Here is a 57,170-nt window from a genome sequence, read left to right as displayed (position 1 = left end):
GATCTTTCATCATCTGCAGAAACATGAGCCGGACAGACATACACTTTGGCGCCTAAACTTCTCAACATGTCAATTTTGTCTTTAGATGATTTTGAGCTTACTGCCAAAATACAATTGTAACCTTTAATAATGCTTACCATTGCTAAACTAAATCCTGTATTACCAGAGGTAGTTTCGATAATGGTATCTCCCGGAGATAGAATTCCTTTTCTCTCGGCTTCTTCAATAATATATAACGCTATTCTATCTTTTGAGGAATGACCTGGGTTGAAAGCTTCTACCTTCGCGTAGAAATTTCCTTCTAACTCTTCGGTAATTTTATTTAGCTTAATAAGGGGGGTGTTTCCTATTAACTCTAAAACATTATTATAAGCAGTTATTTCTTCTTTCATAAAAAAATAGTTAATCAAAGGCCTTTTTAAATTAACCTTGATAGGTTGCAAATTTAACAAAAAATTTCTAATTAGCTTTTAATTTTTTCTAAATCTAATAAAAAACTAAATTCCTTTGCTAAGTCTTTTAAAGCCTCAAAACGTCCCGAAGCCCCGCCATGACCTGCATCCATGTTGGTATCTAAAAACAAAAGTTTGTTATTTGTTTTTAAATCTCTCAGTTTTGCAACCCATTTAGCTGGCTCCCAATATTGTACCTGCGAATCATGTAATCCAGTAGAAACATACATATTAGGATATTCCTGCGCTTTTACATTATCGTAAGGTGAATACGATAACATATAGTCGTAATATTTTTTATTGTTTGGGTTACCCCATTCGTCATACTCTCCAGTTGTAAGCGGAATACTGTCGTCTAACATCGTAGTAATTACGTCTACAAAAGGCACCTGAGCGATAACGCCATTATACAATTCAGGAGCTTCATTTACGATTACTCCCATTAAAAGTCCGCCAGCAGATCCTCCTTCTGCATAGAGATGTTCGGGAGAAGTGTACTTTTGGTCTATTACAAATTTAGAGCAATCGATGAAATCTGTAAAGGTATTTTTCTTTTTTAACAGTTTTCCGTCCTCATACCATTGTCTTCCTAAGTCCTCACCTCCTCTAATATGCGCAATAGCGTAAACAAATCCGCGGTCTAAGAGCGATAACCTAGTGGAAGAAAAATACGTATCCATTGTAATTCCGTAAGAACCATACGCATAAAGCAGTAATGGATTTTTACCGTTTTTCTCCAATCCCTTTCGGTAAACCATAGAAATTGGCACTTTTACACCATCTCTGGCAGTTGCCCAGACTCTCTCTTCTATGTAATTTTCTTTATCAAACTTTCCTCCTAAAACCTGTTGCTCTTTCAAGATTTCCTTGGTTTTGGTCTTCATATTAAAATCAATTACCGAAGACGGAGTTGCCAATGACTGATAGCTGTAACGCAAAATATCGGTATCAAAATCAACATTGGTTGTAGTGTAAGCATTATAGGTTTCACTGCCAAAAGGAAGATAATAATCTGGCTCGCCATTCCAAGGCATGATTCGAATATGATTTAATCCGTTAGAGCGCTCTTCAACAACCAAATAGTTTTTAAAGATCTCAATATCTTCCAATAAAACATCTTCTCTATGCGGAATAAGATCGACCCAGTTTTTCTTTCCTGTTTTGCTTTCAGGCGTTTTCATCAATTTAAAATTGGTCGCCTTATCTTTATTAGTCAAAACATAAAATGAATCCTCGTAATGAGAAATGCTATATTCTAATCCGCGCACACGGGGCTGGAAAACCGTAAATTCCCCATCAGGATTATCTGAATTCAAAATTCTATATTCAGTTGTCAAAGTGCTTCCAGAGCCAATAACAATGTATTTTTTTGATTTTTCTTTGCTGATAGAAACATTAAAAGTATCGTCAACTTCATCATAAACCAAAACATCATTTTCTGAACTAGTGCTTAATTTATGTCTAAAAACTTTATCAGCCCTTAATGTCACCTGATCTTGTCTCACATAAAAAATAGTATTGTTATCGTTTGCCCAAACAGAAGCTCCAGTAACATTTTCTATTTTATCTGCTAATATTTCGCCTGTTTCTAAGTTTTTAATCTGGATAGTATAAATTCTTCTCCCCACAATATCCACTCCAAAACTGGCAAATTTATTATCTGGGCTAATGCTCAAACCGCCTAATTTGAAATAAGCATATCCTTTTGCCATTTCGTTACAGTCAAAAAGAATTTCTTCATCTGCAGAAAGGCTTCCTTTTTTTCGAGCGAAAATTGGATAATCCTGACCTGTTTCAAAACGCGTAATGTAAAAATACCCATTGTAGAAATAAGGAACCGAAGAGTCATCTTCTTTAATTCTACTTTTCATTTCCTCAAATAAACTTTCTTTCAAATTTTGAGTGTGGGCAGTCATGCATTCGTAATAAGCATTCTCCTGATTCAGATAATCTATTACCTCTGGGTTTTCTCTGTCATTAAGCCAGAAATAGTTGTCAATTCTAGTTTCTTTATGTTTTTTTAATGTCTTTGGAATTATTTTAGCCTTTGGGGCCGATATATCATTTTGCATTGATTGAGCATTAATTTTTAAATATGAAGACGCAAAAATAGCACAAACCCAACAGAACAAAATTAATTTTTTCATAAAATATTCTATTGAATTAACACAGCAATATACTAATTTTGTCTGAAATAATTTAAAAAATCAACAAAAATGGATTTAATGGGAATGATGGGTAAACTTAAAGAAACCCAACAAAAAATTGAAGATACAAAAAAGCGTTTAGATACTGTTTTGATTGATGAACAAAGCGCTGACGGATTATTAAAAGTCACTATTACCGCAAGCCGAAAAATAAAATCTCTTTCTATTGACGATTCTCTTCTAGAAGATAAAGAGCAACTGGAAGATTACTTAATTGTAACGCTAAATAAAGCGATAGAAAAAGCAACAAGTGTAAACGAAAGAGAATTAGATGCTGTTGCCAGAATGGATATGCCTTCTATTCCTGGAATGGATAATCTTTTTAAATAAGATTGTTAGAAACTAAGGTTCTAAGTTTCTGAGCTTTTCTTTTATTGTGAAGACTTAGAATCTTAGAACCTTAGCAACTTTCTCTAAAACTTCGAAAGCGTTTCCAACACATATGTATGCATTACTTCTTTGTAATCTAAATGTGTTACGATTCTAAGTTTGTTGTGTCCAAGCGAACTTATTAATATATTTTTCTGTTTTAATTTCTCAATTAATAATTGATCGCTGTAGCCTTCTGCAAGCGAAAAAATCAAGATATTAGTTTCTACAGGTTCAATTGATGCAATCCAAGGTTTTGTGCTTAAGATTTTTGCTATTTCTTTTGCTCTGCGGTGATCTTCTGCCAATCTTTCGATATTATGAGCCAAAGCATATAATCCAGCTGCAGCTAAATAACCAACTTGACGCATTCCTCCACCCAATATCTTTCTGATTCTCAACGCTCTGTGAATATCAGCTTTGCTTCCAAGCAATACAGAACCAATTGGAGCGCCTAAACCTTTAGACAAACAAACCGAAATAGTATCAAAAATAGCTCCGAATTCTCTAGGATTCTGTCTTTTAGCTACCAATGCATTCCAAATTCTTGCTCCATCTAAGTGAAACTTCAAATTATGAGCGTCGCAAACCTTTTTTATTTCTCTTAAATCTTCCAATTCGTAACACGCGCCGCCGCCTTCATTGGTTGTATTTTCAACACAAACCAAACTGGTTAATGGACTATGATAAAATTCTGGATCATTTATCGCCGCTTTGACTTGCGCCGCCGTAATCATACCACGATTTCCATCCAGCAGACAGCAAGAAACGCCACTGTTAAAAGAAACACCTCCTCCTTCATAATGATAAACGTGAGCATATTTGTCAGCTATTAGCTGTTCGCCAGGCTGCGTATGCAGTTTTATTGCAGTCTGGTTTGCCATAGTTCCAGAGGGAAAGAAAAGTCCAGCTTCCATACCAAAAAACTCTGCTGTTCTGTTTTCCAATTCAATCACCGTTGGGTCCTGTTTGTATACATCATCGCCAACATGGGCGTTAAACATATACTGCAGCATTTCATAAGTAGGCTTTGTTATGGTATCGCTGATTAAATTTATTTCCATATTCTAAAAACTATATCTTATTTTTGTATGCAAAATTACGTATTACTTATAGTTATTCTCAGCAAGTTTTGGTAAAATTTAACTCGCTGGTTTCTCTAGACCAAATTAACGTAATAATTCTAAAAAACATATAAAACCTAGTAATTAATTTATGACAACAGCCGAACAAGTAAAAGGTATTGTGGAGCGCCTTGGTGCGTTGAGGAGGTATCTTTGACGTTGATGCCAAGCTAATCGAAATTGCAAACGAAGAAGAAAAAACGTTTGCTCCTGATTTTTGGAACAATCCAAAAGAAGCAGAAAACATTGTAAAAAATCTTCGAAACAAGAAAAAATGGATTGAAGATTATGATAAAGCAGTCTCTCTTACAGAAGAATTACAGCTTGCTTATGATTTCTACAAAGAAGGAGAACTTTCTGTAGATGAATTGGATGAACAATATAATGTTGCTCAAGCACACATTGAAAACATCGAATTCAAAAACATGCTTTCTGACGAAGGAGACAGTTTAAGCGCTGTGGTTCAGATTACTGCGGGAGCAGGCGGAACTGAAAGCTGTGACTGGGCAGGAATGCTGATGCGTATGTACATGATGTGGGGAGAAAGTTATGGCTATAAAATAAAAGAACTTAACTTTCAGGAAGGTGACGTGGCTGGAATTAAAACCGTAACTTTAGAATTCGAAGGAGATTATTCTTTTGGATATTTAAAAGGAGAAAACGGAGTTCACCGTTTGGTTCGAATTTCGCCATTTGACAGTAACGCTAAACGTCATACATCATTCGTTTCTGTGTATGTTTATCCGCTTGTAGATGATAGTATCGAGATTGACATTAACCCTGCCGATATCGAAATTACGACTTCTCGTTCGAGTGGTGCTGGAGGACAAAACGTAAACAAAGTTGAAACGAAAGTACAGCTTGTTCACAAACCAACCGGAATCCAGATTCAATGTTCTGAGACAAGATCACAGCAAGATAACAGACAGCGTGCTATGCAAATGCTTCGTTCTCAATTGTATGAAATTGAGTTAAAAAAACAGCAAGCACAGCGTGCTGACATTGAAGCAAGCAAAATGAAAATCGAATGGGGTTCGCAGATTCGTAACTACGTAATGCAACCTTATAAATTGGTAAAAGATGTTCGCACTGGCTACGAAACCAGCGATGTCGACGGCGTTATGAACGGAAATATAGACCCTTTCCTTAAAGCCTATCTGATGATGATGGGACAAAAAGAGGAAGAGTAAACAGTCACAGTTTGCGGTCACAGTAAAATTGAAAACTGAAACTTGAAACTTTAAAACAAAAAGTTATGATAAAATGGGCAGATGTAATTCATTTTACAAATAAAGGAAATCCAACTCCAGACAAAAAAGTGGAGAAAACGGAGGAAGAATGGAAACAGATTCTAACGCCAGAAGAATTTCAGGTAACTCGTTTAAAAGGAACTGAAAGATCTTTTAGTTCCGAATTATGCAGCTTGTTTGATCCTGGAATTTATGAATGTAAATGTTGCGGAACAGTTCTTTTTGATGCAAGCGAAAAGTTTGAATCTGGCACAGGATGGCCCTCATTTACCCAACCTGTAAAAGAAAACGCTATTGCTTATCATGCTGACAGGTCATACGGAATGATCCGTGTTGAGGTAGTCTGCAATGTATGCGACTCTCATTTAGGGCATGTTTTTCCTGACGGACCTCCTCCGAGTGGTCTGCGTTATTGCATCAATGCAGTTTCATTATCAAAAATCAAAGAATAATTTATAAAAAGCGATTCACTAAAAAAGTGAATCGCTTTTTTTATTAATCATCACTTATAAAAATGATTTAACAAAACAAATGTAAGCCATCACTTAACAATTATTTTTTTTAGCTTTTAGTCCTCAATTTTAGCTTTTAAAATTAGAAATCTAAACAATCGCCCCATTAGCACATTGAAAAACTTTTATTTAATTAATATTTTAAATGTTAATTTTATAAAAAACAGATCTATATTTTAAACAATTATTAAGAAACAAGAATAATTAATTAGGTAATTAAAATGTATTTCATTTTATTTGGCAAAAAATAACCTAAGTCGATTAAAATTTGTCAATGAGATCCTATTCAATTCAAGAAATTAATGAAGTTATAAATGGCGTAATTTACGGCAGCACTTCGCAAGGCATTACTGCCACAGAACAACTAGAAAAAGCAACAACTTCAGAAATTTCATTTATTGGAAACAAGAAATACGAAAAATACTGGTCGACTTCTAATGCTTCAATCGCGATTGTGAACGAAGACATTTCGATTGAGCCGGGAGAAAATCGAGCTTTTATAAAAGTCAAAAATGCCGATTTGGCAATGTCACAAATCCTTGCTCTTTTTGCTCCCCCTGCCCCAATCTTTCATTACAATATTCATAAAACCGCAACTGTAGACGAAACAGCCATAATTGGCGAAGGTGCTAAAATTGGCGCTGGCTGTTACATTGGCCCAAAAGTTGAAATTGGAGCTAATGCTATAATTTATCCAAATGTTACCATTTTAGACGAATGCACAATCGGAAGAAACACAACCATCTGGTCTGGAAGCGTTGTTCGTGAGCGCTGTCATATTGGCAACGAATGCATTATTCATCCAAACGCAACAATTGGTGCAGACGGTTTCGGTTTTCGTCCTTGCGAAGAAAATGGACTTGTAAAAATTCCGCAAATTGGTAATGTAATAATTGGAAACAGGGTTGAAATCGGAGCTAATACTTGCGTAGATCGCGGAAAATTTAGTTCAACTATTGTTGGAGACGGATGCAAAATTGACAATTTGGTGCAGATTGGACATAATAGCAAACTCGGAAAGTTCTGTATCATGGCTGGAAACAGCGGTTTAGCAGGTTCTGTAACTTTAGGAAACGGAGTTATTATTGGCGGAAGCGCTTCAATAAAAGATCACACCACTATTGGAGATGGCGCGGTAATTGGTGCTGGATCTGGTGTTACTGGAGATGTTCCTGCTGGAAAAACTATGTTAGGATATCCTGCTGTTGAAGCTCGTGATGCTTTAAAACAATGGGCTTTGCTAAAACAAATGGTTTGTGGCCTTAAAAAATAATATCACTTAAAATCTAAAAAAGAACATCCGCTAAAACGGGTGTTTTTTTTATTAATGCTATTTCTTAATTCATAAAGCAACTCGTTTATTTCAATTGATTTTGTAAATTAGCCAACACTATTTTATCAAATCAATACTATATCATGGATTTAAACTTCAATAAAAACGAAGATCACAATAAATTACTTCTTTCTGAATTAAAACAAAAATTTGCCAAAGTTAAATTGGGTGGTGGCGAAAAAAGAATCGAAAAACTGCATGCCGAAGGTAAAATGACCGCTCGCGAAAGAATTGCTTATTTATTGGACGAAAATTCTAAAAGTATTGAAATTGGAGGTTTTGCTGGTGAAGGAATGTATCCAGAACACGGCGGTTGTCCATCTGGAGGTGTTGTGGTGAAAATTGGCTACATCAGAGGAAAACAATGTATTGTCGTTGCCAATGATGCTACTGTAAAAGCTGGAGCTTGGTTTCCGATAACAGGAAAGAAAAACCTTCGCGCACAAGAAATAGCAATGGAAAACCGACTCCCAATTATTTATCTTGTAGATAGCGCAGGAGTTTATTTGCCAATGCAGGATGAAATTTTCCCTGATAAAGAACATTTCGGACGCATCTTTAGAAACAACGCCCAAATGAGCAGTATGGGAATCACGCAAATAGCTGCCGTTATGGGAAGCTGTGTTGCTGGTGGCGCCTATCTCCCAATCATGAGCGATGAAGCTTTAATCGTTGACAAAACCGGAAGTATTTTCCTTGCGGGAAGTTATTTAGTAAAAGCTGCAATTGGCGAAACTATCGACAATGAAACTCTTGGCGGAGCAACAACTCATTGCGAAATTTCGGGTGTTACCGATTATAAAGCCAAAGACGATAAAGATGCTTTAGACAAAATCAAAAACATTGTAGATAAAATTGGTGATTTTGACAAAGCTGGCTACAGCAGAATCAAAGCCGAAAAACCTGCTTTAGATCCAAATGAAATTTACGGAATTCTTCCAAAAGCAAGAACCGAGCAATATGATATGATGGAAATCATCAAACGTTTGGTCGATAATTCTGAATTTGAAGCGTATAAAGATGGTTACGGACAATCTCTAATAACAGGATATGCCAGAATTGATGGTTGGGCTGTCGGAATTGTTGCCAATCAAAGGAAAGTCGTAAAAACCAAAAAAGGTGAAATGCAGTTTGGTGGTGTAATTTATTCTGACAGTGCTGACAAGGCTACTCGTTTTATTGCCAACTGCAACCAGAAAAAGATTCCGCTAGTGTTTTTACAAGACGTTACTGGTTTTATGGTGGGTTCAAAATCAGAACACGGCGGTATTATTAAAGACGGTGCCAAAATGGTAAATGCTGTTAGTAATTCGGTTGTTCCTAAATTTACAGTTATTGTTGGAAACTCCTACGGAGCAGGAAATTACGCAATGTGCGGAAAAGCTTATGATCCTAGATTGATATTTGCATGGCCAAGTGCAGAACTTGCTGTTATGGGCGGAACTCAAGCGGCGAAAGTTTTGGCGCAAATAGAGGCTTCTTCGCTTAAAGCAAAAGGAGAAACTGTCGACGAAGCAAAAGAAGCTGAATTATTCGATAAAATAAAAGCCCGTTACGACGAGCAGACTTCGCCTTACTATGCTGCTTCAAGACTTTGGACAGATGCCATTATTGATCCATTAGAAACCCGCAATTGGATTTCGATAGGAATTGAAGCTGCAAACCATGCTCCGATTCAAAAACCATTTAATTTAGGAGTCATTCAGGTATAATGATTTAAGAATTCTCAACAAGACGTTAAATAAAAAGTAAAAAACTTATTTTCAAGGTGTTAAAAATAAATATCTGATTAAAAATTAGTAACTTAGTACATAATTTTTAATCACACAACATCATGGAAAATGTAAAAAGTTTGAATAAATGGGCGAACTCGCACACTTATTTACCAGTTGATTTAGTACGTATTGTTTTGGGTGGATTTTTATTTATGAAAGGTGTCTCTTTCGTCACCAATGTTCAATACCTGCATGATTTGATTTCCCCGATTGATAAGTTTGGAGGAGGTATGTTTATGCTACATTACATTGCTCCAGCCCACATGATTGGTGGTATAATGATTATTTTTGGGCTTTTGACCAGATGGGCAATCGCTGCTCAATTACCCATTTTATTTGGTGCTGTTCTTGTCAACTCTATGGGAAGAATGCATTCTGAAAGTTTAATTTTAGCTATAGTCGTTTTATTAGTCTGCATATTCTTCCTGTTTTATGGAAGCGGCAAACATTCAGCAGATTATTATTTTAAAATGCAACAATAACCTCATCAGTCCTCAGTTCCGCTGAGGACTTTTTTTGAGTGTTAATTAATTCTATAAAATTTCTTTAATTGCGTTTTATGACTTAAATTCGCCGACATGAATTGGATTCGTAAAACCGTTATTCTTATTACACTTATACTTGCAGGACTGTTTGCTTATCAGGCAAACCAATCTGCTGTACACGTAATTGAAACGGAAAAATCCGATACCAACTTCTGCAAAGACATTCCTGATTCGTCTGCATTTATACAGCCTCAGGGAAGTTATCAGCTTGCGGCAAACGTCAAAACAAATCCTACTGGAATAATTAAATGTTTTGAGAACCTTTTACCGCTTATCCCGCAGCATCAAACCGTTACGCACACTACAGCATATACTAAACTCTTTACAACACAAAGTAAAAAGGTTTTAGTCATACTCTATGCTTTCCATTTTTTCTGGTAAATAAATACTTGATTTTTCATTAGAAGATCTATTCTTCATCACGTACTTAACCGTTTTCAAATCGAGAACTGTTTTGCATATCATTTATTTATTACATTAAAACATTATGGAAACTACTACCACAATAATGGGAATTGTGATTTTAATCATTGTTGCTATCCCAATATATTTCTCTGCACGTTCATCTGCAGCAAGTAAATCGAGAATTTTAAACATCAAAAAAAGATTCAATCCCAATCATCCAGAAGATTTTGATTTGACAGAATCAATCAACAATAAGACTTTAACAATTGATCAAAAAAACAATAAGTTTATTTTGATGAATTTCAATCCAAATCAGCAAGAGTCAATTTATGTCGATTTGAATACAATTTCTTCATGCAAATTAGTTCCAACAACAGATGCTGGTTCTGATACTATTGTTAAAATTGATTTTGATTTTCAAGAAAAAGAAACTGGTAAAAAAATAATAATTCCATTCTATGATTTTGACGATGACCGCATCAAACAGATTAGCGTCTATCAAGATCATCAGTTTGCGAAAAAATGGCTTAAAATCATCCAAGATTCTATATCAAGTTAGTTATTTAATTCAGAAAAGAGGCTCCAATTTAGGCCTCTTTTTTTTGCGTTTTACATGATATTTGTCATTTTATGTCTTAGTTTGAAGTTTTAATTTTGAGGTAAACTAAATCCGTCATTATGAAAATTTCTTTGACTCAAAAGTACAACGTCCCAGGTCCAAGATATACTAGTTATCCGACTGTTCCTTATTGGAATGAAGCAAACTTTACGTCCGAAAAATGGATTACTACTTTAAGGCAATCATTTTCTGAAAGCAATTCAAGAAACGGAATAAGTTTATACATTCACCTGCCTTTTTGCGAAAGCATGTGCACTTTCTGTGGATGCAATAAACGCATTACAAAAAATCACTCAGTAGAAGAAAAATACATTCAGGCAGTTCTGAAAGAATGGAAAATGTATTGTAATTTACTTCCTGAAAAGCCTGTTATCAAAGAAATTCATTTGGGTGGAGGAACACCAACCTTCTTTTCAAAAGAAAATTTAGAATGTCTTATTAACGGAATTTTTGATTATGCTGTAAAAGCAGAAAATCACGAATTTAGTTTTGAAGGGCATCCAAACAATACTACTCACGAACAACTCAAAAAACTACATGATTTAGGCTTTCGCCGAGTGAGTTTTGGCGTTCAAGATTATTCTCCCGCTGTTCAAAAAGCAATTAATAGAATTCAGCCTTTTCATAATGTTGCCAAAGTAACTTTTTGGGCAAAAGAAATTGGCTATACTTCAATTGGGCACGATATTATTTTTGGGCTTCCATTTCAAACTATCGAAGATGTCGTAGATACAGTCGAGAAAACCAATTCTTTAAAACCAGATCGATTGGCATTTTATAGCTATGCGCATGTGCCGTGGATAAAAGGAAACGGACAGCGAGGCTTCAATGACGAAAACCTGCCAAAGGATGCCGAAAAAAGAAAACTATATGAAATTGGTAAAAAGCTTCTGATTCAAAACGGATATCACGAAATTGGCATGGATCATTTTGCTTTAAAAGGCGATAGTTTATACAAGGCAGCTCACAACGGAAATCTGCATAGAAATTTCATGGGATACAGCGCTTCTAAAACTCAAGTTATGATTGGTTTAGGCGTTTCTTCAATAAGTGATAGCTGGTACAGTTTTGCTCAAAACACCAAAAGCCTAGAAGAATATTATGAAATTTTAGAATCGGATAAACTTCCTGTTGTAAAGGGTCATATTTTAAACGATGAAGATCTTATCATTAGAAAACACATTCTGAATCTAACCTGCGAATTGGAAACTTCCTGGACTGCAGAATCTTTAAATTTTGCTGAACTTCCTGAAGTTTTAATTGCTTTAAAAGAAATAGAAAACGATAATTTGATTATTATTGAAAACAATAAAATCACAATTACCGAAGAAGGGAGACCTTTTGTCCGTAATATCTGTATGGCATTTGACTTACATCTAAAAAGAAAGTCACCGGAAACAAACCTGTTTTCGATGACTGTATAATAACTTAAATATATCTTCTAGTGGCAGTTTGGAATCTGCTGTACAAACAAACTCATGTTTGAGGGAGAGATATATGGAATTCCTAATCCCAATCCACGAAGGATGAATAAAACACCAATTATAACAGCTACATACGGAATTGCCTTTTGGATTTTATTTCTGAAAGGCAATTTTAATAATGAGTTGACATAAACCACAACCGTCATTAGCGGTATAGTCCCAATCCCGAATAAAAGCATGTAGAGAACACCAAGACTTGCACTCTGCATGGCAATTGCTCCAAATAAAGCAACATAAACCATTCCGCATGGCAGAAATCCGTTTAGAAGGCCAATAGTAAAAAGAGATTTGTAACTCTTGTTTTTAAACTGGCTACCTAAATTCGATTTAATTTTAGAAATGATTTTATAAACAGGTTTAGAAAAATTGTATTGAGCAAATTTTTTCTCTGGAATCAAAACCACAACAATCATAATTACACCAATAATTATTGACATTTTCTGCTGCAAGCCCGCTAGAAAAAAACCTCTTCCCAATAATCCAAAAATCAATCCAATTGTTAAATAAGCAGTTAATCGTCCAAAGTGATACGTCATAATCTGCATTGCCTTTTTAGCTTCATTTTGCCTATCTACAGGAAGCATCATAGCAATTGGTCCACACATTCCAACACAGTGCAGACTGCTGATTAAACCTAAAAAGAAAGCAGAGAATAACATTTTATTTTTAGTTTACGTAAATAACCTCTTTAGTGAGATATTTTTTGCCTTCGTACTGCCACTCCATATTAACATCCCAGCGTCCTTTTATTAATTTTTTCTGCGGAATAATGATTTCTGAATTGGTTAAAGCAATTTGAGTATTAAAGTCAAATTTTTTGTTTGAAGGTCTGTATAATTGAATATTTCCTTTTACTTTATCACTTTCAAATCCTGCAGGAAAAATTACCGCAACACCTTCTCCAGTATATTTGATTGATGGTTTGTGCTGCAAATCATGTGCATTCTGAATTCTTGCCATTTCTTCTTGAAAGTGCGTATCGTGTTTATAATATTCTTCTACAACCAAATCATTATCGTATTTAGAGTTTGATTGCACTTCAAAAACAAAATATAAAATAAAGGTCATAAACAATCCGAATGCAATGACGATACCTGTTCCCCAATTAAATTTCATATTTGTAGATTTTATTTGTTATTTGTCAAATATGTTATCGCCTTTATTCTTTTGTTTTGATTTCACAAAATTTATTTTGTGGCGATTTCATAATAATATCTTTTTAATTAAAACTGCGCGGCCCTAAGAAATTTGTAGTAGTTGTTTGCAAAAGTTCAGAACCATTATAAACTCCAATTTTTACTTTTGTTTTATCGCTTTCAAGCAGAACTTCATCAATTTCTATAAACAATGTTCCTTGAGAAATTCCTTCTTTAGCAATTTTAAAGTGTTTTTTACCAACATTTTTAATTTCTCCTTTCTGATCAATTAGTTTGAAATGTATATCGTTGTAATCTTTCATTGTCTTGTTTACAATTTTATAAGTGTAAACATTACTGATTTTTTCTCCATTATGCTGGAACAGCTGGCCAGGCAATCTTAAAATTACTGCCTGTACATCTGTTCTTAAAAACAGCATTCCAACAAAAATACTCAATAAAATGAAGAGAACGGCTGTATATCCTTTCATTCTCGTGGTAAACTTGAAAGGTTCTTTTTTGGCAATTTCATCTTCAGATGCATAACGAATAAGTCCTTTTGGCAATCCAACAGATTCCATAATATGATCACATTCGTCGATACAAGCTGTACAGTTTGTACATTCCAGCTGTGTTCCGTTTCTGATATCAATTCCCATTGGACAGACGTGAACACATTGAAGACAATCAATACAATCTCCTTTTCCCGTTAATGCTCTATCTTCATTTTTTTTGAATTTTGCACGTCCTTCTTCTTTTTCACCTCGAACAAAATCATAAGCAACATTTATAGATTTATTATCCAAAAGTACGCCTTGCAATCTTCCGTATGGACAGGCGATAATACAAACCTGTTCACGAAACCATACAAAAACAAAATAGAAAATACTTGTAAATATTAATAGAGCAATAAAATTGCTTGCTTGTTTAACAGGACCTTGCTCAATCATTAAGAATAAAGCATCACTTCCTACCAAATAGGCCAAAAAAACATTAGCTATAAGGAAAGAGATTAAGAAGAATATAGTCCATTTCAAAACTCGTTTTCTAATTTTTTCAGCATTCCATTCCTGTCTTGCCAAACGAGTTTGAGAACCTCTGTCTCCATCGATCCAATATTCGATACGACGGAAAACCATTTCAAGGAAAATAGTCTGCGGACAAATCCAGCCACAAAATATTCTTCCGAAAACAACAGTAAATAAAATTATAAATACAACGCCGACAAGCATTGAAATTACGAAGAGATAAAAATCCTGAGGCCAAAAAGGGAATCCAAAAATATTAAAACGACGTTCCAAGATATTGAACATCATAAACTGATTTCCATTAATCTTGATAAAAGGATTTATGAATAAAATTGCTAGCAAAACATAGCTGACAATTTTCCTATAATCATAAAATTTACCAGACGGTTTTTTAGGAAATATAAATTTTCGTTTACCACCTTCATCTATTGTTCCAATGGTATTTCTAAAAGCTTCGTCTGGTAAATTTGACATGATATTCTAATTATTTTTTAACTTCTGTGGTATCTTTTGTAGTTGCTGCAGCGGCATCGGTTTTAGGAGCGCTATCGTCTACCCAAACTTCTCCCTCTGCTTCTTTTGGATCTTTTGGATTACTTCCTTGTAAAGACAGAATATAACTAGCCACTTTTTGTATTTCTTTTGGTTTAAGAGTTCCTTTCCAGGCAATCATTCCTTTACCGTCTCTTCCTCCATTTGTAATGGTGTGGAATAGATTTTTGATTCCTCCTCCTAAAATCCATCTATCATCTGTAAGGTTTGGTCCAATCTGTCCTCCCGCATCGGCACGGTGGCACGCAGCACAATTCGTAGTAAAGATTGTTTTCCCTTCAGCTAGACTTGGTGCATCAGTTAACAAAACAACCGTTTTTTCATCCATTAAATCTGGTGCTGTTTTCATGTATTCCGCAACATCAATCTTGGCTTGAGCCAATTCTTTTTTCAATTCCATTTCCTGATCATCAGCCCCTAAAACATCGTAACGAACTACATAAATTACTCCGAAAATGATACAGATGTAGAATAAATATACCCACCATGGCGGTAAATTATTATCTAGCTCTTTGATTCCGTCATAATCATGATCCATCAATAATTCACCTTCTTTTTCAATTGGCTCTGTTTTAGTCAATTTATGCATTAGGTTTTTAAACCAAGTGCTTTCTTTAAAGCTTAAACTTTCTTCAAGTTCTTTTTGTGCTTTTTCTTCAGGCGATAATAATTGATACATTACTCGATTGACAGCACTAAGCGTAATCTCGATAGCAATTAGAATAAACAAAAAGACAAATAAAAAGAGTGATACCATTGGATATTTTACAAAAGCCGGCTTATCACCTGAATCTATAAAATATTCCATCAAAGCAAATACGATGAAGAAAATCAACGGTACTCTAACATATACTGGGAAAAACTTTTTCATTTTTATCTATCTTTTGTAGTTACACTAAGTCCTTCATCTAAAGGTATATTACTCATTTCTTCAATTTTTTCTTTTCTATAAGAGAACACCCAAATGCCTAATCCTACAAAGAAGAAGAAAAAAATTAAGAGGGAAATAATCGGGTAAATTTCTATACCCGATATTGTTTCCATATTGTGTTTTATCTGTTCAAACATAATGCTGTTATTTTGAAGTTTCTTTTACTTTAATATCAGTACCAAGTCTTTGAATATAAGCGATTAAAGCGACTATTTCTCTTTCGTTCATTGGAGTGAATTTCTCGCCTTTTGCTTCAGCTTTTTTGCGGCTGTCTTCATAACTCTTAACGAAATCAGGATCGCTTTCTAAGCTTTTTTCTATCTTAACAGCCTGCTCTCTTAAAGTTTTTTGCGCATTTGCAACATCTTCTGGAGAATATGGCACACCTAATGAAATCATTGCCTGCATTTTCTTTTGTGTCAATGAAATGTCCATTGGTTTGTTATCGAACAACCATTTGTAACCTGGCATAATTGAGCCTGCTGATGTGCTTTGCGGATTCCACATGTGGTTAAAGTGCCAGTTGTCATTGTACTTACCACCTACTCTTAACAAGTCTGGCCCTGTACGTTTTGACCCCCATAAGAATGGATGATCGTAAACAAATTCTCCCGCTTTTGACTGAACTCCATAACGCTCTACTTCACTTCTAAAGGGACGAACTGATTGCGAGTGACATCCAACACAACCTTCTCTAATGTATAGGTCACGCCCTTCAAGTTCTAACGGTGTATATGGTTTTACACTTGAAATTGTTGGAATATTTGATTTTACCATAATTGTTGGCACAATCTGAATAATACCTCCAATTAAAATTGCGATTGTAGCTAGAATAGTTAATTGAATTGGTTTTCTTTCTAACCAAGAGTGGAATTTCTCTCCGCTTAATCTACCACTTTTTATCGTTTGTAATGCAGGAGCTTGAGCCAATTCATCTTCTACTGGATTTCCAGCTTTAATTGTCATCACAATATTATAAACCAATGTAAGCATACCTACTAGGTACAAAGTACCACCAATAGCTCTCATCCAATACATTGGCATAATAGCCGTTACGGTTTCAAGGAAATTCCCATAAGTTAAAGTGCCATCTGGATTAAACTGTTTCCACATTGATGCTTGCTGGAAACCAGCGACATATAATGGAATCGTATAAGCTATTATCCCCAAAGTACCAATCCAAAAATGGAAGTTGGCTAATTTCTTAGAGAATAACTCTGATTTTGTCATTCTTGGAATCAGCCAGTAGATAATACCAAATGACATGAAACCATTCCAAGCTAAAGCTCCTACGTGTACGTGTGCTACGATCCAATCAGTATAGTGCGCAATAGCATTTACATTTTTTAAAGATAACATCGGACCTTCGAAAGTTGCCATACCATAACCAGTAATGGCTACGACGAAGAATTTCAAAACCGGTTCTTCACGAACTTTATCCCAAGCTCCTCTTAATGTTAAAAGACCATTGATCATACCTCCCCAAGATGGAGCAATTAACATTACTGAGAATGCAACTCCTAAATTCTGAGCCCAGTTTGGCAGTGCAGAATATAATAAGTGGTGTGGTCCTGCCCATATATAGATAAAGATTAAAGACCAAAAGTGAATAATTGATAACCTATATGAATAAACAGGTCTGTTTGCAATTTTTGGAACGAAGTAATACATTAATCCCAAGAACGGAGTTGTAAGGAAGAATGCAACAGCATTGTGTCCGTACCACCATTGCACCAATGCATCCTGAACACCTGCATATACAGAGTAACTTTTTAAACCTGAAACTGGAATTTCGATGTTATTGAAAATATGCAGTACAGCTACCGTTACAAATGTTGCGATATAAAACCAAATCGCTACATATAAGTGACGCTCCCTGCGTTTTATCATTGTACCAATCATATTGATTCCCATTACAACCCAAATCAAAGCGATTGCAATATCAATTGGCCACTCTAACTCTGCATATTCCTTCGAAGAAGTATAACCTAGAGGAAGCGTAATTGCCGCAGCCACAATAATCAGCTGCCATCCCCAGAAGTGAAGATTACTAAGAAAATCACTAAACATTCTGGCTTTTAGTAATCTTTGCAGCGAGTAATACATACCGGCAAAAAAAGCATTACCCACAAAGGCAAAAATAACTGCATTAGTGTGTAACGGTCTTAATCGGCCGTAACTCAACCACGAAATCCCATCTGTCATGTTGGGAAAAAGGTACATTACCGCTAAGGTAAGTCCCACTAACATACCGACAACTCCAAAAAGAATTGTGGCATAAATGAATTTTTTTACAATTTTGTTGTCGTAATAAAACTGTTCCATTTCCATAATTATACTTGTTTTTCTTCGATTGGTGAATTATTATTTTGGGAATTAATTTTTGTTTCGTCATCAAAAAGGATTCTGACTGAAGGAGTATAATCATCATCATACTGTCCAGATTTGACAGCAACGATAAAGGCAATAAAGAAACAGATTGCCACAAAAATACTTACTGAAATTAAAAGATAAATAACACTCATACCTTAGATTTATATTAACAAAATTACTTCGTTAAAGGCGCATAAAATATGATAATTATCATGATCAAAAAGATATGTTAAATTTATAAAAAATATCTTTCAAAACAATTTAAATTTACTCTAAATTTTTGTTACTGAAATAGTTAGACATAAAAGTTACAAAACTGACAATCGTAATTGTACTCAGTGGCATAATGATCGCCGCAACCAGCGGAAGCAGATTTCCTGTAACCGCAAATGCAAGACCGACAACATTGTACAGCAATGACAACCCAAAACTCATTTTTATAATTAAAATAGCTTTATGAGAAAGCTTTAAAAAGTAGTTGAGACGAGAAAATTCTGTTGCATCCAAAATGGCATCACAGGCAGGTGAAAAGACATTCACGTTTTCAGATATAGAAATCCCGACATTACTTTGAGCCAAAGCACCAGCATCATTCAATCCATCTCCCACCATCATAACGTTTTGTCCTTTCTCCTGAAGTTGCTTTATGTATTCTAATTTCTGTTCAGGTTTTTGATTAAATATCAACTCGGTACCTTTTGGAAGAATAGCTTCCAGATTTGACCTTTCGCCATCATTGTCACCAGAAAGCACTTTTATTTGATAATCTTTGCTAAGGTCTGCAAAAAGCTTTTCTAAACCTTCACGATATTGATTTTGGAAAGTATATTTTCCGAAATAAATCTCCCCTATTTTAATGTGTAATGCTGTTTTTTCTATTTCTGAACCATCTGCAACTATATCATTTACAAATTGCCCTGAGCCAATTTTCATTTCCTTTCCGTCAATTATTGCTAGAATTCCTTTTCCTGTAATTTCTTGAAACTCTTCTACAGCAATGCGTTTACTTTCTGGCAGAAAATCATAAAGCATTCGGCTTAATGGATGATTTGAACCTCGCAATACATTTTTAAACAATGTAATATCTGAATTTGAAATAGGATTTCCTTCATATAATATATTCGACTTCTTGTTGGTTGTAATAGTTCCTGTTTTATCAAAAACAATTGTATCAACTTTGGCAAGCTGTTCGATTACAACAGCATTTTTCAAATAAAATTTCTTTTTACCTAAAATTCGCAATATGTTTCCAAAAGTAAACGGGGCAGTAAGAGCCAATGCACATGGGCAGGCTACGATCAATACCGCGGTAAAAACATTAAAAGCAGTATTTGCATCTTTAAAAATCCAATAACCAAAACCAGCAAATGCAATGAGCAATAATATGGGGGTAAAATATCGACTTATTGCATCTGTTATGGTCTTATGCTTCTGGTCTACTTTTTTCTGAAAAATTTCGTTACTCCATAATTGGGTTAAATAACTTTGGGAAACAGAATGCAAAACTTCCATTTCGATCACTTTACCAATCTGCTTTCCTCCTGCAAAGACTTTATCACCAGACTTTTTGGTAATAGGCACTGCTTCTCCCGTAACAAAACTATAGTCTATTTCGGCGCTATCGCTGATTAAAATTCCGTCAACAGGAATAAGCTCTTGATTTCTTATTAATAACCGGTCTCCTTTTAGAACATCATAAATAGCAACATTTTCTTCAGAAGTATCTTTATTTATTTTAGTAACCGCAATTGGAAAATATGATTTAAAATCCCTTTCGAAACTTAAAAAACTATACGTTTTAATTTGAAACATTTTGCCAAGAAGCATAAAAAATATCAAACTGGCCAAACTGTCAAAAAAACCTGGACCGTGGTCCATTAGCATATCGTAAGTACTTCGAATAAACATCACGATAATTCCTAAAGCAATCGGGATATCAATATTGAGCATTCTCGTTCTAATGCTATGATAAGCAGAAACATAATATCCGCTCGCTGAGTAAAAAAAAGTGGGTAATGCTAGAAGAAAAATAAGTAATCTGAAAAACGGCTTGTAACTATCGAGCCAGAATTCTTTCATTTCGAAATATTCTGGAAATGAAAGCAGCATAATATTTCCGAAACAGAAAAATGCAACACCTAATTTATAGGTTAAACTTCTGTCGACTTTTGCTTTTGCAGATCCATAATTTTCCAAACTAATATAAGGTTCATAACCTATCGAACTTAAGAGATAAGTAATATCTTTTAAAGAAACTACATCAGAATTAAAGGTAATTCTAACTTTCTTTTCGTGAAAATTAACTTGAGAAGTGCTAATTCCTAGCTGAAGACGATTAAGATTTTCTAGAATCCAGATGCAAGAACTGCAATGGATATGAGGAATATTAAGCGAAACGATTGAAGTGTTTCCTTCTTGAAACTCTAAAACTTTTGCAAGTATGGTTTCATTCTCTAAAAAATCATATTTTCCTTTGATGTCTTGCGGAGTGGCACCTGGAGACTTTTCAAAATCATAATATGATGTCAGGTCATTAATGCTAAAAATTTCGTAAACTGTTTTACAGCCAGTGCAACAAAATTTTTTATCATCAAAATCAATTTCTTCATTTTGTTCAATAGTTAAACCACAATGAAAACAACTTTGCTCCCTCATAAACTTGTTTTTATTTGCCACAAATTTCCAACTAAAGCACAATTATTAAGATGATAATTGTCATGTTATTTTGAAATTGGATACCTAAATTTATAAAATAAAAAGTTCAAAAAAGAGCTAACCCTAATTTATAATAAATTTACCTTTTAAAGGTGGCTAAAACCCTCAAATATCCTTATTTTTGCAGCAAACAAATATTGTCATGAACAAATGTGATCAATGCATTGTACGCCAGTTAAGCTCATTAAAAGCCCTTAATAAAGAAGAAGTTATTAAGTTAGCCAATAGCAAAACGACTTACAAAATTAAAAAAGGCGAGGCTCTTTTTGAAGAAGGCGAAGTAACCAATGGTGTTTTTTGTGTAAAAGACGGAGTTGGGAAACTTTCAAAACTGAGTGCAAACGGAAAAGACCAAATTGTAAAATTGGTAAAATCTGGTGAACTTCTTGGACAGCGCTCTATGATTAGCAATGAACCCGCAAACTTGACTGCAAAAGCGATTGCCGATATGGAAGTCTGCTTTATTCCTAAAGCTGAAATCATCAATTTCTTTAATAATAACAATCAATTTTCTTTAAATATGATGCAATCTGTTTGCGAAGATTTAAAGGAATCTGAGAACGAAAAAATTGCCTTAGTTCAAAAAACTGTTAAGCAGAGGCTTGCCGAAACTTTACTGCACCTACATGATGAATTTGGCGAAGATACCGATAAAACACTAAGAGTACAGCTAACAAGAGAAGAACTTGCCGGTATTATTGGTACCGCTACAGAAAGCTGTATTCGTTTATTATCTGATTTTAATAAATTAGGATTGATAGAATTAGTCGGTAAAAAAATTATGTTGAAAGATGTTCGCGCATTAAAGAAATTGGCCGACAACTAGAGTTTTTTAGCTTCATTCCAGAAAACATCCATTTCTGTTAGCGTCATATCCATTAAAGGTTTTCCTAATTCGTTTGCTTTACTTTCTAGGTATTGAAAACGTTTAATAAACTTTTTATTGGTTCTTTCTAAAGCATCTTCAGGGTTTATATTTAAAAATCTTGCGTAATTAATCATAGAAAACAACACATCTCCAAACTCGTCTTCAATTTTATCTTGATTTCCAGTTTTTACTTCGTCTTGCAATTCCTGCAATTCTTCTTGCACTTTATCCCAAACCTGATGAGGTTCTTCCCAGTCAAACCCTACTCCTTTCACTTTGTCTTGAATTCGGCTTGCTTTGACCATTGCTGGAAGACTTCTCGGAACGCCTTCTAAAACAGATTTCTTACCTTCTTTAAGCTTTAGCTTTTCCCAATTTTGTTTTACTTCTTCCTCATTTTCTACTTTTACATCTCCATAAATATGAGGATGACGATGAATCAATTTATCGCAGATTTCATTACAGACATCAGCAATATCAAAATCATTAGTTTCACTGCCTATTTTGGCATAGAAAACAATATGAAGCAGTAAATCACCCAATTCTTTTTTAACTTCATTTAAATCATTGTCCAGAATAGCATCTCCTAGCTCATAGGTTTCTTCGATTGTCAAATGTCTTAAAGTCTGAAGAGTTTGCTTTTTATCCCACGGACATTGCTCACGAAGTTCATCCATGATATTCAGTAATCTCTCAAATGCTTTTAACTGGTTTTCTTTGCTCATTTTGAAGTTTCTTTTGATTTAAACTCGATTCTGTAAAATTAAAAAATCCTGTCAAGAAAACCTCTCAACAGGATTATATTATATTTAAAGAAGAGCGATTATTCTTCTTTTTTAGCTTTTGCTTTTTTAGCTGCTGGAGCTTTTTTTGGTTTTTCAGCCGCAACTGGGGCTTCTTCTTTTGGTTCTTCAGCTGCAGGAGCTAAATCTGTAACCAATCCTTTTGCTTGAAGTGTGTTGTACCAGCTTAATACTTTTTTAATGTCTGATGGGTAAACTCTTTCTTCGTCGTAATCAGGAAGAATTTGTTTAAAATAAGCAGACAAAGTAGCGTTATCTTCTTTATGAGAGATAGCTTGTCCTTTGTTTTCTTTAACGGCAATCTGCTGCATTACTTCAGTTAACGGTTTTTCGCCTTCGTAAGTATAAATCGAAATTTCAGACAATAAACTTACATTGCTTTTTAGATTTACAGTAATCTTCTTCCCATCAATTAATGATTCCGCCACAAAACCTGTACGAGTTTGTACTTTTAATTCGTATAAACCTGGTTTTCCTGAAATGGCTAAAATTTTCGTTAAATTCATTTTTATTAAAATTAGTATTAAGAATTTTATTTATTTTTTGTTTCTAAATATATAGAAAACTTATCTTGCTTTTTTAGCTGCGAAAAATTTCATTCTATATTCCTGAGACGTTTTTCCCTCAGTAATATTTTTTAATTTCTTTTGGATTAAACGTTTTTTTAGAGATGAGATTTTATCTGTAAACAAGATTCCTTCAATATGGTCGTATTCATGCTGGATAACTCTTGCAATTAACCCGTCAAATACTTCCGTTTTCATTACAAAATCTTCTTCACAATATTCGATTGTAACAGTTGGTTTTCTGTAAACGTCTTCACGTACATCAGGAATACTCAAACAGCCTTCATTAAATCCCCACTCTTCTCCTTCTTCTTTAACGATTTTAGCATTGATAAAAGTCTTCTTAAAGCCTTTCAAATCTTTTTGTTCCTCTGAAGGAAGATCCTCATCATCACTAAAAGGCGTTGTATCTATCACAAACAAACGAATTGGCAGTCCAACCTGCGGTGCTGCAAGTCCAACTCCATACGCATTGTACATCGTCTCGTACATATTTGCGATCGTTTCTTTTAGGTTTGGATATTCTGGTGTAATATCCTGCCCTACTTTTCTTAAAACAGGATCACCGTATCCTACAATTGGTAAAATCATTTGTTTTTATTTATGTTTTAATGTGCTGCAAAAACAGAATTAAAGTTCTGATATTTCAGCTGGCAAAAATAGTAAAAAATAGTCAATGAATAATTCTTATAAGGCATTATATCATATTTTTTACTTGCTAATAAAAATCTCAGCTATAATTATGCCAAAATCACTCCTACAATTCTTACCTTTGTTAGTAAACCTCTTTTTATGATTGATAGAATTTCGAAATTTACTAACAGCACTTCCTTTCTAAATGCCTCTAAAGTAACTATTGCTTCTGTTGTTCCTGTTTTAGTTTTAAATTTTCTAGGTCATTTTGAAATCGGTTTTACCATTGCGCTTGGTGCATTTTATACTTATCCCAGTGATATTCCAAGTTCTCTCAGCCATAAAATAAAAGGATTAATTGCTGCTTCTTTTATTGTTTCTGGAGTTAATCTTTTGGTAAATCTTGTTTATCCTTTTCCTTTCCTTTTTTATATCTTTTTAGGATTTCTGCTGTTTTTATGTTCTATGATTTCGGTTTACGGACAGCGAGCTACTTTGATTTCTTTCTCTGCCTTATTATCGATTTCCCTGTCCTTTGGCCATTTGCATGAAGGTTGGGAAGCTTTTGAATACTCTGGTTTTATTTTTATCGGAGGAATTCTATATTTAATAGTATCTCTTGTTTTTCATTTTGTACAGCCTTATAAATATGTAGAATTACAAATTGCCGAAGGAATAAAACTTACTGCTAAATATCTAAAATTAAGAGGCGATCTATGGAGTCCTGAAGCCAACAGAAAAGCAATTATTGAAAAACAGTTAGCTGTTCAGGTAGAATTGAATCTTATTCACGAAGATTTAAGGAAAATGCTCATTGGAAACCAGAATGCATCTGGAACTACAAGCCAGAACAGAAAAATGCTTTTGGTTTTTATTACTTTGGTCGAAATTCAAGAATTGGCTTTATACACTTCATTTGACCACAGCAAACTTCATGAAAAATTTGCCAAACATCCTGATGTTTTAAGAACCTATCAAAACGTAGCATATAAATTAGCTTCTACCTTAAAAAAGCTTTCAAAAAATGTGAACCATATTAGTACTTATGTTGACAAACATGACCTAAAAAATGAATTGGATGCTCTTGAATTTGCCATTTTTGATTATGAAAAAACATTAGGAAAAGAAGAAGCCGCAGAAGGTGTATTAATGCTGACCAATATGCTAAAATATGCTAAGAATCAGGTTGGAAAAATAAAAACCATTCAGCGTGCGCTTTCTTTAGCAATGCAATCTTATAAATTGAAAGATCAAGACAAAGAGCTTGAAAAATTCTTAACACCGCAATATTATCCGCTTCGAACTTTAATTGAAAACTTAAGTTATTCTTCTTCCATTTTCAGACATTCGATACGATTAACCATAACTATTTTGATTGGCTTTTTTCTCGGCCAAATGCTACCGTTTCAAAACGTATATTGGATTCTGCTGACCATTGTAGTAATCATGCGTCCTGGGTATGGTTTAACCAAAGAGCGATCGTACAACAGAATGTTCGGAACTATTCTAGGTGGAATTATAGCTTTCGGAATTGTATCTGTTATTCAGAACCACGTGGCATTGAGCATTTTCTCTATTGTATGCATGCTGCTCGGAATTTCATTTACCCAGATCAATTACAAGATTAGTGCAACATTTGTTACGATGTACGTGGTTTTCATCTACGGAATTCTAACTCCAGACATTAATGAAGTAATTCAATACAGAATATTAGATACACTTGCAGGAGCAACCTTAGCTTTTATTGCTAATCAGTTTTTATGGCCAGCTTGGGAATTCATCAATACACCGATTCACATTGAAAACACCATTCGAGCCAATAGAAATTATTTAAAAGAGATTGCAGATTTTTATAATAAAAAAGGAGAAGTTCCTACTTCGTACCGCTTAGCGCGAAAGAATGCCTTTGTCGAAATAGGAAATTTAATGACTTCTTTCCAGCGTATGATGCAAGAACCTAAGTCGAAACAAAAAACAATGCCTTTGGTAAATAAGTTAGTGGTTTTAAACCACTCTTTATTATCTGCTTTGGCATCACTTTCTACCTATATTCAGTCTCACCAAACCACTTCTGCATCTGATTCTTTTAATTATATCATCAAAACAATTTTAGCCAATTTGGATCACTCTATTTCGGTCTTAAGAAACGAAGTTGTAATACAAGATACTTTTTTTGAAAAAGAAGATGTGACTTTGCAATTTGAAGAATTAAAGCGTAGGCATTTTACCCGTTTAGCGGAAGATGACGATTTGGACAAAGAAACGCGCCAGGCTAAAATGCAGGAAGCACAGATGGTAATTGAGCAATTAATATGGATGAGCAATCTAGCAGAAAAAATTCTAAAAAACACAACCGACTTAAAAGCAACAAATCCAGATTAATTCATCTGGATTTGTTTTTTTTTTATATTAATATGAGATACTTAATTTAATTTTAGAACTTCTGCTGTTTGTTTTCTAAGCTGTTCTAAAAGTTCTGGCTTATCGTTTAAAGTCTGTCCGTAAGACGGAATCATTGTCTTTAATTTCGCTTGCCATTCTGGTGTTTTAATCTGGTGTGTAAAACATCTGCTAATCAAATCAATCATAATTGCTACAGCTGTAGAAGCACCCGGAGAAGCACCCAATAAAACCGCTAAAGTTCCGTCATGTGTATTGATAACTTCTGTACCAAACTCTAAAACTCCACCTTCTTTTTCATCTTTTTTGATTACCTGAACACGTTGCCCTGCTTTTTCTAATTTCCAATCTTTTGAACGTGCTGTTGGAAGATATTCGCGTAAAGCCTTCATTCTGTCTTTTGGAGACTGACGCACTTGCTCAATCAAATATTTGGTTAATGGAATATTGTGATATCCAGCAGCCAACATTGGAATTAAGTTGTTACGCTTAATAGACAGAGGCAAATCTAAATATGAACCATTTTTAAGGAAACGAGTTGAGAATCCTGCGAATGGCCCAAAAAGAAGCGCTTTTTCACCATCAATTACACGAGTATCGATGTGAGGAACAGACATTGGAGGAGCTCCAACACTTGCTTTTCCGTAAACTTTTGCTTGGTGTTTTGCAATTACTTCTGGATTTGTACATTTTAGCCATTGTCCGCTCACAGGGAAACCTCCATATCCATTGCCTTCTGGCACATTTGCTTTTTCTAGTAAAGGAAGAGAGCCTCCACCTGCACCAATAAATACAAATTTTGTATAAGCTTTACGAGTTTTTCCAGTTGACAAATCCTTAATTTTAATTCTCCAAGATTTATCTTCACGCTGTCTTAGTTTTTTAACTTCGTGATTGAAGAACAAAGAGACTCCATCTAGTTTTTCTAAGTAATTGAACATGCTTCTTGTCAAAGCACCAAAATTAACATCAGTACCAATTTCCATATGTGTTGCTGCTAATTTTTCGTCAGCACTTCTGCCTTCCATTACCAATGGCATCCATTTTTGAAGCTGTTCAAAATCGGTACTGAAAGTCATATCTGAGAAAATCGGGTTACTCTGAAGCACCTCGAATCTCTTTTTTAAATAATTTACATTTTTATCTCCCCACACAAAACTCATATGAGGCACGCTTTTTATAAAATTATCCGGAGACGGCACTTTGTTTTGCTGTACTAAGTAAGACCAAAACTGGCGAGAAATCTCGAATGATTCTGCAATGCTTATAGCTTTTTTAGGATCTATGCTTCCGTCTGCCTTTTCTGGAGTATAATTTAGTTCACAAAAAGCAGAGTGTCCAGTTCCTGCATTATTCCAAGCATCAGAGCTTTCTGCTGCAGCAACATCTAATCTTTCGTAAATTTCAATTTTTATATCTGGTTGTAATTCTTTCAAAATTACTCCAAGAGTGGCACTCATTATTCCAGCGCCAATGAGTACTACATCACTATTTGAACGTATGGTTTCGTCAGGCATAACAGTATTTTTATTTAAAGTGCAAAGGTACTTTTTTAATTGCAAAAAAAAACTAATTTTTAGATGATAAAAGTTAGGATTTTCTAAAAACCATTAAATTATAAATAAAAAATACGACGAACAGCGCTATTTTTTTGCGGAAAGATAATCTTGAAGCAGAATTGTGGCAGAAATTTCGTCTATTAAACCTTTGTTCTGACGCTGCTTTTTACTTAAACCACTGTCGATCATGGTTTGAAATGCCATTTTTGAAGTAAAACGCTCATCAACGCGAATCACTTTCATGTCTGGAAAGATATTCGAAAAATGCTTTGCAAAACCATTAATCACTGAAGCGCTTTCTGATGGCTGTCCGTTCATCTGTTTTGGCTCGCCAATCAAAACCGCTTCGACTTTTTCTTTAGCAAAATAATCTTTTAAAAAGTCAATCAAAGTATGAGTCGGAATCGTTGTTAAGCCCGAAGCAATAATCTGCATTTCGTCTGTAACAGCAATTCCTGTGCGTTTTTGTCCGTAATCTATTGAAAGGATTCTTGGCATGTTTTGAAATTTTTATAAAAGAAGGAAGGTGAAATTATAATCTTTAAAAGAATTCTTTATATTTTATAAAACCGAAAACGAAAACAATGTCTTTCTCAGCATTAACCTCATAAACACAGACGTAACCTTTAAAAACATAATCTCTAATATTTTCATCATCAAAATATTTCGACTTAGTAAAATGAAAAGGATGTTTTAAATCTTTTTTAATGTTTTTAAGCAAATCTTTTCTAAAATTTAGCGCTGCTCTAGGTTTATCTTTATAAATATAATGAACTTGGTCTTTTAATAATTCTAAAAATTCATTCGAAATTTTAATTGTCATATTCCGAAAATGTATTGTCTAAAATTGAGTCTACTTCCTCTACTGAATACAACTTTTCATTACCACTTTTTAATTTAGCATAAGCTGCATGCACTTTTCTTTTATCATTTTCAAAATCAGAATCTTCTTCTATAATCCTCAATTCACTAGGAGAAAACTTACTTAACAACTTAAGCACTTTCTCTCTAATCTCTGGCTGAAATTCTAATCTAATCGCTTCCATAATACTTACATTTTACAATACAAATATAACCTTTTAAATTCATGTTTTTTAATTAAATCTAAAACCAAAAAAATCCGTCCTGAAAACTCAAGACGGATCTTTATCCAAATATTCAAACCTAAAAAATAACTCAATTTATCTTCCGAACAAACGACTGAAAAAACCTCTATGTTCTTCTTCCTCTCCTGCATCCTCTTCTTCAGAATAATTAGCAAACTTAGATTGTGACTTTTCATGTTCGTAAATCAGCTCCTTAATATATTCAACGTAAGTTCTCTTTTTCTCTTCTAAGAACCCAATCAAGTACTTCTCGCTAAATTCTACTCCGCTTGCTGCTTCGATCTGCAATAACTTTTTATACAAAGGTTCAATATGCATCGCAATTACTTCTTGCGGTACAGCTTGTCTTCTTCCGAAATAATTTACAATAACGTCGTTTTCGTCGCGGGCAATTTCAAAATCTGTAATTACCCAATAGTATCTTCCAGACTTCGCAAGGTTTTTTACAATAGCATGAAAGTTTTTCCCGTTTTTAAGATTTTCCCAAAGCACTTTAAAGATTACTTTTGGCATATCAGGGTGACGTATGATATTATGAGGCTGTCCCATTAATTCATAGTCTTCGTAACCACAAACATCTACAAATACTTCGTTGGCATATTCAATAATACCGTATGCATTTGTTTTACTCATGATAACCTGAGTCTTGTCCCAGCTTACTTCTTTGTCAATGATTACTCTGTTTTGAAGGTGATTTTCTTGATTCATATTTTACTGCTTATATGATTATTTATGGAATGGAATGTTGATCAACACTGCGAAATTAAAGTGAAGAAAAAAGAGAAATCCTGACTTTTGTCATATTTTGATATAAAAAAAACTTCTAGTGGTAATAGTATTAATCAAAAAACTCATATACCCTTCGACAACCTTACAAATAAGAAACAAAAAGTTAAATCTGTAACATTTTCAAGTGGTTTTGCTTTTTTGCATTTCTACAAATACGTTATCTTTGCCAAAAAATAAAACGTATGAATTCTTTACAGACTATAATTGAACAAGCTTGGGAAAACAGAGCTTTATTGCAAGAAACTACAACTACAGATGCCATTAGAGAAGTTATCGAATTGGTAGACGCAGGAAAATTACGTGTTGCTGAACCAGTTGGTGACAAATGGCAAGTAAACGAATGGGTTAAGAAAGCAGTTGTTATGTATTTCCCGATTCAGAAAATGGAAACATGGGAATCTGGTATTTTCGAGTACCACGATAAAATGTTGCTGAAAAGAAATTATGCTGAAAAAGGAATTCGTGTAGTGCCAAATGCTGTTGCTCGTTATGGTGCTTACATCTCTAGCGGTGTAATCTTAATGCCAAGTTATGTAAACATTGGTGCTTATGTAGACGAAGGAACAATGGTTGATACTTGGGCAACTGTAGGAAGCTGTGCTCAAATTGGTAAAAACGTTCACTTAAGCGGTGGTGTTGGTATTGGTGGTGTTCTTGAGCCATTGCAAGCAGCTCCAGTAATTATTGAAGACGGTGCTTTTATTGGATCTCGTTGTATTGTTGTTGAAGGTGTTCACGTTGGTAAAGAAGCTGTTCTTGGAGCTAACGTATGTTTGACAGCATCTACTAAAATTATCGATGTTACAGGTGATGAGCCAGTCGAAATGAAAGGTTATGTACCTGCTCGTTCTGTGGTTATCCCAGGAAGCTATACTAAGAAATTTGCTGCTGGGGAATACCAAGTTCCTTGTGCCTTAATCATTGGAACTCGTAAACCATCTACAGATTTAAAAACTTCTTTAAACAATGCACTTCGTGAGTACGATGTTGCTGTATAGATTTTAAGAAATCCTAAAATTAAAAATCCAAATTCCATTTAATTATTATTGGAATTTGGATTTTTTTATTTTCTGCTTTTTTGAAGTTTTATAAGCTTGGCATATTTCATATACGAGAAAAAAGCCTGAATCATTGCTATTGAGAGTCCGTCAAGACCATTGAAGATTCCTTTTTTAAAGAAATAGCAGCGAACAAAAGCTACTGTTCCGTTAAGAACAGGTTTGAAAGCATTAATTCTTTTCCCTTGATCAAATAACTGCTGTGCATGCCATCCAGAATACTGGTTCTTTTTTGCAATAATTTGGTCAAAAGAATCCCATCCATAATGCAGAATATGTACAGCAACTTTTTTCTCGTTTTGAGTTACAATTTTCTGGTGTACTTTAGATTCTGAAGGATGAGCTGTTAGTTTATTAAAAAAACGAACTTTATGATCTGGATACCATCCTGAAAAATCAATTAACTTATCTGCTAAAAAGTTCTTTACCCTGAAACTGAAAGCGTCGTAATTTCCTTCCAAATACTTTTTGTTCAGAATAAATTCCTCAGCATCTTTATCTAAAAATTCATCTGCATCAAGATTTAAGATCCAATCATTTTTACAAAAAGGCAATCCGTGTGTACGCTGCGGACCATCTCCTAAAAACACTTGTTGAATAACCTGTGCTCCTTTTTCTTTAGCTATTTCTACTGTTCGATCTTTACTGAAAGAATCCACAATAATAACTTCGTCACAAACTTTAAATAAGGCATCTATACATTTTCCAATGTTTTTTTCCTCATTGAAAGTAATAACCAAACCGCTAATTCCCATTGTTCATTTTAATTTGTTGAGCACAAAAATATAACTTTTTAATTTAGTTTAATCTTATTCATATCATCTCTTGTACACTTCGTAAAATAGTTTGTATTTTAGCCTTTTAATTGAACAAAAACCCAAATGAGAATATTAGTCATTCAGCAAAAAAGAATTGGAGACGTTTTAACAAGCACGATTATTTGCAACAATCTTAAAGCCAAGTTTCCAGACTCTACAATTGACTACATGTGTTACCCTAATTCGATTGATGTTCTTATAGAAAATCCGAATATTGATAACATAATACCGGTGACTAATAAAATCAGAAAATCAACTTTTGAATTCATTAAATTTATTTTTGAGATTCGAAGAAAAAAATACGATGCTGTAATAGACGTATACAGTAAATTGGGAACTAGTCTAATTACTTTTTTCTCTGGTGCAAAATATAAAGTTTCATACCATAAGTGGTATTCCAACATATTTTATAATTACAGTTACGAGCGTTTTGATGCCATAAAATCTGAATTTGGTTTGGCAATTGAAAACAGATTATTGCTTCTTAAACCTTTTTTCTCAGAAAAGATTACAAACGTAAAACCAAAGATCTTTTTAAAAGAATCTGAAATTGCTGAAGCAAAAAACATTTTAAAAAGTTATAATGTAGATCCAGAAAAACCATTGATTATGTTTGGAATTTTAGGAAGCGAGCATTACAAAACATATCCGCTTGACGGAATGGCAAAAATTATTGATTTTACTGTAGCCAAAACAAATGCCACTATCCTATTTAATTATATTCCAAACCAAAAAGAACAAGCTTTAGAGGTCTATAATTATTGTTCGGAAGAAACCAAAAAGCATATTATTTTTGATTTATATGCTACAGATTTACGTCAGTTTTTAGCCATACTTTCTCAATGCGAAATGCTAATTGGAAACGAAGGCGGTGCTGTCAATATGGCTAAAGCTCTTGAGATTCCAACTTTCTCAATCTTCACTCCTTCTGTTAGAAAAGAAACATGGCAATTATTTGAAAATGAAGCAAAAAATGTTTCAGTTCATTTAAAAGATTTAAAACCTGAAATCTACGAGAAGCATACAGAGCAATATATAAAAGAACATACTTTTGAATATTACGCTGAATATCCATTGGAATTGATGCTCCAAAAGCTCGAAACTTATTTTCAAGAATATAAAAATTGAAAAAAGTAAAAGGAATTTATAATGAATAGTGAAAAGCAAAAATTATCAGTCCTGATTATTACGCTTAACGAAGAACAGCATATAAAATCACTTCTGGATGATATTGATTTTGCTGACGAAATAATTGTTGTTGATTCCTACAGTACCGATAAAACAGTAAGCATAGTTGAGTCTTTCAAAAATGTAAAATTGATTCAGCACCGTTTTGTCGATTATACATCTCAACGGAATTTTGCCTTGAGTCAGGCAAAAAATTCATGGATTTTATTTATTGATGCCGACGAAAGATTAACACCAGAATTAAAATCTGAAATTGTTACAGCAATTAATTCTGAAAATGTAACAAGCGCTTATTTTATCTACCGTATTTTTATGTTTAAAAACAGTCGATTGAAATTCAGCGGTTGGCAAACCGATAAGATTTTTAGGCTTTTTGACAAATCAAAATGCAGATATAACGAAGAGAGAACCGTCCATGAGAAATTAGTTGTAAACGGACCAATTGCCTCCCTAAAACATAAAATCATACATTTTTCGTATTCGTCCTATGGAGACTATAAATCAAAAATGTATCATTACGGAATTCTTAAGGCTAATGAAAAATTGGCAAAAGGAATAAAACCTAACTTCTTACTACAGCTCCTCCATCCTCTATATACATTCTTGTATCAGTTTATAATACGTTTTGGTTTTTTGGACGGCAGAAAAGGCGTTATTATTTGTTATCTGAATGCTTACAGCGTTTATATTCGCTATAAAGAATTAAGAAGAATTACTTCTTCCAAAATTTAAGTTTCTTTTTCAAGCGTTTTTTTCTATAAAACTTCTCTTGAAAATCTGAAGTATATTTCCATAAAGTTTCAAAAATCTTCTCTTCAGATTCTGCTTTATAATATTTAGCATATTCATTACTCATTGTTGCAACCATCTCTTCTAAAGGCGTCAAACGACAAAGGTTTTTCATGCGCATTTCAAAAGACATAGAATTATGAAACTCCATTCTGTTTAAATCTACCAGAAAGAAATCGTAATTTCCGCTGGCATTCTTTTTTATCAAAGTATTACCTGGGGAATGGTCTAAAAATTCGATGCCTTTTTCGTGAAGATCAAAACTAAATTTAGTAAACTGTCTTAAAATGTTCTCACGATCTGGAAAATCAGGAATTTCGACTAGTTCTCTATAAGTAAGATCTGCATTTAGATGCTCGCTTACATAAAAACTTTTTTCCAAACCGAATACCGACGAAAACTCAGCAAATGCGATAGGCTCAGGAGTTCCAACGCCTAATTCTAACAATTTGTTTGCAAACTCAAATGATCGTTTTGCTTTTGATTTTCTAAAATATTTATAAGCGATTTTATTGATAAAGTGCGGAACTTTAAACGATTTTATATTAATTGTCTTGCCATTAAAATCAAACAATTTTATTTTGTTGCGATCTCCATTTCCAAAAAGCTCGCCTGTGGAACTAAACATTTTGATGGTATTCAGTATCGAATCAGTATTGTTCTCGAAAATTGGATTTACTTTAAAATTCATCAGCTTTTTTTTATAAACAACAAAAATACATATACGATTTAACACTTCAAATTATTATTGTATTTTCGTAAAAAAAAGAAAAAAATGTCATTTAAGATTTTTCTGGAAACACATAACATAATTAACAGGGCTGCTGGCTTAGGAACTTTCAATTATGAACTAGTAAAAGGTTTATCTACTTTAGATTTTAAAAATTTTGAATTAACACTAAACACTCCTAATCCTGATGTATTGAAAGAAGAATTTAAAGACAAATTTGAATATCACAAATACAATAGTCTATCTAGGCATCCACTATTTAGAGTTCGAAAGAAATACGATTTATGGCACTCCGTAAATCAGAATACTAAAGTCGAGCCTTATCATTGTAACAAATACCTATTAACGATTCATGATGTTCATTTTATCGATGAAGTTTCTCCAGATCCTAATCATAGATTAAATAGGTTATTTAGAGCTAAACTCGAAAAATCAACTGCCATAACATATATCTCAGAGTTTGCAAAGTCTGAGACACATAAAAATTTTGATGTCCCAGATATTCCTGAATATGTAATTTATAATGGAAACCCGATTTCTACAATATTAGACACATCTAAATATATTACAAACATTCCTGTTGAAAAGCCTTTTTTTTATGCTATTGGAGATTTTCTTGAAAGAAAAAATTATCAGTCGATTGTTAATATGATGAAGCATATAAAAGACTTCAACTTAATTATTTCTGGGAACAATGATAAAAAATACGGCGATAAAATAAAGCGGTTAATTGCTGATAACGGATTAACTAATCAGGTTTTTTTGACTGGAAAAGTAAGTGAAGAAGGCAAACAGTTTTTTATGAAAAATTGCACTGCATTTCTTTTCCCTTCAATTAGGGAAGGTTTTGGACTTCCACCAATTGAAGCAATGAGTTTTGGGAAACCTACTTTTTTATCGAATAAAACATCTCTTCCAGAAATTGGTGGGGAAGCATCAATCTATTGGGATAATTTTGATCCTGAATATATGAAAAACGTTTTAATCGAAGGTCTACATGATTATGAAACCAATAAAACTGAAAGAGAAGCAATCATAAAAAAACGAGCAGCCGACTTTGATTGGAAAAGAACAGCTGCTGATTATTTTGATGTATATACTAAAGTTTTATATTAATTCCATTTAAATAAAAATTTAAACCATTGTCCAAAGTTTTTCATAAAAAGATAGGTCTTGGAAAGTTTTAAAACTTTAGATTCTATTACAAATTTTTTAATATCTTTTAAGTTTTTACTAGGAAAATAGTTTAATCGTTTCCATCTTTCTGGTTCTATATAGTAAAAATTTTCAAACTGAAAGTAATTGTTTTCATTTACCTTAATCCATTTGTTCAAAAACTCAGGATTTACTTCACGTTTATGTCCCCAATTTTCTAATTTAAAACGTAATTCTTCTTCTGTTCTGGATAAAGATTCATGCAACACAATATTATCAGTGTAAATTACCTGTGCTTTAGTTCGTCGTGCGCAAGTATAATTAGGATAATTGGTAGCAAACACTGCTTTCATCGGCAGATCGACATATAATATCCCATTATCAGTATATTTATAAAGTATTATCCAAAAAGCGGCAATCTGGATTTTCTTCTTTTCAGGATTATCGAGATAATGGTCAAATTTTCTCAAGTCCATAACAAACTTTTCGAAATTTAAAAAGTATTCATCACTATCAATCTGAATGAGCCAATTTCCAATTCCCATCTTTAGAGACAGCAAGTGACGCTCTCTTGTATCCATATCAATTTCCGTGAGAGATGGGATATAGAAATTATCTTTATAAATCTCGATTTTATTATCTACATCAATTTCTTTTAGCCATTCAAAAAAAGCAGGATCTACCGCAAATTTATTTCCTGACCATGTGACGAAATTTTCATCCATAGCGATAAAAATTCTATCAGAAGCTCCATAAACAGGAGGGATAGACAACTTTAATTTTTCATAATCATGAGAAAATAAAAAACCAACATGGATTTTCTTCATATACATTTTTCAATCAAGGAGGAGTTAAGGAAAAATTATCTCTTTTCAATTTTAGGCAAAAATAGTAATAATACGTTAATAAAACCTTTTAATAATTTCCAACTAATGTTATATTTTTTTATATGTTGAAATTGCAAAAACCTTTTCGAATTCAAAACTTCAACTTCTTTATAATCATCTTCAAATGCAGGAAAATATTTTTGAAAAGTTTCTTTTTTTTCTTCATTATATAATTCTCTGAATTTTGGATCTGAAGAGATTCCTGTAAAATCATAAACGGCAATAGTCTTTTTTAAATACTTATAGGATACATTTTGATGACATATAGTATAAACAAAAAATTCCCAATCTGAAGCAATCTTATAATCTTCATTATAATAAAAGTATTTATCAAAAAGACTTTTTCTTATAAATGTAGATTGATGATTAATAGAACTTGTATAAAAAAAAGAAAAATGAAGTTTTTCACTATATGTTTTTAGCCTTTTTGATCCATTACCTTGTTTGTAATTGTCGCCATAATAAATGTCATATTCAGACGTCAAACTTGAAACATTATCTTGCAGTACAAAATCATCATTAAAGCAATCTCCACTATTCATAAATATTACAAATTCTCCTGTAGCAGCCTTAATTCCTTTATTCATTGCATGAAAAACCCCATTATCCTTCTCACTAATCCAATATGAAATTTTATTTTGATATTTTTCTATCAATTCTTTACTTCCATCTGTACTTCCGCCATCAATTACAATAAATTCGAAATCTTTGTATGTCTGATTAGTAACACTTTCAAGTGTTTTCTGCAGTCCATTTTTATCATTAAAATTTACAGTTATTACAGATATCACAATCATGGTCATTTAATTATTTCTTTTTCTTCCAAAATTTCAATCTTCTCCATTTGTTTTTTCTTCTTTTCCTTTCTACATTGAACTCTCTCGCCATAGTAAAAAAATCGGCTGTTTTACTAGGAAGAACTATAATAGGATGTGTGATATCGTCAAGTTTTTCAGTCTTTAAATTTGAGAAACAATCATCAGCATTTATAGTATGCGTTGCATTTACTCCAAAACCTATGTTACTAATTAAATTTACATTGGGAATAATTGATAAACTATTATTAAAAAAATTGGTTATTGTCCATTGATAATCCCAAGTATCAATTTCGCTTCTAAGCATTTTATCAAAAATAGACTTCCAGCTATCTACAACAATTGGATCGCTGAAAATTAATTTAAAACTATTTTCAGCATCAATGTCTTTATACTTAGAAAGTTCAACATCATAATCATTCCAAGCTCTTCTCCACGAAGCCCATCCCCATACGTGAGTCAAATTCGAAAAATAATAGCTATCCTTTCCATGTTTTTGACCCATTTGTAAATTGCTGCCTCCAATGTGCCGTATTCTGGTATCAAATCGATATTTTTCAAGCATTGTGTCACAAAAAACAAAAAAATCATCAGATGGAAGACAATCATCTTCTAATATAATTCCTTCCTCTTCATTATCAAAAAACCAATTTATTGCAGAAGAAACAGCATACTTACATCCTAAATTTTCATCCCGAAATAAAGTTTTTACTTCACAATCCCAATCAATTTTATTTATAATACTTCTAGTTTCATTACAAAGTTCTTTTTCATTGAATCTATCATTTCTAGGACCATCAGCCGCTATATACAACTTTTGAGGTTGTTGTTTTTTAATCTGTTCAAAAACCAGCTCCGTTACATCCGGACGATTAAAAATTAAAAATAATACTGGCGATTTTGTTTTATAATTATTCATTTTTATTAATTAATTTGAACACGCTTTCCTATAAAGACCTAAACATTGCTGAGCAGCATTTTCCCATGTAAACTTTTTTATTTGTTCAATTCCTTTTACCGAAAATTCTTTTCTTAATTCTTCACTTTGTATCAATTTCAGAATCTTTTCTTTTAAATCATCTTTACTATTCACATCAAAATATACTCCTGCATTTGCTGCTACTTCAGGAAATGAGCTATGATTTCCTAAAACAACCGGACATTCACAAGCCATAGATTCTAAAACTGGAATTCCAAATCCCTCATATAGCGAAGGAAACACAAAACATATGGCCTTTTTATAAAAAAGTCCTAATTCATTTTCTCTAAAATCAAATTGTAATATTTGCTTCTCTAAATTTAACCTTTTTATAAATTCTTTCTCCTCATTATCTAGTTTTCCCCCTCCGGCGCAAACTAGAAACAAATTTGAATCATTTTTTAAAAGTTCTTTAATAGCTTCAGCTAAAAACTTAAAATTTTTATAATCTGCCCTAGATCCAACATATAAGATATAATTTTCTGGCAAATTCACATTAACATTTTCATTCACACTAATTGATGTTCCATGATAAATAACCTCTATTTTTGACTCATCAATATGTGGGTACAATGTTAAAATATCCTTTTTAGTATTTTGAGAAACGGCAATTATTTTCGCTGACTTTTCAATTAATAATAATTTACTTTCTCTTAATTCAGCAGCATTAGAAAAGTACTGCGGAAAAAGCTCATGAATCATATCATAAACTGTTAGGATAAATGGTTTTTCATTTATAAAATTTAAAAAGTAAGGATCATAGTATGTGGGAATAAAAACATCAAAAGAATCTTCTAATAATGTATTAATTGTTCTAGAGTAATTATTTTTTTTACTTTTTTTTCTAATACTTATTCCTAGTTTAGATAAAAGCCCTAAAAAATAGCTATTTCGCTTTTGGCTTTTATTAAAAAGTTTACTATCTCGATAATATAAATTTCTAGTATATAACCAAGGAGTGATAATCTCTAGACCAGCTTCATTGGAAAGAATAGAAAAAATCTCTGTATAATATCTTGAAACGCCTCCATATTTTTGATAATTAAACGCTTGGGAATCGAGGATTATTTTCATTGTTTGAGATTAATTTTCAAATTTAAAATTAAAAAAAATAAGTAGCCAAATTACATTTTACAGACAACATTTCAGATTTTCCTTAATGAGAACAATTGGTTAAATTTTGCTGCAAAATAAATGCTTAAAAAACTCATATACTATTTTTTTATTCATTTTAAAATAACAATCTTGTCATAATTTCTAAATACGTTTGATTATTTTCAAACAACTTTTTTTAAAGTTTATTATTTACCTTTACATTTCTTTCTGAAAGAATAAATTAATTAGTTTATGGATATTATAAACCAAGAAATCATCAACGCATACGAAGTAATAAAAAACGGAGGTATAATCCTTTACCCAACAGATACAGTTTGGGGAATTGGCTGTGATGCCACAAACGCAGAGGCTGTTGCTAAAATCTATAAATTAAAACAGCGAGCAGAAACCCAAAGCATGATTGTTTTAATGAACAGCGAAAAAATGATGTACAACGTTTTTAAAGATATTCCTGAAGTTGCATGGCAAATTATGGATTTATCTGAAAAACCAACAACTCTAATTCTTGACGACGCTAGAAACGTTGCTCCAAACATCATTGCCGCCGACAAATCTCTTGGAGTGAGATTGGTAAAAGAACCTTTCTGCTATAAATTGATGGAAAGAATGAAAAAGCCGTTGGTTTCTACTTCAGCTAATATTTCTGGACAGCCAACACCACAAAGTTTCAAAGACATAAGCCCTGAAATTATCAATGGTGTAGATTATGTTGTAAAATTAAACCAAGACAAAGTCAACGGAAAATCTTCGACCATTATCAAATTAACTAAAGATTCTCAGGTAAAAGTTATTCGTAAATAGTTTTTTTGTTTCAAGTTTCAAGTCTCAAGTTTTTGAAAATTTTTGCGTATAGTTTTTACCGCAAGTTTTACTAGAATCTAAAGAGAGCTTAAAAAAAGTTAGCAAAGTTTTATCAAAACAAACTTTGCTAACTTTTTAGTTTTATTCTTATCGCAATCCTAATTAAAAAAACTTAAAATCTCAGAGCCTTAGCATCTCAGCATCTTAGACGGTTTTCAAACTCTCAATAAGCCAGTCGATATCTTCTTTGGTATTATAATGACTAAATGAAATTCTGAGATTTGGTAATTTTAAATCCGTCTCAGAAAGCATTTCGTTTAAAACATGCGAAGGTTTTATACTTCCAGACTGGCAAGCGCTTCCTCTTGAAACCGCAATTCCTTTCATATCCAAACTAAAGAGTAACATCGAGGTTTTATCTGATGAAAAAGGCAGAATAATATTGATGATGTTATAGAAGTCATCTTTTTTCCCGTTGATTCTAAAATCTGGAAAATGAATTTCTAACTGCTCAATCAGGTAATTTTTTATACTTGAAATATAAGCTCTTTCTTCTTCTAATTTTTCATAAGAAATAGACAAAGCTTTTGCCATTCCGGCAATCTGATGTACAGCTTCAGTTCCTGCACGAAGTCCTTTTTCTTGTTCTCCTCCAAAAAGCAACGGTTGTAAACCAGAATTTTTTCGAATAAAAGCAAAACCAATTCCTTTTGGTCCGTGAAACTTATGCGCACTAGCCAAAATAAAATCAACAGGAGTCTTTTGCAGGTCGATTTCTGTCTTTCCAACCGACTGCACTGTATCTGAATGAAACAAAGCATTGTATTGCTTGCAAATTAAACTTACGCGATCTAAATCTAGAATAGTTCCGGTTTCATTATTAACATGCATCAAACTGACTAATGTCTTTTTTTCGTCAGCCAATAAATTAGATAAATGTGTTAAGTCAAGACTTCCGTCTGTATTTACATTAACGTAGTCGACCTGAATTTTGTATTCATCTTGAAGCGCCCAAACGGTATGCAAAACGGCATGATGTTCAATCTTTGAAGTAATGATTCTTTCTACTTTTAAATCCTCGACAGAAGAGCGTAGAATCCAATTGTCGGCTTCAGTTCCGCCAGAAGTAAAAATGATTTCTTGAGCAGTGCAATTAAGATGTTTCGCAATACTCTTTCTTGAAAGTTCTAATATTGTTTTACCGTTTCGCCCGAAACTATGTGTAGAAGACGGATTTCCGTAATCCTCAAGCATTATTTTTGTCATTTCCTGAATTACTTCGGGACGCATGGCGGTTGTTGAGGCATTATCTAGATATACTTTTTTCATTGCTGCAAAGTTAAGAAATATCAATTGTCAAATCTTAAATATCATTTGGCATTTTTTTCACTATTTTTGACCCAAATAAATTTTACAATGAAAAAATATGCTGCCCTCTTATTATTTGCTCTTTTCTTAAACGGATGCGATGATGGAGATTTGACTGTAGATAAAATAGATTTTGAAGATATTGCAGAGTCTCAAGCTTGTGATCCTACAACAAATACTTTAATTTATAAATTAAAGCCACAAGAAGCGCTTTTACTTCAAATGCCAGAAGGAGCAATTATCAATGACAATGGCACCAAAACATACACAATAGATTCTAAAGGTAATGGTTCATACAGAGTAGTTTATAGAGCTTATGACGGAACTGTTGCGAAAGAAAATATTTGCGGTACGATTCCTCCAAGCACTCCAAAAGTAACCGAAGAATGGCTTGGAATTGATGGTCTAATAGAAATTGCAACCACTCAACTGGTAGATTCAAGCGCAACTGATGGAAGCACTAGAATTAAAGGTTATGAGCACAGTATCATTTTTAGAAATATCACATTTGCCAAACCAGCAGGAAACCAAACACAAGCAGAATTTGTATTTGGAACATACAATACTACCATAACACCAGCCAACCTGACTTTCAAAACTAACCCGAATGGATCTGCTTATGAATGTGACGAAGTGGCTAGAGTTTATAATTACAACAACACATTCTATTTATCGATTGATGATATAGATCCTGCTTTACTTGTCAATGTTGTTACTCCAAGCAACCAGCCTCGTACAAGTTTAATAACTGCTACACAAAATAAAGTGTTTTATAAAACGGCTAAAGAAGGAACTGGATCTATAACGCCAGCTTTTGTGTGTGCCAAAATACAGCCGTCTGCTCCAGCAATCGAAGAAACCTGGACAGGGCAGCTTGGAGTTGCTAATGTAAGCGGAATTATCGAAGTCACTACTACTTTGACTGGACAAGTTTATGAGCACACAATCGTCCTTAAAAACGTAGTTTTACAAAAAGGAAATAGCAACTTTAAACTGGGAAGCAATTTCGTTCTTGGAAAAATTAATAGAACAGCGACGAACTAAATAAATAGATTTCTAAAAAGAAATCAGCAAAAATAATTCTTACAAAAAAACGTCTGTTTTTTGAGATGATTTTACAACTAAATCGAATCAAAAAAATAGACGTTTTTTTATTCTTTAAGGCAGCCCTTTTTACTGCATAAAATTGTTTTACTTATTGCTTTGTCTAATATAAACTTCTGTAGCTCCAAGACCATATTTTTGATAATTGGCATCTTGAAAATCAATTCCGTCATAACGGCCTAATAAAAAATCGAGTTCCGCTTTCAAAATTCCTTCACCAACACCATGAATAAAAACGATTTTTGGAATGCGGTTTCTTATCGCAAATTCGATATGTCTTTTTGCCGTTTCAGTCTGCAATGTCAAAATATCATAGTTTGACATTCCGCGTTTATTCGGAACCAATTTTTCGATATGCAAATCAAATTCTGGAACACCAACATCACGTTTATCTTTCTTTTCTTTTACAAAACTTCTTGGTTTTGGCTCTGTTTTTTCTTTTGAAACTTCATCTAAATTAATTCTTTTAATAGAATTCATTAAATCACTGGTTTCTTGAATTTTAATTAGTTCGTTGACTAAAAATGTCATCATAAAACCATCTTCTGTTTCAATCAAAACTTCATTGTCTTTAACCGAAACTACCGTTCCGTTTATGGCTTCATCGAGTACTGAAACCTTATCTCCTTTTACCAGCATCCTACTCCTCTTTATCGTTATTTTTACTTGGCGTTTTTGCACTCAATTGCATCATTCCGAACATGAAAACTACAATTGCAGCAATCATGATATAGATGTTTTTTTCTTCCGAAACCTGTTCGTATAACGCAACCGAAATCGCAAGAATCATTATTATAATTTTAAAAGTTTTCATCCTTTCTTTATTTTAAGATTTCAAAAATATAAAACTTTCAAATAGTACTTCTATACTCCTTCAAACGTTTGTCATATTTTTTTAGTAAAATTGCAAAAAAGATCTGCCATGAGTTTAGAAAAATATATGATTCCTTGCATGTTCAAAACTGTGTTTGGCTATGACTGTTTGGGGTGTGGATTTCAGAGATCTCTATTCTTACTTTTTCAAGGCGATTTTTTAGCAGCTTTTAAAATGTATCCAGCCATTTATACCTGCCTTTTACTCTTTATTTTTTCGGCATTTCATTTCTTAGATAAATCTAGAAATTATAAAAAACTAATCTGGAGAATGGCAATCATAAATCTATTTTTTATGCTGGGCGGTTACTATCTTAAACACTTTTATTTTTAGATTTTCTAAAATCGCTTCGCTCTTTTTTGGAATTTGTCCCGATAGCTATCGGGATTAAAAAATTGGAATTTTAAAAACTTTTATTTCTTAATCTGATCCAAAATATCGTTCATCATTTCGATTTGGACTTTTTGAATTTCGATTAATTCTTGCTGCTGATGCATAATCAAATGATCAATTTTATCATGAATTAATCTAATTTCCAACTCTGATTTAAGATTAATCATAAAATCTTTTTTAGCACGATTACGGTCTTTTTCTTCCTGACGGTTTTGGCTCATCATAATCACAGGTGCCTGTAAAGCTGCCACACAAGACAGTATTAAGTTCAAGAGAATAAATGGATACGGATCAAATCCTTTGTTTAAGAAAATAAAAACATTTGAGCCAATCCAAACCGAAATAAAAACTACAAACGAAATAATAAAAGTCCAGCTTCCTCCAAAATCAGCCACTTTATCGGCTACTTTTTGCCCTAAATTTCTAGTTTCCTCCTCTTCTTCCACAATACTTACAATCGATTTATCTTCTTTTAATGAAGAAATAACATTTTTCTCCATTGCAGAAAGAGCTCCGATTTCAGAAGAAAGATAATTTGAAATATATTTTTGGCGATAAACATTTAACTCATTTATAGAAATACAGTCTTCAGCATCAAAATCAGGATATTCTTTTTTAATTAATCCCAAAATAGGATCATGAATTGCCCTTCCGTAAATTTTCTCACTTTCAGGAAAAGAAATCCCAGAAATATCACTTTTAAATGTTTGATTGTTTTTCATTTTAATATATTTTAAAAGCTAATTTACGCAATAAACTTCTTAAGAATTGCATAAAAAGAACCGCTTATAATTCGTTTTTTATCACAAATCAAACTTTGCAAACAAAATTTCTTTCGTTAAATCGTGATTTTATTTCCAAAAAACGCCTTACTTTTAACGTTCCAAAATTATTCATTCATTTTTACCATTGTGACAAAAGACAATATCATACAAAATATAAGAGCTTTAAAGAGCCATTCACATATAAATTACGGCATTAAAACCAAAACGGAAGACTTTACAGAAAAGCTTTTTTATACGCTATTTGATTCGAATGCAGCGTTGGACGAGAGCATTGATGAACTGGAGTTCCGTTTTAAAGAAATTGCGGTTTTAGCCTGCAAAAAACCTCAAAATTTATGCGAATCTATTTGGGACCGTTTTTTAGAAAAGCTCCCTGGCGTTTTAGAAAAGCTAAATCAAGATGCCGAATATATTCTTGAAAATGATCCCGCTTCAAACAGCATAGACGAAGTATATCTGGGGTATCCTGGATTTTATGCCATCGCGATTTACAGACTAAGCCACGAATTATATCATCTCGATTTACTGCTGTTTTCTCGATTAATGAGCGAATATGCACACAGAATTACAGGTACAGATATCCATGCCGGAGCCGATATTGCATCGCCATTTTTTATTGATCACGCTACAGGTATTGTAATTGGTGAAACAACCGTTATTAAAAAACATGTAAAAATCTATCAGGGAGTTACGCTTGGCGCATTGAGTGTAAGCAAAGAAATGAAGAATGCTAAAAGACATCCGACGGTAGAAGCCAATGTCTGCATTTATGCCAACGCGACAATTCTAGGCGGAGAAACTGTAATTGGAAAAAACAGTATCGTTGGAGGAAATGCTTGGATTACCAAATCTATTCCAGAAGACTCTATTGTTTTAAATACCACTACTACTGAAGTCAAAATAAAAGAAAAGAAATAACATGAATTCACATAGATTATTAAACTTAATTGGCAATACTCCATTGATGGAAACGGTCAATCTGGTTAAAAATAAAAATGTAAAACTTTTACTGAAACTGGAAGGAAACAATCCTGGAGGAAGCGTAAAAGACAGAGCGGCTTATAATATGATTGCCGCAGCATTAGAAAGAGGCGACATCAAAAAAGGAGATAAATTAATTGAGGCAACCAGCGGAAATACCGGAATTGCATTAGCGATGATTGCACAGTTGTTTGGCATCGAAATCGAGTTGGTTTTACCAGAAGATTCAACCAAAGAAAGAACTCAGACCATGCGTGCGTATGGCGCCACTGTGATTCTTACGCCTGCCAGCGAAGGAATTATAGGATCTAGAGATTATGCAGATAAAAAAGTGGCGCAAGGCGGGTATTTGATGCTGAATCAGTTTGCTAATGATGACAACTGGAAAGCGCATTACAAGACAACTGGTCCCGAAATATGGAATGATACTGACGGAACGGTAACACATTTTGTTTCTGCTATGGGAACAACTGGAACTATTATCGGAACTTCGACTTATTTGAAAGAAAAGAATGCAAATATTCAAATTGTTGGCGCACAGCCTAGCGACGGTTCTCAGATTCCTGGAATCCGTAAATGGCCACAAGAATATCTTCCAAAAATTTTTGATGCTTCTAAAGTGGATACCGTTGTCGATGTAAGCGAAGAAGAAGCACGTGCCATGACTAAAAGATTAGCTCTGGAAGAAGGTGTTTTTGCAGGAATGAGCAGCGGAGGTTCTGTTGCCGTTGCCTTAAAAATAGCCGAACAGCTAGAATCTGGAGTTGTCGTAGCCGTAATCTGCGATCGTGGCGATCGTTATTTATCTTCTGATTTATTTGACTAAAAAGATACTAAGTTGCTAAGGCTCTAAGATGCTAAGTTTTGAATAAATAAAAACTTTTTGTCTCAGAATCTCAGCAACTCTAGAAAAAAACTTAGAATCTTAGCAACTCAGAACCTTAGAATCTCAAAAAAAATGAACTACAGAAAACTAGGAAAAACAAACTTCAATATCTCTGAAATCTCACTTGGCACTTGGCAAGTTGGCGGAAAATGGGGATCGGGTTTTGATGATAAAACTGCCGATGAACTTTTGAACACGGCTATTGATAATGGTGTAAACTTTATTGACACTGCCGATGTATACGAAAACGGATTAAGCGAAACTGCTGTTGGAAGAGTCGTTCGCTCACGTTCTGAAAGAATTTTTGTTGCCACAAAATGCGGACGCCAGATAAATCCGCATGTTAATGAAGGATATACTCCAAAAGTGCTTCAAAAATTTGTTGAAGACAGTTTAAAAAGAACTGGCTTAGAAACTCTTGATTTAATTCAGTTGCACTGCCCTCCTACAGAAGTGTATTATCGTCCAGAAATATTTGAACTTTTTGACCGATTAAAAGATCAGGGAAAAATTCTTAATCTTGGTGTTAGCGTTGAAAAAGTTGAAGAAGCTTTAAAAGCAATTGAATATTCTAATGTAACCACAGTTCAGATTATTTTTAATCTGTTTCGCCAACGACCTTCTGAATTATTTTTCTCAGAAGCTAAAAAGAAAGACGTTGGAATAATTGCAAGAGTACCGTTGGCAAGTGGACTTTTAACAGGTAAATTTGATTCAAAAACTACTTTTGAACCTCAGGATCATCGCAATTTTAATCGTAACGGAGAAGCGTTTGATAAAGGCGAAACTTTCTCAGGAATTGATTATGAATTAGGATTAAAGGCTGTTGATGAATTAAAAGCTTTATTTCCTGAATCTAAAAATTTAGCCGCAATCGCCCTTCAATGGATTTTGAGTTTTAACGAAGTCAGCTGCATTATTCCAGGTGCATCAAAAACAGAACATGTTTTATCTAATTTATCGGTTTATAACACTCCAAAATTAACTTCTGAAAAGATTGCTGCAATGAACAAAATTTACAGCGATTTGATCAAACCTTCAGTTCATCAGCTTTGGTAGTAAATAAAAAGGAATAAAAAGGGTTATTAAGCATTTCAAAATCTTAATAACCCTTTCATATTTAGACATCAAATTCAATTCTAAATTCGGCACCTTTATTTTTTCCTTTACTGGATGCTGTCAATTGCCCTTTATTTCTTTCAATGATTTTTTTGCACAAATACAATCCAATCCCCGTAGAACCTTCACTTGCAGTTCCAAGTCGGCTCATTTTCGTGAATTTTTTAAATAATTCTTCAATCTGATTTTTATCAAAACCTATTCCGTGGTCTTTTACTGTTATAATCAATTTTGAGTTTTCTGAAAAGATTCTGGCTTTTATTTGACTTTCAAAATAGGAAAACTTAATCGCGTTGCTAATCAGATTTACCAAAACCTGAATCAAAAGTCCCTCATCTATTTTCAGTTTAGCTTCTGAACATTCTATTGCTAAATCTAGTCTTATATTTTTATCAAGTAATCGCTGTTCGACTTGTTCATTAATAAAAGGAAGAATATTAGAAAATGAAATGATCTTAGCTTCTTGGCTCACTTTTGCAACATCATCCTGTTCTTTTAGCAACTTGATGAAATTTTCGATATATCTAAATTGAAGATCAGTCGATTCGCAAATCAATTCAGCCATATTCTTAACCGATTCTGATGGATTTTCGCTTATAATCAATTGAGCCAAACCTTGCGGATTTCCAGCAAAATTTTTCAAATCATGCGAAAGCATATAGATTAAATCCTGTTTTTCGTTGATAAAATTCTCAGCTTCATTAATAGATTCTTGTATGTTGCACAAAAGCAGTCCAGCTTCATCTGTATATTCTGTTGGTAGATCAGACAATTTTCTTGAAGTTCTATAATCATCCAACGCCTTTGAAGCAGTCGCAATAGGCTTTATCAGCTTGTTTAAAACCAAAAGTGTTATTGCTGTTGCCAATAATGTCATAATTAAAGAAAAAATAAGAATGGAAGTCGATGACACCTCATGCTCGAAAAACAAGACGAAAAATAAAATGCCAATTAAAGGAATATGGATACCTATAAAAGCGACAAATAGGAATTTAAAAGCATAACTTTTTTTAAGAAAGCTGATTTGTGAGAGTTTATGATACAACTTCATAAAAAGACAAGAATAAGCGTAGATTAATAGCTATTTTTATTGGGGTAATTGCTAAAACAAAATTAGCTTTTATAGCCAATTAAACTAATATTTTGAAGAATTTCTAAATTTTTTCAAAAATTAAATTTGTAAAAGTTTTCAAAGGCTTATTTTTGCGCTATGGGAAGAAAAAATACAGACAAAGTTGTCTTTCATCAAATTCAAGTTCTTGATGCTGGTGCAAAAGGGGTTTCAGTAGCCAAAGCACCTGACGGAAAAGTAATCTTTATTCCGAATGTGGTACCTGGAGATGTTGTAGACGTACAGACATTAAAAAAAAGAAAGGCTTACTACGAAGGTAAAGCTGTAAAATTTCACGAATTATCTGAATATAGAGTAGATCCGATCTGCGAACATTTTGGAGTGTGTGGAGGTTGTAAATGGCAAAATATGAAATACAGCCAGCAACTTGCATTTAAACAAAATGAAGTTAAAAATCACTTACAAAGAATAGGAAAAATTGAGCTTCCAGAATTTGAAGATATTTTAGGTTCTGAGAAACAGTTTTTCTATAGAAATAAAATGGAATTTTCTTTTTCTAACAGCCGTTGGCTTACAGAAAAAGAAATTGGAAGCACGGAAGACTTAGGAAATAGAAATGCTTTAGGATTCCATATTCCGAAAATGTGGGATAAAATTCTTGACATCAATAAATGCCATCTACAAGAAGATCCCTCAAATGCCATTCGTAACGAGATCAGAGCTTTTGCAAACGAGCATAATTTAGCATTTTTTAATCCAAGAGAACATTCTGGATTATTGAGAACTGTCATGATTCGTACTGTCTCTACAGGAGAAATTATGGTTCTAATTCAGTTTTTTGAAGATGACAAAGAAAATAGAGAATTAATTCTTGACCATTTATACGAGAAGTTTCCACAAATCACTTCTTTGCAATATGTGGTAAACGGCAAGCAAAATGACACTATTTACGATCAGGATGTTATTCTTTACAAAGGAAGAGATTACATTTTAGAAGAAATGGAAGGTCTAAAATTCAGCATTAATGCAAAATCTTTCTACCAGACAAATTCTGACCAAGCCTACGAATTATACAAAATAACACGTGATTTTGCTGGTCTTACAGGAAACGAGACGGTTTATGACTTATATACAGGAACAGGGACAATTGCTCAATTCGTTTCTAAAAAAGCAAAAAAAGTAATCGGAGTAGAAAGTGTTCCAGAAGCTATTATTGATGCTAAAGCCAATGCAGAACGCAATAATATTACAAATTGCGAGTTTTTTGTTGGTGACATGAAAGTAGTCTTTAACGAAGCTTTTATTGCACAACACGGGAAACCAGATGTTATTATTACAGATCCGCCTCGCGACGGAATGCATAAAGATGTAGTGGAGCAAATTTTAAAAATTGCACCAAAAAGAGTAGTTTATGTAAGCTGTAATTCTGCAACTCAAGCACGTGACTTAGCTTTAATGGATGAAAAATACAAAGTGACACGAGTGAGACCTGTTGACATGTTTCCGCAGACGCATCATGTTGAAAATGTTGTACTTTTAGAACTTCGATAAAAAATAGATGAAAAAACTAATTTCTCTTTTGCTACTCTTTACTTTTGGCTTATCTAGCTGCGAGAAAGATGATATTTGCGACGCCAATACACCAACCACGCCAAGATTGGTGATTACATTTTATGATATTGCCAATCCGACAAAAACTAAAAATGTAAGCAACTTAAAAGTTATTGGCGATGGAATGGAACAGGGAATTGTTTTTAATGAAAGTCTCGCCGTTGATGATCCGTTGAGATATGTAACTAGCGGAAGTAGTGTTATGATTCCTTTAAAAATAAATGACAACACAACAACCTTCAAGTTTATTTATAACTCTTTAAGTGAAACGCCGACAACGATCAATACTGATGTTATAAAATTCAACTATACGACACAAAATGTGTATGTATCTAGAGCTTGCGGATTTAAAACTATTTTTCAGTTAACAAACGTTGCCCCTTTTGTACATACTGATCCAGACGGAGATACTTTCTGGATGACCGAAGTTGATTTAGAAAACCCTAACATTGAATTAGAAAATGAAACACACATTAAAGTTTATTTTTAGTCTTTCATTATTGTTTTCAATGTTTTTAGGTTTTGCTCAGGATGTGCCTGAAATTTCTAAAAATAAAGACACAATGGTGGCTAAAAAGCCTCAAACAGAAAAAACTGTAAAAACGGTAAAACCAGAAATTCAGGAAGCTCCAAAAGATAGCGTTGTAAAAACTGATCGCTATGGACTTCGTGTTGGTGTTGACTTGTACAAATTAACTCGCGGACTTTACGATAAAGATTACAAAGGAATTGAATTTGTAGGAGACTGGCGCTTGACAAAAAAATATTATATAGCTGCAGAATTAGGCTACGAAGACAAAACTACAGAAGACGACCGATTGACTTCTTCTGCTAACGGAACTTATATTAAAGCAGGTTTTGATTATAACTTTTATCAAAACTGGCTGGATATGGAAAACCTGATTACGATAGGAATGCGCGGAGGTTTCAGTACTTTTAGCCAAGAACTGATTAATTACAAAATTTACAATTCGAATCCATATTGGGGTGAACTACCTCCGATAAACGAGGGTCAGAAATACAGCGGACTTATGGCAACTTGGATCGAAGTTGCAATGGGATTAAAAGCACAGGTTTTTAGAAACGTATTTGTTGGTTTTGGTGTTCAGCTGAAACTTCTGGCTACAAACAAAGAACCAAATAATTTTGAAAACCTTTATATTCCAGGATTCAACAGAACTTACGATGGAAGTTTTGGAATCGGTTTCAACTATACCGTTTCTTACTTTATTCCGATTTACAAGAAAAAGACAATGGCTTCTGAAACTGCAAAGAAAGAAGAGCCTAAGAAGAAATAGTTTTTTTAGACGCTAAGATTATAAGATACTATGGTTCTAAGATTAAAAAAGGGAAAATTCAAATTGAATTTTCCCTTTTTTAATGATGTTTAGAAACTAAGCAACTTAGAACCTTAGTAGCTTAGCAACTCGAAACTATGTTAATTGAAAATTAATTGCTGCTTGTGTGTGTATTAAAGTTGTGTCAAAAATTGGAACATCTAAATCTCCTTCTTTTATGACTAGCGGAATTTCGGTACATCCTAAAATGATTCCTTCTGCTCCGTTTTTTATCAATTCATTTGCTATTTCTAGATAACGTTTTTTTGTTTCTTCCGTTGCGATTCCTCTTCCTAATTCTTCAAAAATAGTGTAATGAATAAAATCTTTTACTTCTTCACTTACAGGAATTATCGTTTCAATTCCTTTTTCAGCAAGCTTGTCTTTAAAGAAATCTAGTTCCATTGTAAATTTGGTTCCTAACAGACCTACTTTTTTCAGCTGTTTTTTCTCAATTTCAATTGCCGTTTCTACTGCAATATGAAGAAGAGGAATATCAATTGCTTGCTGTAATCTATCCGCAATGAGATGCATGGTATTGGCACATAAAAGGATCGCTTCTGCCCCGCCCGATTTTAAAACTTCCGCAGCTTTCAAAAGCATATTAAAAGTCGAATCCCAATCGTTGGCGTCGTTATTCTTTTTAATATCGGCATAATTAAAAGAATAAATCAAACACTCAGAGAAATTCAATCCGCCGAGTTTTTCATTAATTCCTTTATTAATCAAGGTATAATAATCAGATGTAGAAACCCAGCTGATTCCACCAATAAGTCCAATTTTCCTCATATATTTTTTAGATTATTCGATTTCTTTGATTCCTTTTATAAAAAGCCATTTCATAAAAAGCTTCTCCCCATCTTTGGTTCTCACAGCTTGAAATTTAGGACCAATTATAGTTCCAATTACAAATGCTGTCATCGGAATCCAAATCCCTGTTAATCCTGTATAAGAAGCGATCAAATATCTAAATAGAAGAAATAGAATTGCAAAAGCTGCTAATTGATATAAAAAAGCTCGTAGTTGTAGTTTTGACATTTTTTTTGAGTTACTAAGGTTCTAAGATGTTAAGATTCTAAGTTTTTCCTTTGAATCTTAAACAACAGAAACCTTAATTATTTAAAATTTTCTTTAATCTTTTTTAGTTAGCTAAAATTCTAAGCATCTTAGAACCTTAGTAACTTAGAAACTTAGACTTGAAATTTCGTTCTCTTGCTTCCTTCGTACATTTCGTATTTCACCAAACGCGCTTCAAGACTTCCGTTGAAAAGTTTAATTTTTCTTGACGGTTTTAATCCGACAAATTTCAAAGCTTCAAGGTTTGCTGTAATAAACCAGGCGTTTGTTCCAGGATAATTTTTCTTCAAAGTGTCTCCAATATTAGCATAGAATCTTTCCATGTGAATATCTAAACGCTCATCATAAGGCGGATTGAAAACGACATGAAGTTTTCCTTCTGTTTCTTTTTCCGTATCAAAGAAATTTTCTTCGTAAACCTTAATATAATCCTCTAAATTGGCATTTCTGATATTATCTTTTGCTTTGCTAACGGCGCTTGGCGCTTTATCAAAACCTTTAATCGTATAATGAAACTCGCGTGTTTTTTTCATTAAACTATCCACAATTGTATCAAACAAATCATTATCCCAATCTTTCCATTTTTCAAAAGCGAATTCTTTTCTGTTGATGTTTGCTGGAATATTGCAGGCAATCATAGCCGCTTCTGCCAAGAAAGTTCCCGAACCGCACATCGGATCAAGAAAATGGCTTTGCCCATCCCATCCAGACAATAAAAGAATTCCAGCTGCTAAAACCTCATTAATTGGCGCAATATTCGTAGCTGTTCTATAACCACGCTGATGAAGCGAAGCTCCCGAAGTATCTAAAGCTACAGAAACCTGATCTTTATCGATATGAATATTAATACGCAAATCTGGATATTGTTTATCAATACTTGGTCTTTGCCCAGTTCTTTCTCTAAACTGATCTACAATTGCGTCTTTGCATTTCTGAGAAACAAATTCAGAATGATTGAAATAAGTAGAATGCACCGTGGCATCAATCACAAAAGTCTGGTTCGCATTTAAATATTTTGACCAGTTTAAACCCGAAATACCTTTGTACAAAGCCTGCTCATTATTTGCTCTAAAAGAATAAATTGGTTTTAAGACTTTAAGAGCCGTGCGCAAAGACAAATTGGCTTTGTACATAAAACCTTTATCTCCTTTAAAGCTTACCATTCTCACTCCTTTTTCAACATCCTGAGCACCAAGTGTTCGTAATTCTTTTTCTAATATTTCTTCAAAGCCAAAAAAACATTTGGCAATCATTTTAAAATTTTCTTCCATTTCTTTTTCAATTAAAAAAAGCCAATCGCCATAACATTTTATTATACTGGTATAAACACGTATCGGAGCGAAATAGTTATTTTTCGGCAAAAATACACTAAATTTGCCGGACTTTGAATTAATTGAAATAGAATAAATGTCTGAAAAACATAACGCATCAACCCCAAACCAAGAAGACGACAATCAAAACTGGTATTCTTCATGGTTTGATACGCCATATTATCACATTCTTTATAAGGATCGTAATTATCGTGAAGCACAGATTTTCATGGACAATTTAACGCATTACCTTAATTTGCCTGAGAAAGCAAAAGTATTGGATTTAGCGTGCGGAAAAGGCCGTCATTCTATTTATTTAAATCAACTTGGCTATGATGTCTTAGGAGCCGATTTGTCTGAAAACAGTATTGCCGAGGCCAGCAAAAACAGTAACGAAACACTGCATTTTAAAGTGCACGATATGCGCGAACCTTTTGAAGAAAAGTTCGACGCTATTTTTAACCTTTTCACCAGTTTTGGCTATTTTGAAAGCGACGATGATAATCTAACAACCTTAAAGGCAATTAAAGAAAGCCTATCTGAATATGGTTTTGCTGTTATCGATTTCATGAACGTGGCAAATGTTATTGAAAACCTTGTGCCTGAAGAAGTAAAAACGGTTGACGAAATAGATTTTCATATCAAAAGATATGTTGAAGACGGACATATTTTTAAAGAAATTGATTTTGAGGACAAAGGCAGAAAATATCATTTTACAGAAAAAGTAAAAGCACTAACTTTGAAAGACTTTCAGGATTTAATGGACGAAGCCGGAATTTTCCTGCTGGACATTTTTGGAGACTACAAACTCAAAAAATTCCATAAAACCGAAAGCGAAAGATTAATCATGATTTTTAAATAAATTGGTAAATCGTTTAATTGTTTAACCGTTTAATCGGAGGCAAAAAACGATTAAACGAATCAACGGTTAAACAAATATAAATGAACTATTTATTACCTTTATTTTCTGTACTTTTAGGATATAGCGCGGCTTTGTTTATAAAACCCGAAAACAAAACCAATTTAAAATTACTGCTGGCTTTCAGCGGCTCTTTTTTATTGTCTCTAACCGTAATGCACCTTCTTCCAGAAGTTTACGAATCACACAATCATAATATCGGAATCTTTATAATGGTCGGGATTTTGTTCCAGATCGTGCTCGAATTTTTCTCAAAAGGAGCCGAACACGGACATGTTCATGGACATGCAAAACTGTCTCAGATTCCGTGGCTGTTGTTTGCCAGTCTTTGCATTCATGCCTTTTTAGAAGGTTTTCCAGTAAGCCACCATCATGGTTTGGCTATAGGAATTGCCATTCATCACCTTCCAATTGCGGTTATTCTAACGACCTTTTTTATCAATGCCGATTTAAACAAAAAAGCCATTTTTGCTTTCATGCTGACATTTGCTATTATGACGCCACTAGGAACTGTAGCTTCAGAATACCTACCTTTCTTAAGTAATTATTACACCGAAATAACAGCAATCGTAATTGGAATCTTATTTCACATTTCGTCAACGATTATTTTTGAAAGCAGCGAAGGGCACAAATTCAATGTTGCTAAAGTTTCTATGATTGTTCTCGGAATTCTATTGGCATTCTTTTTATAATCTGGGCGTGCCACCATCCCGATAAGAGGGCAAATTTACTTTGAGGTTATTCGCCCTCTTATCGGGACGCTGTCGGGCTATCCGCATTAATTCGGTAATTTGCTCCTATCCCTCACGCAAAAAAATTATTCATAAGTCAACTCTAGATTCTAAAATCTCCTAAAACGTGCTGTCCTTAAAGAAATAAAAGCTAAAATTCTATCTATTCTCTCTAACAAATCTAACTTGGTACTTTATCTTTCAAAAAAACTTTGTGAAAAATATTTTAGCATATGTAACAATGATGGGAATAAAGCGTCTTTATGCTAAAAAAACACAAGAAAAAAATTGATTTTAAATCTCTGAGACTTTGCAAGATTGAGATAAAATATATTAATTTTGACGAGTCTAAATAACGATAAAATGACATTTACCAAAACCACTGAACAAGCATCAAAATATGAACATTTAGAGAAAATGTCTGTTCATGAATTGTTATCTAATATAAACCAAGAAGACAAAACTGTGCCTTATGCGGTAGAAAAAGCTTTGCCACAAATCGAAGCTTTAATTCCTCAGATTGTAGAGAAATTAAAACTCGGAGGCAGATTGTTTTATATTGGTGCAGGGACTTCTGGCCGTCTTGGTGTTGTCGATGCTTCAGAATGTCCGCCAACTTTTGGCGTTCCTTTTGATTTAGTAAATGGCATTATTGCAGGCGGTGATACAGCCATAAGACGTGCTGTAGAAAACGCCGAAGACAGTACAACAAATGCTTGGATCGATCTTCAAAACCATAATATCAATTCAAACGATGTGGTTATTGGAATCGCTGCTTCTGGAACGACTCCTTATGTAATTAGCGGTTTAGAATCTTGTAATAAAAACAATATTGTAACAGGATGTATTACTTGTAATGCAGGAAGTCCGTTGGCTTTAACTGCCCAATTCCCAATTGAAGTTGTAGTCGGACCAGAATTCGTTACAGGAAGCTCTAGAATGAAAGCTGGAACTGCACAAAAATTGGTGCTGAATATGATTTCGACTGCATCTATGATTCAGCTTGGAAAAGTGAGAGGAAACAAAATGGTTGATATGCAGTTAAGCAATATCAAACTTGTTGATCGAGGCGTTAAGATGATTATGGATGAAATTTCGGTTTCGTATGATGAAGCTTCTGAACTATTGAAAAAATATGGCAGCGTGAGAAATGCTGTTGATAATTATAAAAAATAAAAGTATTTTGCTTTGTCGTTTAGTTTAACCGCAATCCCGATAGCTATCGGGAGCTAAAGTTTACGCAAGGTTCGCAAGTTTTTTCAAAGCTTTGCGAACCTTGCGTTTTATTAAAGTTTCTAATGTAAAAAAACTTTGCGACCTTTGCGGTTAAACACAAGTCAAACAACTTGAAACTTGACACAAGGAAAACCTGAAACTAAAAACATGGCAACAAACAAAGAATTACTAAAAAAAGGAGTGAAATATTTATCAGGTGCTCTGCCTCTTATGTTTCTTGGCCCAACATTGATTTATAATGCTTTTATGAACCAGCATACTAACTGGCATTATCTTGTTTTAGGAATCGGAATTGTGGCTTGTCTTTCTTCTATGCTTTTGATCTTTTTCGGATTGAAAATCATTATGAAAGGTATTTTTAATGACTAAATAAGCAATCAACAAACCTAACAGGTTTTGAAAACCAGTTAGGTTTAATATTTATAAAACATGGAAAGTCTAATTCACATTCAGAAAACATTTGAAAAAGTTGTTTATATCGATAAACGAATAAACAA

General features: G+C 33.5%; 62 protein-coding genes (2 of these 62 only partly in view). 29 read left to right on the top strand and 33 right to left on the bottom strand.

From position 1 onward, the window contains the following. On the bottom strand, positions 1–392 hold the beginning of the coding sequence (locus FF52_RS02600; RefSeq protein ID WP_008462690.1) for a PLP-dependent cysteine synthase family protein. 649 nt of this gene lie to the left of the window's left edge; 392 of the gene's 1,041 nt are visible here — the first part of the coding sequence; the start codon lies at positions 390–392; its stop codon lies off the left edge, out of view. A gap of 71 nt (positions 393–463) precedes the next feature. Then, positions 464–2,599 (bottom strand): S9 family peptidase, encoded by a 2,136-nt coding sequence (locus FF52_RS02595; protein ID WP_008462688.1) that lies wholly within the window; start codon positions 2,597–2,599, stop codon positions 464–466. A 69-nt stretch (positions 2,600–2,668) separates the two neighbouring features. Here FF52_RS02595 and FF52_RS02590 point away from each other — a divergent pair, with 69 nt between their 5' ends. Beyond that, positions 2,669–2,989, top strand: coding sequence for a YbaB/EbfC family nucleoid-associated protein (locus FF52_RS02590; RefSeq protein ID WP_008462685.1), 321 nt, complete (start codon positions 2,669–2,671; stop codon positions 2,987–2,989). Positions 2,990–3,072: 83 nt separating this feature from the next. Here the strand turns inward: FF52_RS02590 and FF52_RS02585 are convergent, their stop codons facing one another. Beyond that, positions 3,073–4,092, bottom strand: a complete 1,020-nt coding sequence (locus tag FF52_RS02585) for a threonine aldolase family protein (protein ID WP_008462683.1) — start codon at positions 4,090–4,092, stop codon at positions 3,073–3,075. A gap of 151 nt (positions 4,093–4,243) precedes the next feature. Here FF52_RS02585 and prfB point away from each other — a divergent pair. From prfB to hemN, 8 genes are all read left to right on the top strand, one after another. Next, a protein-coding gene (gene prfB, locus FF52_RS02580; RefSeq protein ID WP_119789908.1) for a peptide chain release factor 2 occupies positions 4,244–5,342 on the top strand; the annotation gives its coding sequence in 2 pieces (ribosomal slippage) (positions 4,244–4,306 and positions 4,308–5,342; 1,098 coding nt in all). 65 nt (positions 5,343–5,407) lie between these two features. Then, the gene (msrB, locus tag FF52_RS02575) at positions 5,408–5,854 is read left to right on the top strand and encodes a peptide-methionine (R)-S-oxide reductase MsrB (RefSeq protein WP_008462681.1); all 447 of its coding nucleotides are present in this window, start codon (positions 5,408–5,410) and stop codon (positions 5,852–5,854) included. A 334-nt stretch (positions 5,855–6,188) separates the two neighbouring features. Further along, positions 6,189–7,187, top strand: a complete 999-nt coding sequence (lpxD, locus tag FF52_RS02570) for a UDP-3-O-(3-hydroxymyristoyl)glucosamine N-acyltransferase (RefSeq protein WP_008462680.1) — start codon at positions 6,189–6,191, stop codon at positions 7,185–7,187. A 143-nt stretch (positions 7,188–7,330) separates the two neighbouring features. Beyond that, on the top strand, positions 7,331–8,959 hold the full coding sequence (locus tag FF52_RS02565) for an acyl-CoA carboxylase subunit beta (RefSeq protein ID WP_008462679.1): 1,629 nt from the start codon (positions 7,331–7,333) through the stop codon (positions 8,957–8,959). Between the two features lie 122 nt (positions 8,960–9,081). Next, positions 9,082–9,504: a DoxX family protein gene (locus FF52_RS02560; RefSeq protein ID WP_008462678.1), complete on the top strand. Its 423-nt coding sequence runs from the start codon at positions 9,082–9,084 to the stop codon at positions 9,502–9,504. 96 nt (positions 9,505–9,600) lie between these two features. Further along, complete coding sequence (locus tag FF52_RS02555; protein WP_008462677.1) at positions 9,601–9,948, top strand: hypothetical protein; 348 nt, start codon at positions 9,601–9,603, stop codon at positions 9,946–9,948. A gap of 106 nt (positions 9,949–10,054) precedes the next feature. Continuing rightward, positions 10,055–10,531, top strand: coding sequence for a hypothetical protein (locus FF52_RS02550; RefSeq protein ID WP_008462676.1), 477 nt, complete (start codon positions 10,055–10,057; stop codon positions 10,529–10,531). 119 nt (positions 10,532–10,650) lie between these two features. Then, a complete protein-coding gene (gene hemN / locus FF52_RS02545; protein ID WP_008462674.1) occupies positions 10,651–12,015 on the top strand; it encodes an oxygen-independent coproporphyrinogen III oxidase in 1,365 nt (454 codons plus the stop codon). Positions 12,016–12,032: 17 nt separating this feature from the next. Here hemN and FF52_RS02540 read toward each other — a convergent pair whose 3' ends face one another. From FF52_RS02540 to FF52_RS02505, 8 genes are all read right to left on the bottom strand, one after another. Then, entirely contained in the window at positions 12,033–12,734 is a 702-nt protein-coding gene (locus FF52_RS02540) for a sulfite exporter TauE/SafE family protein (RefSeq protein ID WP_008462671.1), read from the bottom strand. Between the two features lie 7 nt (positions 12,735–12,741). Continuing rightward, on the bottom strand, positions 12,742–13,191 hold the full coding sequence (locus tag FF52_RS02535) for a FixH family protein (protein WP_008462668.1): 450 nt from the start codon (positions 13,189–13,191) through the stop codon (positions 12,742–12,744). A gap of 103 nt (positions 13,192–13,294) precedes the next feature. After that, positions 13,295–14,713 carry a cytochrome c oxidase accessory protein CcoG gene (ccoG, locus tag FF52_RS02530; RefSeq protein ID WP_008462666.1) on the bottom strand — a complete coding sequence of 473 codons (1,419 nt, stop codon included), beginning with the start codon at positions 14,711–14,713 and terminating at the stop codon, positions 13,295–13,297. Between the two features lie 10 nt (positions 14,714–14,723). Next, positions 14,724–15,662 (bottom strand): cbb3-type cytochrome c oxidase N-terminal domain-containing protein, encoded by a 939-nt coding sequence (locus FF52_RS02525; RefSeq protein WP_008462664.1) that lies wholly within the window; start codon positions 15,660–15,662, stop codon positions 14,724–14,726. Positions 15,663–15,664: 2 nt separating this feature from the next. Beyond that, a complete protein-coding gene (locus tag FF52_RS02520; protein WP_008462663.1) occupies positions 15,665–15,859 on the bottom strand; it encodes a CcoQ/FixQ family Cbb3-type cytochrome c oxidase assembly chaperone in 195 nt (64 codons plus the stop codon). Between the two features lie 7 nt (positions 15,860–15,866). Then, on the bottom strand, positions 15,867–18,053 hold the full coding sequence (gene ccoN / locus FF52_RS02515) for a cytochrome-c oxidase, cbb3-type subunit I (protein WP_008462660.1): 2,187 nt from the start codon (positions 18,051–18,053) through the stop codon (positions 15,867–15,869). Between the two features lie 2 nt (positions 18,054–18,055). After that, positions 18,056–18,247 (bottom strand): cbb3-type cytochrome oxidase assembly protein CcoS, encoded by a 192-nt coding sequence (gene ccoS / locus FF52_RS02510; protein ID WP_008462657.1) that lies wholly within the window; start codon positions 18,245–18,247, stop codon positions 18,056–18,058. Positions 18,248–18,362: 115 nt separating this feature from the next. Continuing rightward, complete coding sequence (locus FF52_RS02505; RefSeq protein WP_008462655.1) at positions 18,363–20,750, bottom strand: heavy metal translocating P-type ATPase; 2,388 nt, start codon at positions 20,748–20,750, stop codon at positions 18,363–18,365. Positions 20,751–20,952: 202 nt separating this feature from the next. On the opposite strand from FF52_RS02505, the gene FF52_RS02500 reads away from it, so the two are divergent. Then, positions 20,953–21,636 (top strand): Crp/Fnr family transcriptional regulator, encoded by a 684-nt coding sequence (locus FF52_RS02500; RefSeq protein ID WP_008462653.1) that lies wholly within the window; start codon positions 20,953–20,955, stop codon positions 21,634–21,636. Here the strand turns inward: FF52_RS02500 and mazG are convergent. The 3 genes from mazG to def form a co-directional block, all read right to left on the bottom strand. Then, positions 21,633–22,403: a nucleoside triphosphate pyrophosphohydrolase gene (gene mazG / locus FF52_RS02495; protein WP_008462652.1), complete on the bottom strand. Its 771-nt coding sequence runs from the start codon at positions 22,401–22,403 to the stop codon at positions 21,633–21,635. The genes FF52_RS02500 and mazG overlap by 4 nt on opposite strands. Positions 22,404–22,501: 98 nt before the next feature. Continuing rightward, entirely contained in the window at positions 22,502–22,987 is a 486-nt protein-coding gene (locus FF52_RS02490; RefSeq protein WP_008462651.1) for a DUF5606 domain-containing protein, read from the bottom strand. Between the two features lie 60 nt (positions 22,988–23,047). Then, positions 23,048–23,638, bottom strand: a complete 591-nt coding sequence (gene def / locus FF52_RS02485) for a peptide deformylase (RefSeq protein ID WP_008462650.1) — start codon at positions 23,636–23,638, stop codon at positions 23,048–23,050. A gap of 201 nt (positions 23,639–23,839) precedes the next feature. Between def and FF52_RS02480 the strand changes: the two genes are divergently transcribed. Beyond that, on the top strand, positions 23,840–26,062 hold the full coding sequence (locus tag FF52_RS02480; protein WP_008462649.1) for an FUSC family protein: 2,223 nt from the start codon (positions 23,840–23,842) through the stop codon (positions 26,060–26,062). A 41-nt stretch (positions 26,063–26,103) separates the two neighbouring features. On the opposite strand, the gene FF52_RS02475 is transcribed toward FF52_RS02480, so the two are convergent. The 5 genes from FF52_RS02475 to FF52_RS02455 all read right to left on the bottom strand — a co-directional run bounded on the left by FF52_RS02475 (position 26,104) and on the right by FF52_RS02455 (position 29,453). After that, positions 26,104–27,597: a malate:quinone oxidoreductase gene (locus tag FF52_RS02475; RefSeq protein ID WP_008462648.1), complete on the bottom strand. Its 1,494-nt coding sequence runs from the start codon at positions 27,595–27,597 to the stop codon at positions 26,104–26,106. A 126-nt stretch (positions 27,598–27,723) separates the two neighbouring features. Further along, positions 27,724–28,137, bottom strand: a complete 414-nt coding sequence (gene ruvX / locus FF52_RS02470) for a Holliday junction resolvase RuvX (protein WP_008462647.1) — start codon at positions 28,135–28,137, stop codon at positions 27,724–27,726. A gap of 43 nt (positions 28,138–28,180) precedes the next feature. After that, positions 28,181–28,462, bottom strand: a complete 282-nt coding sequence (locus tag FF52_RS02465; RefSeq protein ID WP_008462646.1) for a type II toxin-antitoxin system RelE/ParE family toxin — start codon at positions 28,460–28,462, stop codon at positions 28,181–28,183. Further along, positions 28,452–28,685: a hypothetical protein gene (locus FF52_RS02460; RefSeq protein ID WP_008462644.1), complete on the bottom strand. Its 234-nt coding sequence runs from the start codon at positions 28,683–28,685 to the stop codon at positions 28,452–28,454. Before FF52_RS02460 ends, FF52_RS02465 begins: the two co-directional genes overlap by 11 nt. Positions 28,686–28,820: 135 nt before the next feature. Continuing rightward, a complete protein-coding gene (locus tag FF52_RS02455) occupies positions 28,821–29,453 on the bottom strand; it encodes a PAS domain-containing protein (protein WP_008462642.1) in 633 nt (210 codons plus the stop codon). 263 nt (positions 29,454–29,716) lie between these two features. Here FF52_RS02455 and FF52_RS02450 point away from each other — a divergent pair, with 263 nt between their 5' ends. Continuing rightward, positions 29,717–30,532, top strand: coding sequence for a 2,3,4,5-tetrahydropyridine-2,6-dicarboxylate N-succinyltransferase (locus FF52_RS02450; protein ID WP_008462641.1), 816 nt, complete (start codon positions 29,717–29,719; stop codon positions 30,530–30,532). Positions 30,533–30,597: 65 nt separating this feature from the next. Here FF52_RS02450 and FF52_RS02445 read toward each other — a convergent pair whose 3' ends face one another. Further along, positions 30,598–31,347, bottom strand: a complete 750-nt coding sequence (locus tag FF52_RS02445; RefSeq protein ID WP_008462640.1) for a glycosyltransferase family 2 protein — start codon at positions 31,345–31,347, stop codon at positions 30,598–30,600. Between the two features lie 126 nt (positions 31,348–31,473). On the opposite strand from FF52_RS02445, the gene FF52_RS02440 reads away from it, so the two are divergent. Both FF52_RS02440 and FF52_RS02435 read left to right on the top strand, forming a co-directional pair. Continuing rightward, positions 31,474–32,538 carry a glycosyltransferase family 9 protein gene (locus FF52_RS02440; protein WP_008462639.1) on the top strand — a complete coding sequence of 355 codons (1,065 nt, stop codon included), beginning with the start codon at positions 31,474–31,476 and terminating at the stop codon, positions 32,536–32,538. A 21-nt stretch (positions 32,539–32,559) separates the two neighbouring features. After that, positions 32,560–33,330 carry a glycosyltransferase family 2 protein gene (locus tag FF52_RS02435; protein WP_008462638.1) on the top strand — a complete coding sequence of 257 codons (771 nt, stop codon included), beginning with the start codon at positions 32,560–32,562 and terminating at the stop codon, positions 33,328–33,330. Here the strand turns inward: FF52_RS02435 and FF52_RS02430 are convergent. Further along, the gene (locus tag FF52_RS02430; RefSeq protein WP_008462637.1) at positions 33,311–34,078 is read right to left on the bottom strand and encodes a lipopolysaccharide kinase InaA family protein; all 768 of its coding nucleotides are present in this window, start codon (positions 34,076–34,078) and stop codon (positions 33,311–33,313) included. The two genes, FF52_RS02435 and FF52_RS02430, sit on opposite strands and share 20 nt — an antisense overlap. An 84-nt stretch (positions 34,079–34,162) precedes the next feature. Between FF52_RS02430 and FF52_RS02425 the strand changes: the two genes are divergently transcribed. After that, positions 34,163–35,233, top strand: coding sequence for a glycosyltransferase family 4 protein (locus tag FF52_RS02425; protein WP_008462636.1), 1,071 nt, complete (start codon positions 34,163–34,165; stop codon positions 35,231–35,233). Here FF52_RS02425 and FF52_RS02420 read toward each other — a convergent pair. The 4 genes from FF52_RS02420 to FF52_RS02405 are packed head-to-tail and all read right to left on the bottom strand — an operon-like array spanning position 35,230 to position 39,027. Continuing rightward, positions 35,230–36,099: a hypothetical protein gene (locus tag FF52_RS02420; RefSeq protein ID WP_008462635.1), complete on the bottom strand. Its 870-nt coding sequence runs from the start codon at positions 36,097–36,099 to the stop codon at positions 35,230–35,232. The genes FF52_RS02425 and FF52_RS02420 overlap by 4 nt on opposite strands. A gap of 35 nt (positions 36,100–36,134) precedes the next feature. Then, positions 36,135–36,956 (bottom strand): glycosyltransferase family 2 protein, encoded by an 822-nt coding sequence (locus FF52_RS02415; RefSeq protein WP_035690676.1) that lies wholly within the window; start codon positions 36,954–36,956, stop codon positions 36,135–36,137. Between the two features lie 10 nt (positions 36,957–36,966). After that, positions 36,967–37,893: a hypothetical protein gene (locus tag FF52_RS02410; protein WP_008462631.1), complete on the bottom strand. Its 927-nt coding sequence runs from the start codon at positions 37,891–37,893 to the stop codon at positions 36,967–36,969. A 9-nt stretch (positions 37,894–37,902) separates the two neighbouring features. Further along, positions 37,903–39,027: a glycosyltransferase family 4 protein gene (locus FF52_RS02405; RefSeq protein ID WP_008462630.1), complete on the bottom strand. Its 1,125-nt coding sequence runs from the start codon at positions 39,025–39,027 to the stop codon at positions 37,903–37,905. Positions 39,028–39,300: 273 nt separating this feature from the next. On the opposite strand from FF52_RS02405, the gene FF52_RS02400 reads away from it, so the two are divergent. After that, complete coding sequence (locus FF52_RS02400; RefSeq protein WP_008462627.1) at positions 39,301–39,870, top strand: L-threonylcarbamoyladenylate synthase; 570 nt, start codon at positions 39,301–39,303, stop codon at positions 39,868–39,870. Positions 39,871–40,074: 204 nt separating this feature from the next. Here the strand turns inward: FF52_RS02400 and FF52_RS02395 are convergent, their stop codons facing one another. Then, positions 40,075–41,199 carry a cysteine desulfurase family protein gene (locus FF52_RS02395; RefSeq protein ID WP_035690605.1) on the bottom strand — a complete coding sequence of 375 codons (1,125 nt, stop codon included), beginning with the start codon at positions 41,197–41,199 and terminating at the stop codon, positions 40,075–40,077. A gap of 87 nt (positions 41,200–41,286) precedes the next feature. Here FF52_RS02395 and FF52_RS23065 point away from each other — a divergent pair, with 87 nt between their 5' ends. Further along, positions 41,287–42,282: a hypothetical protein gene (locus FF52_RS23065; protein ID WP_008462624.1), complete on the top strand. Its 996-nt coding sequence runs from the start codon at positions 41,287–41,289 to the stop codon at positions 42,280–42,282. 147 nt (positions 42,283–42,429) lie between these two features. Here the strand turns inward: FF52_RS23065 and FF52_RS02385 are convergent, their stop codons facing one another. Beyond that, positions 42,430–42,981, bottom strand: a complete 552-nt coding sequence (locus FF52_RS02385) for a Smr/MutS family protein (protein WP_008462623.1) — start codon at positions 42,979–42,981, stop codon at positions 42,430–42,432. Between the two features lies 1 nt (position 42,982). After that, complete coding sequence (locus FF52_RS23725; protein WP_008462622.1) at positions 42,983–43,156, bottom strand: hypothetical protein; 174 nt, start codon at positions 43,154–43,156, stop codon at positions 42,983–42,985. Positions 43,157–43,264: 108 nt separating this feature from the next. Here FF52_RS23725 and FF52_RS02380 point away from each other — a divergent pair, with 108 nt between their 5' ends. Beyond that, on the top strand, positions 43,265–43,549 hold the full coding sequence (locus tag FF52_RS02380) for a DUF2752 domain-containing protein (protein ID WP_008462621.1): 285 nt from the start codon (positions 43,265–43,267) through the stop codon (positions 43,547–43,549). Between the two features lie 80 nt (positions 43,550–43,629). Here FF52_RS02380 and FF52_RS02375 read toward each other — a convergent pair whose 3' ends face one another. After that, complete coding sequence (locus FF52_RS02375; RefSeq protein ID WP_008462619.1) at positions 43,630–44,331, bottom strand: DUF1003 domain-containing protein; 702 nt, start codon at positions 44,329–44,331, stop codon at positions 43,630–43,632. A gap of 189 nt (positions 44,332–44,520) precedes the next feature. Between FF52_RS02375 and FF52_RS02370 the strand changes: the two genes are divergently transcribed. The 3 genes from FF52_RS02370 (at position 44,521) to FF52_RS02360 (ending at position 47,320) form a co-directional block, all read left to right on the top strand. Further along, complete coding sequence (locus FF52_RS02370; RefSeq protein ID WP_035690666.1) at positions 44,521–45,312, top strand: serine O-acetyltransferase; 792 nt, start codon at positions 44,521–44,523, stop codon at positions 45,310–45,312. Between the two features lies 1 nt (position 45,313). Beyond that, the gene (cysM, locus tag FF52_RS02365) at positions 45,314–46,201 is read left to right on the top strand and encodes a cysteine synthase CysM (protein ID WP_008462616.1); all 888 of its coding nucleotides are present in this window, start codon (positions 45,314–45,316) and stop codon (positions 46,199–46,201) included. A 132-nt stretch (positions 46,202–46,333) separates the two neighbouring features. Next, the gene (locus FF52_RS02360; RefSeq protein ID WP_008462615.1) at positions 46,334–47,320 is read left to right on the top strand and encodes an aldo/keto reductase; all 987 of its coding nucleotides are present in this window, start codon (positions 46,334–46,336) and stop codon (positions 47,318–47,320) included. Positions 47,321–47,381: 61 nt separating this feature from the next. Here the strand turns inward: FF52_RS02360 and FF52_RS02355 are convergent, their stop codons facing one another. Continuing rightward, positions 47,382–48,257 carry a sensor histidine kinase gene (locus tag FF52_RS02355; protein ID WP_008462614.1) on the bottom strand — a complete coding sequence of 292 codons (876 nt, stop codon included), beginning with the start codon at positions 48,255–48,257 and terminating at the stop codon, positions 47,382–47,384. A 333-nt stretch (positions 48,258–48,590) separates the two neighbouring features. Between FF52_RS02355 and rlmD the strand changes: the two genes are divergently transcribed. From rlmD to FF52_RS02340, 3 genes are read left to right on the top strand one after another with little or no spacing between them, the layout of a single operon-like run. Further along, the gene (gene rlmD, locus FF52_RS02350; protein ID WP_008462613.1) at positions 48,591–50,003 is read left to right on the top strand and encodes a 23S rRNA (uracil(1939)-C(5))-methyltransferase RlmD; all 1,413 of its coding nucleotides are present in this window, start codon (positions 48,591–48,593) and stop codon (positions 50,001–50,003) included. 7 nt (positions 50,004–50,010) lie between these two features. Beyond that, complete coding sequence (locus FF52_RS02345) at positions 50,011–50,553, top strand: DUF6452 family protein (RefSeq protein WP_008462612.1); 543 nt, start codon at positions 50,011–50,013, stop codon at positions 50,551–50,553. Continuing rightward, positions 50,525–51,361, top strand: a complete 837-nt coding sequence (locus FF52_RS02340; RefSeq protein ID WP_008462611.1) for a DUF6048 family protein — start codon at positions 50,525–50,527, stop codon at positions 51,359–51,361. Before FF52_RS02345 ends, FF52_RS02340 begins: the two co-directional genes overlap by 29 nt. Before the next feature lie 135 nt (positions 51,362–51,496). On the opposite strand, the gene FF52_RS02335 is transcribed toward FF52_RS02340, so the two are convergent. From FF52_RS02335 to FF52_RS02325, 3 genes are all read right to left on the bottom strand, one after another. Continuing rightward, complete coding sequence (locus FF52_RS02335; RefSeq protein WP_008462610.1) at positions 51,497–52,189, bottom strand: aspartate/glutamate racemase family protein; 693 nt, start codon at positions 52,187–52,189, stop codon at positions 51,497–51,499. 12 nt (positions 52,190–52,201) lie between these two features. Then, positions 52,202–52,438, bottom strand: a complete 237-nt coding sequence (locus tag FF52_RS02330; protein WP_008462608.1) for a hypothetical protein — start codon at positions 52,436–52,438, stop codon at positions 52,202–52,204. 152 nt (positions 52,439–52,590) lie between these two features. After that, complete coding sequence (locus tag FF52_RS02325) at positions 52,591–53,748, bottom strand: THUMP domain-containing class I SAM-dependent RNA methyltransferase (RefSeq protein WP_008462606.1); 1,158 nt, start codon at positions 53,746–53,748, stop codon at positions 52,591–52,593. Positions 53,749–53,884: 136 nt separating this feature from the next. On the opposite strand from FF52_RS02325, the gene FF52_RS02320 reads away from it, so the two are divergent. The 5 genes from FF52_RS02320 to FF52_RS02300 form a co-directional block, all read left to right on the top strand. Continuing rightward, entirely contained in the window at positions 53,885–54,649 is a 765-nt protein-coding gene (locus FF52_RS02320) for a class I SAM-dependent methyltransferase (RefSeq protein WP_008462605.1), read from the top strand. A gap of 80 nt (positions 54,650–54,729) precedes the next feature. Further along, positions 54,730–55,398, top strand: a complete 669-nt coding sequence (locus FF52_RS02315; RefSeq protein ID WP_008462603.1) for a ZIP family metal transporter — start codon at positions 54,730–54,732, stop codon at positions 55,396–55,398. Positions 55,399–55,800: 402 nt separating this feature from the next. Then, entirely contained in the window at positions 55,801–56,613 is an 813-nt protein-coding gene (murQ, locus tag FF52_RS02310; RefSeq protein WP_008462601.1) for an N-acetylmuramic acid 6-phosphate etherase, read from the top strand. A gap of 207 nt (positions 56,614–56,820) precedes the next feature. Further along, entirely contained in the window at positions 56,821–57,042 is a 222-nt protein-coding gene (locus FF52_RS02305; protein ID WP_008462598.1) for a DUF6095 family protein, read from the top strand. A gap of 60 nt (positions 57,043–57,102) precedes the next feature. Beyond that, on the top strand, positions 57,103–57,170 hold the beginning of the coding sequence (locus FF52_RS02300; protein WP_008462597.1) for a pentapeptide repeat-containing protein. The gene runs 505 nt beyond the window's last position; the window shows 68 of its 573 coding nt (coding positions 1–68); it begins with the start codon at positions 57,103–57,105; its stop codon lies beyond the right edge, outside the window.

It is taken from the genome of Flavobacterium sp. F52 (assembly GCF_000278705.1).
In the GTDB taxonomy this organism is placed as follows: domain Bacteria; phylum Bacteroidota; class Bacteroidia; order Flavobacteriales; family Flavobacteriaceae; genus Flavobacterium; species Flavobacterium anhuiense.
The sequence above is the reverse complement of the archived record's forward strand: the minus strand, read 5'-3'. Positions and strand labels throughout refer to the sequence as shown.

Excerpts from the sequence above, each read along its gene's own strand:
- FF52_RS02595 (WP_008462688.1), bottom strand. The coding sequence starts at position 2,599 with ATGAAAAAATTAATTTTGTTCTGTTGGGTTTGTGCTATTTTTGCGTCT.
- FF52_RS02590 (WP_008462685.1), top strand. The coding sequence starts at position 2,669 with ATGGATTTAATGGGAATGATGGGTAAACTTAAAGAAACCCAACAAAAA.
- FF52_RS02585 (WP_008462683.1), bottom strand. The coding sequence starts at position 4,092 with ATGGAAATAAATTTAATCAGCGATACCATAACAAAGCCTACTTATGAA.
- msrB (WP_008462681.1), top strand. The coding sequence starts at position 5,408 with ATGATAAAATGGGCAGATGTAATTCATTTTACAAATAAAGGAAATCCA.
- lpxD (WP_008462680.1), top strand. The coding sequence starts at position 6,189 with ATGAGATCCTATTCAATTCAAGAAATTAATGAAGTTATAAATGGCGTA.
- FF52_RS02565 (WP_008462679.1), top strand. The coding sequence starts at position 7,331 with ATGGATTTAAACTTCAATAAAAACGAAGATCACAATAAATTACTTCTT.
- FF52_RS02560 (WP_008462678.1), top strand. The coding sequence starts at position 9,082 with ATGGAAAATGTAAAAAGTTTGAATAAATGGGCGAACTCGCACACTTAT.
- FF52_RS02555 (WP_008462677.1), top strand. The coding sequence starts at position 9,601 with ATGAATTGGATTCGTAAAACCGTTATTCTTATTACACTTATACTTGCA.
- FF52_RS02550 (WP_008462676.1), top strand. The coding sequence starts at position 10,055 with ATGGAAACTACTACCACAATAATGGGAATTGTGATTTTAATCATTGTT.
- hemN (WP_008462674.1), top strand. The coding sequence starts at position 10,651 with ATGAAAATTTCTTTGACTCAAAAGTACAACGTCCCAGGTCCAAGATAT.
- FF52_RS02540 (WP_008462671.1), bottom strand. The coding sequence starts at position 12,734 with ATGTTATTCTCTGCTTTCTTTTTAGGTTTAATCAGCAGTCTGCACTGT.
- FF52_RS02535 (WP_008462668.1), bottom strand. The coding sequence starts at position 13,191 with ATGAAATTTAATTGGGGAACAGGTATCGTCATTGCATTCGGATTGTTT.
- ccoG (WP_008462666.1), bottom strand. The coding sequence starts at position 14,713 with ATGTCAAATTTACCAGACGAAGCTTTTAGAAATACCATTGGAACAATA.
- FF52_RS02525 (WP_008462664.1), bottom strand. The coding sequence starts at position 15,662 with ATGAAAAAGTTTTTCCCAGTATATGTTAGAGTACCGTTGATTTTCTTC.
- FF52_RS02520 (WP_008462663.1), bottom strand. The coding sequence starts at position 15,859 with ATGTTTGAACAGATAAAACACAATATGGAAACAATATCGGGTATAGAA.
- ccoN (WP_008462660.1), bottom strand. The coding sequence starts at position 18,053 with ATGGAAATGGAACAGTTTTATTACGACAACAAAATTGTAAAAAAATTC.
- ccoS (WP_008462657.1), bottom strand. The coding sequence starts at position 18,247 with ATGAGTGTTATTTATCTTTTAATTTCAGTAAGTATTTTTGTGGCAATC.
- FF52_RS02505 (WP_008462655.1), bottom strand. The coding sequence starts at position 20,750 with ATGAGGGAGCAAAGTTGTTTTCATTGTGGTTTAACTATTGAACAAAAT.
- FF52_RS02500 (WP_008462653.1), top strand. The coding sequence starts at position 20,953 with ATGAACAAATGTGATCAATGCATTGTACGCCAGTTAAGCTCATTAAAA.
- mazG (WP_008462652.1), bottom strand. The coding sequence starts at position 22,403 with ATGAGCAAAGAAAACCAGTTAAAAGCATTTGAGAGATTACTGAATATC.
- FF52_RS02490 (WP_008462651.1), bottom strand. The coding sequence starts at position 22,987 with ATGAATTTAACGAAAATTTTAGCCATTTCAGGAAAACCAGGTTTATAC.
- def (WP_008462650.1), bottom strand. The coding sequence starts at position 23,638 with ATGATTTTACCAATTGTAGGATACGGTGATCCTGTTTTAAGAAAAGTA.
- FF52_RS02480 (WP_008462649.1), top strand. The coding sequence starts at position 23,840 with ATGATTGATAGAATTTCGAAATTTACTAACAGCACTTCCTTTCTAAAT.
- FF52_RS02475 (WP_008462648.1), bottom strand. The coding sequence starts at position 27,597 with ATGCCTGACGAAACCATACGTTCAAATAGTGATGTAGTACTCATTGGC.
- ruvX (WP_008462647.1), bottom strand. The coding sequence starts at position 28,137 with ATGCCAAGAATCCTTTCAATAGATTACGGACAAAAACGCACAGGAATT.
- FF52_RS02465 (WP_008462646.1), bottom strand. The coding sequence starts at position 28,462 with ATGACAATTAAAATTTCGAATGAATTTTTAGAATTATTAAAAGACCAA.
- FF52_RS02460 (WP_008462644.1), bottom strand. The coding sequence starts at position 28,685 with ATGGAAGCGATTAGATTAGAATTTCAGCCAGAGATTAGAGAGAAAGTG.
- FF52_RS02455 (WP_008462642.1), bottom strand. The coding sequence starts at position 29,453 with ATGAATCAAGAAAATCACCTTCAAAACAGAGTAATCATTGACAAAGAA.
- FF52_RS02450 (WP_008462641.1), top strand. The coding sequence starts at position 29,717 with ATGAATTCTTTACAGACTATAATTGAACAAGCTTGGGAAAACAGAGCT.
- FF52_RS02445 (WP_008462640.1), bottom strand. The coding sequence starts at position 31,347 with ATGGGAATTAGCGGTTTGGTTATTACTTTCAATGAGGAAAAAAACATT.
- FF52_RS02440 (WP_008462639.1), top strand. The coding sequence starts at position 31,474 with ATGAGAATATTAGTCATTCAGCAAAAAAGAATTGGAGACGTTTTAACA.
- FF52_RS02435 (WP_008462638.1), top strand. The coding sequence starts at position 32,560 with ATGAATAGTGAAAAGCAAAAATTATCAGTCCTGATTATTACGCTTAAC.
- FF52_RS02430 (WP_008462637.1), bottom strand. The coding sequence starts at position 34,078 with ATGAATTTTAAAGTAAATCCAATTTTCGAGAACAATACTGATTCGATA.
- FF52_RS02425 (WP_008462636.1), top strand. The coding sequence starts at position 34,163 with ATGTCATTTAAGATTTTTCTGGAAACACATAACATAATTAACAGGGCT.
- FF52_RS02420 (WP_008462635.1), bottom strand. The coding sequence starts at position 36,099 with ATGAAGAAAATCCATGTTGGTTTTTTATTTTCTCATGATTATGAAAAA.
- FF52_RS02415 (WP_035690676.1), bottom strand. The coding sequence starts at position 36,956 with ATGATTGTGATATCTGTAATAACTGTAAATTTTAATGATAAAAATGGA.
- FF52_RS02410 (WP_008462631.1), bottom strand. The coding sequence starts at position 37,893 with ATGAATAATTATAAAACAAAATCGCCAGTATTATTTTTAATTTTTAAT.
- FF52_RS02405 (WP_008462630.1), bottom strand. The coding sequence starts at position 39,027 with ATGAAAATAATCCTCGATTCCCAAGCGTTTAATTATCAAAAATATGGA.
- FF52_RS02400 (WP_008462627.1), top strand. The coding sequence starts at position 39,301 with ATGGATATTATAAACCAAGAAATCATCAACGCATACGAAGTAATAAAA.
- FF52_RS02395 (WP_035690605.1), bottom strand. The coding sequence starts at position 41,199 with ATGAAAAAAGTATATCTAGATAATGCCTCAACAACCGCCATGCGTCCC.
- FF52_RS23065 (WP_008462624.1), top strand. The coding sequence starts at position 41,287 with ATGAAAAAATATGCTGCCCTCTTATTATTTGCTCTTTTCTTAAACGGA.
- FF52_RS02385 (WP_008462623.1), bottom strand. The coding sequence starts at position 42,981 with ATGCTGGTAAAAGGAGATAAGGTTTCAGTACTCGATGAAGCCATAAAC.
- FF52_RS23725 (WP_008462622.1), bottom strand. The coding sequence starts at position 43,156 with ATGAAAACTTTTAAAATTATAATAATGATTCTTGCGATTTCGGTTGCG.
- FF52_RS02380 (WP_008462621.1), top strand. The coding sequence starts at position 43,265 with ATGAGTTTAGAAAAATATATGATTCCTTGCATGTTCAAAACTGTGTTT.
- FF52_RS02375 (WP_008462619.1), bottom strand. The coding sequence starts at position 44,331 with ATGAAAAACAATCAAACATTTAAAAGTGATATTTCTGGGATTTCTTTT.
- cysM (WP_008462616.1), top strand. The coding sequence starts at position 45,314 with ATGAATTCACATAGATTATTAAACTTAATTGGCAATACTCCATTGATG.
- FF52_RS02360 (WP_008462615.1), top strand. The coding sequence starts at position 46,334 with ATGAACTACAGAAAACTAGGAAAAACAAACTTCAATATCTCTGAAATC.
- FF52_RS02355 (WP_008462614.1), bottom strand. The coding sequence starts at position 48,257 with ATGACATTATTGGCAACAGCAATAACACTTTTGGTTTTAAACAAGCTG.
- rlmD (WP_008462613.1), top strand. The coding sequence starts at position 48,591 with ATGGGAAGAAAAAATACAGACAAAGTTGTCTTTCATCAAATTCAAGTT.
- FF52_RS02345 (WP_008462612.1), top strand. The coding sequence starts at position 50,011 with ATGAAAAAACTAATTTCTCTTTTGCTACTCTTTACTTTTGGCTTATCT.
- FF52_RS02340 (WP_008462611.1), top strand. The coding sequence starts at position 50,525 with ATGAAACACACATTAAAGTTTATTTTTAGTCTTTCATTATTGTTTTCA.
- FF52_RS02335 (WP_008462610.1), bottom strand. The coding sequence starts at position 52,189 with ATGAGGAAAATTGGACTTATTGGTGGAATCAGCTGGGTTTCTACATCT.
- FF52_RS02330 (WP_008462608.1), bottom strand. The coding sequence starts at position 52,438 with ATGTCAAAACTACAACTACGAGCTTTTTTATATCAATTAGCAGCTTTT.
- FF52_RS02325 (WP_008462606.1), bottom strand. The coding sequence starts at position 53,748 with ATGGAAGAAAATTTTAAAATGATTGCCAAATGTTTTTTTGGCTTTGAA.
- FF52_RS02320 (WP_008462605.1), top strand. The coding sequence starts at position 53,885 with ATGTCTGAAAAACATAACGCATCAACCCCAAACCAAGAAGACGACAAT.
- FF52_RS02315 (WP_008462603.1), top strand. The coding sequence starts at position 54,730 with ATGAACTATTTATTACCTTTATTTTCTGTACTTTTAGGATATAGCGCG.
- murQ (WP_008462601.1), top strand. The coding sequence starts at position 55,801 with ATGACATTTACCAAAACCACTGAACAAGCATCAAAATATGAACATTTA.
- FF52_RS02305 (WP_008462598.1), top strand. The coding sequence starts at position 56,821 with ATGGCAACAAACAAAGAATTACTAAAAAAAGGAGTGAAATATTTATCA.